This is a genomic window from Niabella aquatica, assembly GCF_054779315.1.
Map to the genome: position 1 here is coordinate 1 of NZ_BAAGYM010000007.1, position 52635 is coordinate 52635.

Consider the following 52635-nt stretch of genomic DNA (forward strand, 5'->3'; position numbering starts at 1 on the left):
GAGTAAAAATACTCACCCAACAAACAAATGATGAATTTGACACCCTCTCTTAATGTACGAAAATAATCGTACAATGACTATCTTTTAATTTTCGGGAACACCCGCTATAGGTAATACCATGGATTTCTTTTAGAAGACCAGATGTAGTTTTTTATATTTTTTAAGAAAGCGAGCACCATATAAATAATGATAGGCGAGCCCATTGTAAGTACAGAGGAGTAAATAAAAAACTGCCTGATGCGGCAGGTGGATACGCCGAATCTGTCACCGATAGAAGAGCAAACGCCAAATGCATTCCACTCTACAAAGTTTTTTAAGCGGTTCATGATGTTCTAAAATTGGTTTAACAGTGTAAAACTATTAAATTCTCCGCATAAAATCAGCAGATATATCTATTGATGTGCCTGATATTTCTATTCCTGATGGCTTGTGATGGTACTGGAGCGGCGAAAAGCCTCTGTTTGTGCCTTATCAACCGAAAAAATGTTATGCTGCGATCCGTTTAGATCCTGTATTTTTTGTAAATTCGCGCCATTGCTTATGAAGATACTATTTTAGAAAATAACATATTAACTTAATTAACTACAATGGCATTTGATTCTGATCTGATGGGGGAAATTTATTCCCGATTTGAACAAAAATAAAAGGTGCCCGTTAAATACTGGGGCGCTATCTAACTCTTTAAGAGGAGGTTTTGCGTTCATTTCTGGTAGAAAAGGGAAATGACAGTACCAGCAGCTTTTTTGAAAATCTGTCATTAATATTGAAAGACGTCTGTTATGAACATTTATAAGGAGTATATTAAAGAAATCGAAGAACGGAAAGCTCAGGGGCTTCATCCGAAACCAATTGATAGCGCCGGTTTGTTAAGCGAAATCATTGAACAAATTAGAGATACGAATAACGAGTATCGGGATGATGCTCTTGAATTTTTTATTTATAACACTTTGCCGGGTACTACCAGTGCTGCCGGCGTAAAAGCCCGCTTTTTAAAAGAAGTCATTCTGGGCGAATTTGTTGTAGAAGAAATATCCCCCGCTTTTGCTTTTGAGCTGTTGTCACACATGAAGGGAGGCCCTTCCATACAGGTATTGCTCGATCTGGCATTGGGTAATGATGCAGCTATAGCCAAACAGGCTGCCGGCGTTCTTAAAACGCAGGTATTCCTTTATGAAGCAGATACCGACCGTTTAAAAGAGGCATTCAAAAACAATAGCGAAATTGCTAAAGAAATCCTCGAAAGCTATGCGAAAGCCGAGTTTTTTACCCAATTACCCGAAGTCGCTGAAGAAATAAAAGTTGTTACCTATATCGCTGGCGAGGGTGATATTTCTACGGATCTGCTTTCTCCGGGCAACCAGGCTCACTCCCGTTCAGACCGTGAATTGCATGGTAAATGTATGATTACTCCTGCAGCTCAGGAAGAAATCAGGGCATTGCAGGCACAGCATCCCGATAAAAGCGTGATGTTGATTGCCGAAAAGGGAACCATGGGTGTAGGCTCATCAAGAATGTCAGGCGTAAACAACGTGGCTTTATGGACGGGTAAACAGGCAAGCCCTTATGTCCCGTTCGTTAATATAGCTCCAATAGTGGGAGGTACAAACGGTATTTCCCCCATTTTCCTCACCACTGTTGATGTTACAGGCGGTATTGGAATAGACCTTAAAAACTGGGCGAAAAAACTTGATGCTGCCGGAAATGTAGTGCTCAATGAGCATGGAGAACCGGTTCTTGAAGAAGTGTATTCTGTGGCCACTGGCACAATTCTCACAATTAATACAAAGAAGAAGCAGCTTTATAAAGGAGATCAGGAGCTGATCGACATTTCTAAGTCGCTCACGCCCCAGAAAATGGAATTCATCAGGGCTGGCGGGTCTTATGCCATTGTATTCGGTAAAAAGATCCAGACAGTTGCAGCCAAGATCCTGGGAGTGGAGCCATCTCCCGTATTTGCTCTATCAAAAGAAATTTCTCATGAAGGGCAGGGCCTTACAGCCGTAGAAAAGATCTTTAATAAAAATGCTGTTGGTATTACTCCGGGTAAAGTATTACACGCGGGTTCAGATGTTCGCGTGGAGGTAAACATCGTAGGCTCGCAGGACACCACCGGCCTCATGACTGCCCAGGAACTGGAGTCTATGGCCGCCACAGTCATTTCTCCAATTGTTGACGGCGCCTACCAATCAGGCTGCCATACGGCTTCTGTATGGGATAAGAAAGCCCAGGCAAATATTCCAAGGCTTATGAAGTTCATGAACGATTTTGGACTTATAACCGCCCGTGATCCGAAAGGTGAATATCATTCTATGACGGATGTGATTCACAAGGTTCTTAACGATATCACGGTGGATGAATGGGCGATCATTATTGGCGGCGATTCTCATACAAGGATGTCTAAAGGGGTTGCTTTTGGAGCTGATTCAGGCACTGTTGCACTTGCGCTGGCTACCGGTGAAGCATCCATGCCCATTCCTGAATCAGTGAAGGTAACCTTCAAAGGGGAAATGAAAGATCACATGGACTTCCGGGATGTGGTTCATGCTACACAGTTACAAATGCTTCAGCAGTTTGGTGGAGAGAACGTATTCCAGGGCAGGGTTATTGAGGTTCACATTGGAACGCTTCCGGCTGATCAGGCATTTACATTTACAGACTGGACAGCAGAAATGAAAGCAAAAGCATCCATCTGTATTTCCCAGGATGACACCCTGATTGAATCATTAGAAATTGCGAAAGGCCGGATCCAGATCATGATCGACAAGGGTATGGATAATCACAGGCAGGTGCTTCAGGGATTGATTAATAAAGCTGATAAGAGAATCGCAGAAATTAAATCGGGCGAAAAGCCGGCATTGACTCCTGACGAGCATGCGAAGTATTACGCTGAAGTGGTGATTAATCTTGATTTAATTGAGGAACCAATGATTGCAGATCCTGATGTTAACAATAAAGATATTTCTAAACGATACACACACGATACTATTAGGGAACTGTCTTACTATGCCGGAGAGAAAAAAGTGGACCTTGGTTTTGTAGGTTCCTGTATGGTTCACAAGGGCGATCTGAAAATTGTTTCCCAAATGCTTAAGAACCTGGAACAGCAACAAGGAAAAGTTGAGTTTCATGCACCCCTTGTAGTGGCTGCACCCACTTATAATATCATTGATGAGCTCAAAGAAGAAGGTGACTGGGATTTGCTGCAGAAGTATTCTGGCTTTGAATTTAGCGACCTTTTGCCTAAAAGTACCGCCCGTACAGAATATGAGAATATGATGTATTTGGAGCGTCCGGGTTGTAACCTGTGCATGGGTAACCAGGAAAAAGCCGCTAAAGGGGATACTGTGATGGCTACTTCGACCCGTCTCTTCCAGGGAAGAGTTGTTGAAGACTCCGATCGTAAAAAAGGGGAGTCTTTGCTCGCTTCCACACCGGTAGTGGTATTGTCGGCCATCCTTGGGCGAATACCTAATATGGAGGAGTATAAAGCAGCAGTAGTTGGTATTGATCTGACCCAATTTGCCCCTCCCCTGAAATCACTGAGTATGTAGTTCTGACCAGTATTAATAAATAAATATTTAACCCCCATCCTGTATGCTGCAGGATGGGGGTTGTTTTTTAGTCGAAATGCTATGCGATGAGCCCCGAACACTGTGTTCCTGACTGTCAACCTTCGGCAAATAACCACCAGGTAGCCTTATATGGTATTATGGCTGTGTGAGGCGTCCTCGTTTTACACCTCTATGCTTTATCGGCTTTGCTGATTTCAAAGAGTATAAGTTATACAAACTGAAAATATTCAATACCACGATACAATCCTTAACTTTGTGGTCTCTCTCGATGTTAATTTTTTACTACAAAAAAATTGGAAGCTATGGCATTTGATCTTGATCTGATTAAGAAAACCTATTCCGGATTTGAACAAAAAGTAAATGATGCGCGTCAATTAATTGGCCGTCCTTTAACTTTTACCGAAAAAATATTATATACGCACCTTACCAATCCTGCTGTCAGGGCTTATGAACGCGGGGTTGATTATGTGGATTTTGCACCAGATCGCGTAGCTATGCAGGATGCCACGGCACAAATGGCATTGTTACAATTTATGCAGGCGGGCCGTGATAAAGTAGCGGTACCTTCTACCGTACATTGTGATCACCTGATCATGGCTGAAACGGGTGCGGAGGAAGATCTGAAACATGCCAACGCCGAAAGCAAGGAAGTATATGATTTTCTTGCCTCGGTATCAAATAAATATGGGATCGGATTCTGGAAACCGGGGGCGGGTATTATACACCAGGTGGTATTGGAGAATTATGCTTTTCCTGGCGGGATGATGATCGGTACAGACAGTCACACGGTAAATGCAGGTGGTTTGGGCATGGTGGCTATTGGCGTGGGAGGTGCGGATGCCTGTGACGTAATGGCAGGTCTGCCATGGGAGCTTAAAATGCCTAAGCTCATCGGTGTTAAGCTTACCGGTAAGTTAAATGGATGGGCTGCGCCAAAAGATATTATTTTAAAAGTAGCAGGCATTCTTACAGTAAAAGGAGGTACAGGATGTATTATTGAATATTTTGGAGAAGGTGCAAAATCGCTGAGCTGTACCGGTAAAGGCACTATCTGTAATATGGGTGCCGAAGTAGGGGCTACTACTTCAACATTTGGTTATGATGAAAGTATGAGCCGCTACCTGAAAGCTACGGGCCGCGAGGAAGTAGCTGCGCTGGCTGACGAAATTGCCCAGCACCTTACAGCCGATCCTGAAGTATACGCAGAACCTGAAAAATATTTCGACCAGTTAATAGAAATAAATCTAGATGAACTGGAGCCGCACCTGAACGGGCCTTTTACCCCCGACCTGGCTACCCCCATCTCTAAAATGAAAGAAGCCGCTGCTGCTAATGAGTGGCCTACGAAAGTGGAAGTAGGATTAATCGGCAGCTGTACCAACTCTTCTTATGAAGATATCAGCCGTGCCGTTTCTCTGGCTAAGCAGGTAAGCGAAAAAGGCTTAAAGACCAAAGCGGAATTTACTATTACCCCGGGTTCTGAACAGGTACGTTATACCATCCAGCGGGATGGGTTCCTGGATACGTTTGACAAGATCGGCGCTACAGTGTTTGCAAATGCCTGCGGCCCCTGTATAGGTATGTGGAACAGGGTAGGAGCGGAAAAGAAAGAAAAGAATACCATCGTTCACTCCTTTAACAGGAACTTCGCCAAGCGTGCGGATGGCAATCCTAACACCTATGCATTCGTAGCGTCGCCGGAACTGGTAACAGCATTGGCTATTGCCGGAGATCTGACTTTCAACCCGCTTACCGACACATTAGTTAACGAAAAAGGGGAGACGGTAAAACTAGATCCTCCCTCCGGCGATGAATTGCCGTTAAGGGGATTTGCTGTTGATGATCCGGGTTACCAGGCTCCTGCCGAAGATGGTAGTGGAGTACAGGTTATTGTAGATCCTAATAGCAAACGCCTGCAGTTATTAGAGCCTTTTGCTGCATGGGAGGGCGAAGATCTGAAAGGGCTGAAGTTGCTGATCAAAGCAAAAGGTAAGTGTACCACTGATCATATTTCAATGGCAGGCCCCTGGCTGAAATTCCGCGGGCACCTGGACAATATCTCCAATAATATGCTCATTGGCGCGGTAAACTTTTTCAATGATAAAACAGACAATATCAAGAACCAGCTGACCGGTGAATACGGTCCTGTACCGGCCACGCAGCGTGCCTATAAAGCCGCAGGTATTGGAAGCATTGTGGTAGGTGATGAAAACTATGGAGAGGGCAGCAGCCGCGAACATGCTGCTATGGAGCCAAGGCATTTAGGCGTACGGGCGGTATTGGTAAAATCCTTTGCCCGTATTCACGAAACCAACCTGAAAAAACAGGGCATGCTGGCGCTCACATTTACCAATAAGGAGGATTATGAAAAAATCCGGGAGGATGATACTATTGATATTATAGGGTTACAGGATTTTGCTCCCGGTATGCCGCTTACTGTTATATTGCATCATGCAGACGGCTCTGTGGAGGAAATAAAAGTAAACCACACTTACAATGAGCAACAAATCGGATGGTTCTATGCCGGTGGTGCGCTGAATATTATCAGAAAGGAGTTTGCCGCAAAAAGTTAAGATAACTGATCGATAGATATTCGTGATAACCGGTCTTCCAAAGGCTGGTTATTTTTTGTGTAACGGTTGCATTCACTCCTTTTTATACGTCTGAAAAGACTATTATTAAGAGTGAAAACATGAGAACACTATATGTAGCAGTTGCCCTGATGTCAGTTATTGTTCTTTCCTGCGAAAAAGGCAAGGGTGTAAAAGATGACTGTGAGCAACCTTGCCAACCACAAAGAGCCTGCACAGAAGAATTTAGAAGTATTCTTGTCGAGGTCTTGAATCCGTCAGGGGCAGATATTGTTCTGGATAGCTTCGTTGTTGTAAATAAGCAAAACAACCAGCTAGTTATTGATGATAAGAAAGTCTATAATGTATTGTTCGGGAGGGTAAGTTACCTGCTGTTCTCCGATTCGGAGATGGATAAAACGACCCAATGTGCAGTAGCGTTTGAATTTAAAGGATATAAAAACCAGCAGCTTATAGCTGACCGCGATTATGAGATTGCTCATAACTGCTGCCATATTTACCTGGTTTCTGGTGATACAAAGATCATTATTGATAATTAAGAGGACCTGGCCTGCGGTTATTTATGCCTGTTGATGAAAAGATTGTAGATTATTGTAAATGAATAAATTAATTTTCGTCATTTCGATCCTAACCAGGCGCTAGAGAAATCTCCTCAACTTCAGAAGATCTGCCAGCCGGACACGTAGGCTTAAAAGCAACGGTTTTATGATTGCCCGGGCTGACATAAAAAAAACAATGACAAAATACGCTTGACCAATATTTTAAAAATTATAATTTATAGTAATGAAACTTTATCTGTTTAGTATTTTAACGGTTGCACTTTCTTTTTCCTGCTCCAAAAGAAGCGCAGTAAGAACTGAATGCGAATTACCTTGTGAAAAGAATTTAATGTGCACTTATGTGTTTCTCAGTATTGGTGTTGAAGTATCAGATCGCTTGGGAAATGATGTAGAACTGGACAGTTTTGCAGTAGTAAGAAAAAGCGATAATAAAGCTATCGAAATTAGTCAGCAGGCAATAATACCTAAGCCCGGCAGATATGTATTATTCTCTGATTCTTACATAAATGAAACCTCCAGGTGCGGTGAGGATTTTGAGTTTAAAGGTTATAAGAACAAACGGCTCATTGTAAGCAGAATGTTTAATATAGCCCATAATTGCTGTCATATTTATTTGGTTTCAGGGGATACAAAAATTATTGTTGACAATTAGCCTGCCCCGTCATCAACCATACATCTCATCATGGGTCATTCATTATTTTTCATACCTGGCCTAACAGTAGGTTTTGTGTATATGGTATGAACCCGGAGTTATTTGCCCCTCATTCAAACACTTCTCTCACTTTAAACTTCAAAGCCGGGAACAGTGTGGAGTTAATTTCATCTTCTTCTGTAAAAGGCTTAAGACCGGTGTATTTACCGTTTTTTAGTATATAAACAAGAATGGCCCTGTCCTGCGGCTCTGCAAGCCAGTATTCTTTTACGCCGCTTTCTTCATAGAGGTCGAATTTTATACCCATTTCTTTTTGGGTATTGCCCGGCGAAAGAATTTCTATCACCAGGTCGGGCGCGCCAATGCAGCCGCGGTCATCTATTTTTGCGGCATCACGAATCACACAAATGTCCGGTTGCATTACTGTAAAAATCAGTTCATCGCCCTTTTGCTTTTTTGGACCGGGCAGGCGCACATCAAAAGGAGCTGTAAAAACTTTGCAGGGCTTTCTTTCAAAATAATTTCCAAATTTAAGGGTGAGCTTTAAAGATACCAACTGGTGCTTTGAGCTTGGCGCCGGGCTCATTTTATGGATCCAGCCTCTTAAAAGCTCCACTCTTTCCTGGAGCTTCCACCGGAAATAATCGGCATAAGTGTACCGCTCGGCTAAATTAAGCTGATCTAAGCAGGTAATGGCTCCGTAAGCTACGGCGGGCTCTTCTACTTTATTATTCTCCTCTGTCATAATGTTCTATAAAGATAACTTATTTGGAGTTATGGTTCGTTGTTCATAGTCAATGGTCTATCGTCTATAGACAATCTCAATACCGAACCGGCTCATCAAAAGTTGTTGCATACGCTTTTGAGAAATTGATATTCTTAACAGTACCTGCTACATATTCAATACCGCCCCATATATGCTTCAGGTAAACAGGATCTGAGTAATCTTTTTTATCATGCCCTAAAGTGGTGCACCAAGTGGTACCTCCGTCAAAATCATGTACCCATGCACTGGGAAAATACTTGGCATACAGGCCTGCATTTTTGGCTAATGTTTCTTTCTGTTTAGCGTCGCTGGTATCAATAGTTGAAAAATCATTTACCATTAATGCCCTTGGGCCGGGATATAGTTCTTTTGCAAAATAACATTCATCTGCTTTTTGCCATACTGCGGGTGTTCCTTTCATCGAAGGGTGCTTTGTATCTATGACCCTTACTGTGAATGTCTGGAATTTGGCATGCCAGGAAAAAGTGCCTCCCAGCATCATTTTAAACCATTCCCACTTGCGTTCGGTGCCTGTAACAGAATGGATGCCTACAAAACCGCCACCTGCTTCAATATATCTTCTGAAAGCAAGCCGCTGTGCATCGGTGTCAAAAATATCATTATTCGTACTTGTGAAAATGATCATACGATATTGTTTCAGGTTATCTTCCGTCATCACAGAAGGATTAGATGAAGTATCTACCCTGAAACCATATTGTTTACCAAAATTAATGATAGCCTGTGCTGCAAAAGGAATGTTATCGTGCACATAGCCTTTGCCATTTTTCTTATACACCAGCACCCGCACGGTTTTCCAGTTCACTTTTGACTGCGCATATAAACCAGTGCTCTGAAAAGCGAGCATCAAGGTAAAAGCCAATATTGAGGTTACTATTTGTTTCATTATCAGATATTATTTGTTCTGTTTATTATGACGAACGATTCTATTTTAGAATTTTTAAAGCAGGCGGATGTGCAAAAGATTGCCAGGCTTCTTCTGCCTGCTGTTTGGAAAGCTGGTTGTCAAAAACCAGTATCCGGTATTTTAAGAGATAGGTTTTGCCGGGCTCCAGCAACCAGTCTTTATTTTTGGTGGGCGAAAAATTAAGGAACACATCGCCGCGGCCGTTCGAGTTTTCAGGCCATACCCTCAATGGCTCGGGGTGATTGTAATTAGAAGGATAGCTCATCATTTCCAACCCGCCATAATCCTTATCCAGGCTACCTTGTGCCAGACACCAGCGCGCCGTGCTGCCATCTGCCTCCTTACGGTTCTTACCTTCGGAAGTGAGCGTAACGCTGTTGTCTTTATTCCACAGCTCTGTAGCTCTTATACCCAACCCGCCATAGCGGTATTCAAGCAGCAGCACAGGGCTGGAGCCGGCGCAGCTTAGCTGAGAAGTAATGTCTAATAAGTAATATGGATCATTGGGCTGCTGCCTGTAGATCCGGATCGTCTGCACTTCATTAATAGCTGTTTTTTCAGATCCGTTCTTTTTAAAAGCCATATGCTCATGCAAAGCGCTGAACCCTGCATAAACGTTGCCTTTTTCAATAGCGTTGAAACCGGTAAACCGAACGGTACCTTTGCGGTCTTTCAGGTTCCAGAAATCAAGGGTATCGTTTTCAAAAAGCACATGTGTCCAGGGATTCCACATACCCCAGTGGTGATAGTGGTCGCGGGCGTTGATACGTGTGAGGGCATGGCCGGATGGCGTATTCAGCGGGTGTATAAAGCCGCTTCTTTTATAGGCAGTATCCACCCCCTTTGGTGGGTATACAGTTTTGAAATTGTATTGCAGCAGGTTTTTTGCTCCGCTTGAAATAATCAGGGCTCCGTCCTGCTCCTTCACTTGCAAGGTTTCTGCTGCTGCCTGCTGTGGTTTTGCCTTTACCAGCTCAAAAGTTCTTCCAGACTTTGTGGCGGGCGTAACCATCCAATGTAATATCCGATTGTTGCCTGCTGCTTCTACCTGGAAAGATATGTTTTCTTTTTTACCGTTTTTTATTTCTACCAGTTGTAAGCTGCTATCGGCTATATGTGTAACCGCATCAAGGTTTACCTGCATGGGAATGTTGAGCTTTTCTTTACCGGAAGTGGTTACCTGCAGGGTGGCAATGCGCTGTGCCTGCGAAGTGAATGTGAAGAGGAGGAGAAGCAGTATGCCTGCGGGCTTGCATAGTATGGAGTACTGCCTTTTTTTAGTTATCGCCGGGAGGTGATAGCATATGTGGTACGAGGCGAGGAGTAATCGCCGGGAGGCGATAGCATAAAAGGTACGAGGCGAGGACGCCTCGTACAGCGGGGTAAAGAACAGTGCAGCACTGGAGGTATAACTATATTGCTTCATTATTTGTTGGATGTAGACTTTTTAGCCAGGTCTAATGCAGACGTAGTGATGTAATATTTAGTGATCATATTAGGCACTTCCCAGTCGGGCAGCTTTCCTTCGCCCAGGTATTTGAGATAGCTTTCCGCTACCTGCGCGAAGTGTGCTTCGTGGCCGGTATTGTATTTTTCAGGTACTGCCGCCTGCCAGCCGGTACGAGACTTTTTAATTTCCACACCGGGATATTTGGACTGTATGGCAGCCAGGGCATTTGTGAGGTCTTTTTCAAAAGAAGCATCGTCTTTTTTAACCGGCTCGATGTATAGAACGGGTTTGAAATTTTCTTCATTGCCCTGCCTGATAACAAGATTGGCGCGTGTGCCCCGCATAATAGAGTAATGTGTATCGCCTGTTCCTTCCGGTGCTTTATAACCCCAGGTTACAGAAACTTTAGCATGCACGCCGCGAAGTTTATAACTGATCTCTCCATTGCTGAACACATTTAAAGTGGTATCGTTGCTAAGATCTTTTTCCAGATAATCAGGAAAGCTGTTTTGCTTTGTGATGGCGCTGAACTGGCTTAACGTCATTGCTGTGGGCCAGCGTTTGGCCGAAACCATCTCCACGTCTTTGGTATAATCCATCGCTTGCCCCGGAAAACATTCCCATTGAATCAGATCTACCAAATGCGTGGTCACGTCTACAATGCCTTCACCTTCCTGTGTTACATCCATAAACCACGGCGGCCGTTGCAGCACCTTGCCTGAAACGAATTTGTAAAAGTAATGCACGCTTTCTTTGGTAACGGCAGGGTTATCTGGCGTGCCCTTTTCCAGCTCGCCAAATACATTTTTTATTTGTGAGAATTCGCGTTGTAAAATTGTATTGATCTCGAAGCGCTCTGTCATGATATCATAGAGCAATACTTTTCTTTCACCGGCTTTAGCGAAAGCTTTTTTTAATAATTCAAAACCTTCAGTATTGATAGCCATCGGCTTGTCGGCCAATACATTCATGCCTGCATCAATCGTGTTGAAAATGTACTCTGTTTTCTTCTGGTTGTTGCCGGCCATTACCACAATGTTGCCCTTTTTCTCATCGATCATTTTCTGGAAAAAATCGGCGCCTGTATATACATGCTCATTCCAGCTGGTGGGATTCTCTTCCCGCGAGTTATAAGCATTGATCCTGTCCAGGTGCAATTGCAGGTCAGGCCCTTCGGGTGCGTATACATACACATTGCTGTCTACATTGGGATACATGCTTTTTTGTACCAGTGCCGCATGAAAGTGGCCGGGATCGAGCGTTACAATAGTCATACCTGGGGCAGTAGGGCTCTTGTCTTTATTGCTTGTACAGGCTATGATTGAGCAAAGAGCAGCTAAAGAAAATATCTTTTTGATCATATTTTTGAATTTAGCAAGACGGGTAAGTTTTTTCGCCGTGGAGGAAAAACCTACAGGTTTGAAAGCTATATATTATTTTTTGAATTTCTGCTGAACAAAATTAGTACCATAAGGATGACGTTGCGGCCTGCTTAACAGCTTATTGGCTTCCACGTTGTTTTTAAAAACTTCTTTAACGGGGTCCCAATACAGTTTTGTACCCATCTTCATGGCGGCAAAAGCCACCAGGCAGGCGCTGCAGGAGCGATGTGCTATTTCTGCCGGGCTGATAGTGGGCTTTTTACTTTGGATACAATCCAGCCAGTTTTGATGCTGTTCAGGACTTTCATATAAATGCACTTCATTCGGTTTGATCACCGATTTTAATATAGCAGGATTGCTGGCATTGAAAGCCTTGCTTTCTTTCTCCTTGCCCGTGGTAGGGTCGGTAGCCGTAACGCCCACGTTGCCCCGCGATACGAAGATCCATCCATCGGTTCCTACAAATTTAACGCCATTGGGGTTTTTACTGTTGATAAACATGGTAACGCCATTGGCATATTTGGCGGTTACCTCGTAATCGCCATGCACATTCCATAAGCCGGCTTTAGGAAAGTCGGCAGATCCTGTTACTTCGATGGGACCAGTCAGCTCCGTATTCATGCCCCAATGCGCGATATCGATATGATGCACACCCCAGCCGGTGATCATGCCGGCGCCAAACTGCTCAAGTCTTAACCAGCCGGGTCTTGATTCAATATCGGTAGGGTGATGAACCCTGTCCTGCGTATAATAGATATAGGGTGTAGATCCCAGCCACATATCATAATCCAGCCCCGCAGGAATGGGCATTTCAGCCGTATTGCCACCGGGTGGATCGGCAGGCAGACCCACATGCACTTCTTTCAGTTTTCCTATGCGGCCACTGCGTACCAGCTCACAGGCTTTTTTAAACTGCGGCCAGGGCGATACAGAACGCTGCTGGCTGCCCAGTTGAAATACAACGCCCGATTTACGCACTGCATCGCTCATGGAACGGCCTTCCTCGATAGTAAGCGATGTAGGCTTTTGCAAATAAATATGCTTACCGGCTAAAGCTGCTTCCATAGCGGGCTGCGCATGCCAGTGATCGGGTGTGCTGATAATCACGGCATCAATATCTTTACTCGCCAGCAGGTCGTGATAATCATTATACAGTTTTACATCCATATAATTTGGCCGGCCTGTTTTTTTTGCATACCAGCCCTCTATGAGCTTCTTGCCGCTGTCCCTCCGGTAGCTGTCTACATCTGCAATGGCTACCAGTCGGGCTACATCATTTTTAAAAGTTTCAGGCAGATCATGTGTGCGTGCAATACGTCCGCAGCCTATTTGCCCGATATTGATCTTATTGCTTGGCGCATTTTTACCAAATACAGATGAGGGTACAATAGTGGGCGCGCCACCGAATACAAGCGCACCGGCAGATAGGCTTAGCGAATTTTTGATAAAAATTCTCCTGCTTTTGTCAGAATGCGGTTTTACCATTACAATCGTTTTTAAAAAAGTTCAGTTGAAATATCGTTAATGAAAAAGAATGTTGCTTTCTAAGATACAGCTTAAATAATTGCTGTAATTGTTTCTATATGGCTAATTTTATTTACAACGTTTGAAATATCTGCCAGTATATGAGTAATCTGTATAAGATTGGCTGATTACATGCGTTTATATACTTTTAAAGAATAAAGGAATTGTTCATAAATTCATATTGCAGGCAATGAACGTTTTAAAGTTCTGCCGGTGACAGGACGTTTAGAGGGTAATTATTCTGTAGCAGGCCTGTCAATTAAAAGTTTGCTGACCTTTTGTAAAATAAAGAATATTACACTATGTGTTTTAGATAAGGTTTGTATATTATTCCGACTTAATAAGCCTTATATAAGCTATGTCATTTTCGCTAAGCGTTAAGCTTTGCTCATAACCGGTTTTTGTTACAGTTATCATTTTGTTTATTGCAGGTGTTCCTGCGGATTCTTTTTCAAGGGCGCGGACGTCATTGATTGTGAGAATGTGTGGCTTGCCCATTTCTAAGTAAGCAGTATAAGGATCGTTATATTTATACCCTACTTTAATTACCTGCAGGGTATATTTCCCGGGTGTTATATTTTTTATACGCACAGCGATCTTTTCTTTTGGATGGGATGGCTGTATTTTATTAAAATAATCCTGGTTGTAAGTATATCCCTTGTGCGGATGCGTATAATTCCAGATCAATAGCTGTACTCCATCTTTGTTTGTACAGGCATACGAGTCAGCATCGGTGTTTTCTAAAACCGTATTGCCTAAAGAAGCCAAAAATTTATAGGCATAGTAAGAAGGCTTTTTAATTCCCTGTAAGTTCATTAAACCAAAACCACCATGAAAAGGGGTGGGACCGGGGCCGGCTTCTTCGAAAATGTCTGTGAATGTCCAGTATGATAACGAGTTGCTATATAAAGAGGCATTTTTTAATACATGCAGTATATAGGCGGCATTTTGGTAAGTATCATGTATAGGGTCCCGTGAAGAAGGAGATGAGTTCCATTCCGTAAAATGCAGTTCTGCATTGGGGTAGGCAGAGGCGTTGATGATTTTTCGAACAGCCTTGACGTTATTGGTAATAGTATCCTGTGCCGGTTTTAACTGCTGCTTTTTGGTGCCGAACTCGTCCAGCACAGAAGTAGTGCCATAATCATGGGTAGATATAAAATCTAACGGCAACATGTCAGATGCGCAATAGTTCAGGAAGTCTGCTATCCATTTGGTGGCAGAGGTGGCCGGACCGCCCACCCGGTATTCCTTGGAAACACTTTTTACAGACCTTGCTGTATTTGCATATAGCTCAAAATAATCTTCCTGGGTACCGTCAAAGAAGCCTTTTAAATCCGGTTCATTCCAAACTTCAAAATACCAGTTCTTTATTTCTTCGTGACCGTACCGTTGCTGCCAGTGTTTTACAATATTTTTTATGAGCGCATTCCATTTATCATAAGATTTTGGTTTCGTTACATTCCCTTTCCACCAAAAAATTGTTTTACTACCAGATGCCAGGTCTTTGGGCATAAATCCAAACTCAACAAAAGGCCTCATTTTAATGCTTAATAAAAAATCAAAAAGCTTATCAACATATTGCCAGTTGTATATTGCTTCACCGGTTTTTTTATCCTCTTTATACACGTCCATATCATCATGAAGCAAACCATGAAAGCGAATATATTTAAAGCCGATTTCCTTTTGTACTAAAGCAAGCTGCTGCTGCCAGTCGGCCCGCAAGCCTTCATTTGCACGGCCGGCCCCTATACATTCTGCAAAAACCATGTTTTTATTGCCTGAGGATTTTGTAATGTCTATATTAATGGTTCTTATTGGCAGTTCCTGGGCACAGGCTGTACCAGCTATCTGTAAACAAAAACAAAAGCATAACCCCAAACGAATTTTATCAGTAAACTTCAGCATAGTCAATCGTTATTCTTATAAAACAATACCAATTAAAAACCGGCTACAACAGTACCTTTCTTACCAAGATTCTTATACCTCAGCATAGCTTCAACATAATAATAATCTGCATAAGTAAGTGGCACATCTATCATAGCCCCTTTAGGCAAATGCGCCACACTATGCTTCAAGATAAACCCGCCATTATCACCATAAGGCGCTTTAAATGCAGGAGAAGAAAGTGTTTTTATAATTGTTTCTGCAACATTCAGATACCTGCGTGCATTTACAGCATCCACATAACCAGCCAGCTCTACAAGCGCTGACGCATATATAGCACCAGCCGAGGCGTCCCTTAACGCATTAGGTATTCCCGGAGAATTAAAGTCCCAATACGGTACTTTATCTGCAGGAAGATCTGGATGGGTTAAAATATAACTGGCAATGTTCATAGCCTGCTTAAGATATGCAGGATTTTTAGTCTCCCTGTACATCATAGTAAAGCCGTATAAGCCCCAACCCTGTCCGCGTGCCCAGGAAGATTGATCTGAATACCCCTGCACTGTTTGTTTAAGGATAACGTTGCCTGTTACCGGGTTATAATTTACCAGGTGATAAGAACTGTAATTTTTTCTGAAATGATTTTTCATCGTGGTATTGGCATGTGCAATAGCCACTTTTGCATAGGTGGAGTCCCCGCTTATTTTTGTTGCATACATCAGTAGCTCCAGGTTCATCATATTGTCTATAATAACACGGAACTCTCCCGGCTTTGACGCCCAGGACATGGTACAGCCAACTTTAGGATTAAAACGTTTTATCAGCGTTGCTGCACTGGTTAATAATATAGGATTATATGCAGCTTCGGGATGAATACGATTGGCATTTCCATAGCTGCAGTACATCATAAAACCAATATCATGCGAATCTAAAAATTGTATGGGCTCTAAAACTTTTAGCTTTTTGATGCCTTCTTTATAAAGATCCTCATCTTTATTAACGGCGTACAGGTAAAATAAAGTAGCAGGGTAAAATCCGCTTACCCAGTTTTTTGCAGGTATACTGCGCCAGTTACCTCCTTTATCAAATGTTTCAGGTAAGCTGTCATCCGGCACATGCTTCATCAACAATTTATATTGCGCTGCGGCATCTGCAAGGTTTTGGTTGATAAGCTTGAGCATATCCGCTTTTGGTGTAAGCGTTGTCCGCTGGGCATTTCCGGTTGTCCAGGTCGTGACTAGAAAAAATACTGCCATTAAATGTACATGCTTCATATAATAATTGTTTATAGTAATAGTTATGAGTTGTCTGTTATAGCGTGATCTATTTCAATATAATCTCCTTTCCATATCCGCTTGTTTGTCCAGTCTTTATCAGGAGCTGTCCAAAAAACATCATTAGCCGGCAAACCCAGTATTAAAAAGGCCTGCGTGCATAAATACAGGCTGCCGGTTGAAATATACCTTTCTCCAAGATTTGGCTGATGCCCGAAAAAACCTATCCGTAACCATCCTTTTTCATCAAATGTACCGGGTGCTTCAATTTGTCGTTTTATCACCGAGTATAAGGCGTATCGCACCTGTTGGGGGTTTACTTCCGCAGGTAACTGCCGCATAAGCGCCACCTTAGATAATAGTTGAAATGCCCCAAAACGGTAAGTAATAGAGCGTCCGATGACCGGATAGGTAGCCTCCGGAGAGATAAGCCTTTCCTGCACTGCTGCATATCGTCTTGCCCTTGTTAATATAACCCCATATTCTTTTTTACTGTCGATACCTGAATCCTTCATGACCTGTAATACTTCCAAGAGCATGGGTTGAATTACGAAGCTATTATAGTAATCCCAATGAAAGTCGGGCCCATCTCCATATGTGCCATCTCCTTTATACCATAGTGAGTGCTGTTTAATAGCATAATCCAGGCGCATCTTATCGCCACTTTTATCAAATTTTTCCAAAAATGCTTCTACCATTGCACTAAACATCAGCCAATTGCTATAAGAGGGTGTGATACCACGCGAAGATTTTAACGCCTTTATTACATGCTGTTTTGTTGCTTCGCTCAACCTCTCCCACAATTGTGTAGGTGCCCGTAATATTCCCTGTGCAAAGAATGCTGCGTCTACTAAAGGTTGACGACCTTCAGAAAAGTTTAAAAAATCAGGAGATTGCGGGTTGGTGGCGTTATCAATACATTTTAATGTAAGATTGATATATCTCTCACGCAGTTTTCCTTCTGCTGTATTATCAGGCCCGAGCTCCAGCCAGGGAGCTATGCCGGCAAGCAGCCTGCCGAATGCCTCAAGATACGTAGAATACACTCTGTCCGTTGGTACTGCAGCTTCTACCGGCATTGCTTTTTTTAGCTCATTCCTGCTTAATGCGTTTAATACAGGATCAGCAATTTTAACCAGGATTTTTATACAATAATCACGTTCTGATTTTCCGACCAGCGTACTATCCTTTTGCTGTGCCTGTATCACAGGTGGCGAAAACAGCAACAGCATAAATAATAATACTAGAATCTTATTATTTCTCATCATTTTACTTTTTATTAAAAGATGTTTGTAATACCACCAGTCTTCTGTCTCCCTTATAAGTTATTGAAACCTCTGGCTTGTCTACCGGGCAATCAATCCATTTTGTTTCGCTAGGCTTTATAACTTGCGTAACCTCCGGGAGCCCGTTTATTTTTATTTTTATTTCCAAAGGCTCACCTGATGGGTTCCACACTACGGAAGTACACATATTCTGGCCTTCCGGTATCCTGCACCAGAACATCCCCGTACCATACGAAGGAGCATCCGGCTTTATTTTAGGTTGTCCTCCAAATGTTTGGGTAAAAGGCCCCCACGGACGTCTTCCATTGGCAACATATTGTATGCCCGGGCGTGAGTTGAACCCTCCGCGATTACCGCCGGCCAGTTGGTAGCCTTCTTTAGAGATCACAATCGAGTTGTGCAAGGATTGGGGTAACCTTGGCGTTGAGTTAACCAGAAAACCACTATATAAATCCGTAACGATTCCCCTTTCAGTTTCATAGTCGCCCCATATAATGGGTGCTGTAATGAATTGATATGGCTCGTGTTTGTTTGCATTACTGAGGTAAGCCACCATGTTCAGCAGTATACGGTCGGCTATAGGATCAAGCCCCGAACGGTTTATCATATCAAGCCCGCTTATCAATACGCATCCTTCTCCCATAAACTGTTCTGCTACAGCTATAGCCTGCAAACCAGAGCTGTAATTGGCAATAATAGCTGTTTGCTTTACTGCCTCATTGTCTGCGAGATTAAAACCATTTGTAACCGGATAAATAGCCGGCATTCCTGCTTTAGTGGCATTCCAACCTGTGTAATCGCTCCAAATCCTGAGCTCTTTTCGTGTAATGCCTGCGAATATTGGATTTTCGGGTCTTTCCGGATTTACATAATAACCGTTCCGGGGAGAAAGGGCAGATGTTGGATAATCAGGATTATCAATGTCGATGTTCCGGTTGGTTATTTTATATTGGAGGAGACTGTTTAAGTTATTTCTGTGCACGCTGTCCTGTCCTAAAATTAACACCCGTGCTCCATTATTAATCAATTGGCGGATGCCTGGTGTTGCCCGGGCTAACTGGCTATCGGCCCCCTGTTCCCCGATTACCAGGGCCGCGCTGCCTTTTATATTTTTAAGATCTGTTATACCGGTGTAATGAATGCCCAGTTTTTCAAATGCTTTTTTTGTATTGCCTGCAGGGTCATACAATAAAACCGGCGCTTTTACCGGTGTTACCGCTTTTATATAATCTGTATTTGCAATAAAATACTGAATACTATTAGCAGAAACCTTTTTGTTGCCTGAGAAGACGCTACCTTCAAGATCGTAATATCCTGTTACCACATTTTCCGGTAATACAATAGGGAGCTCCTTTTTAAAAGTTCCGTAATAGGCTATATCCGGTACGGTAATACTATCGCATAATACCGTTTTTTTTGTTTTATCCGTTAGTTTATAAACCAGTTTTACATTTTTTATATCATTGAAGCCGTTATCATCGTTGATGATATGAACGATAGGGTTTATGCTGCTTCCCGCATAAACATGGGGTGTCCACGACTCCCAACTTAATAATACCGGTTGATAGGATATTTTTATTTGATCAGTAGCCGGCTTTGGCTTCATATCCCTGAAATGGGTTATATCATTCCAGTTATAAAACAAAATGGTAAAAGGAAATACACCACTCAGGTCAGGATTAATGTTTCTAAACTGCCTGAAGACTTCAGTAGCGTTTCTTAATGTTGATTTTTGATGTTCATCAGCCAGTTGCGCCTGTAAATCCTGCGGGGCATGTCCTGTCCAGGCAAGCTGCGAGCTGGGGTTTTTATGCCCCGGCGTAAGATTATAGCGCCCGTCGGGGCCGGTATAATTTCCAACGCATTCCGTAAATGTAACAGGCTGTCCTTTTTTCGGGAAAGGTATTATTTCCGCATTGTTCCTGATGTGCAAAAAAGTATAGGGGGAACTATAATACCAGCCCCAATAGCGGTGCAGGTCGCATATATCGCCGGTCTTCCCGTAACCATATCCTGCATTGGCAATATAAACCCTGGTTTCATCCCAGCGCTTTAGCTTTTCAAATGCGTATGAGAGGAACGATTCCCATTCTACAGCACGTTTTCCTGCAAAAGGTGTTTCGTTTGTCATGGCGTATACCATTAAAGCGGGGTGATGAGCTATTAATCCTAATTTGTCATTTTCATACCAGCTCACGCCATCGTCATAATTAGCAGGAAAACCACCATCTCCCTCATCGCCCACCTGCTCTGCTTTTTCAACCTTTGCTCCTTTTGCTACTTTACCATCATAGTTGCCGCCAAAAACCATCATACCCAGTTCGTCGCATACATCATACCATTCCTCGGCATCAGGTATGCGTATTATGTTTACGTTGATACTTTTCATGAAGGTTACATAATCCCAAGCAAAAGACCGGCTTTTTTCCAGCGAAGCCGGAATACCCCTGTTGGGTGGATTAATAGCAATTCCTCTTAAAAAGACAGGGTGCCCGTTAAGATATAAATTGCCTTCCCTGCGCTCAAAACTGCGAAAACCCGCGCGCTCTTTTATTTCTTCTGTTAACGTGTTTTTTTCATACCGCTGTAAACAAACTTCATAGAGGTACGGGTTTTCGGGCTCCCATAAAACAGGCTTTAAATCATTTACGGTAAAGCTTACTTTAGGTATTTTTTCATTTACGGCTTTTTCAGCATTCACAGCGCCGCTCCATAACACTCTGTTATCTTTTAAAGATTTTATGTGTAATTTATATACCGAACCGGGCTTTATAAATGAAGCGTCTGCCAGCACCCTCAGGTAATCTCTTCCTGTAAATGGAATAATACGTCCTGTTTTTTGTGCAAACAGCCCCAATACGCCTAACAAACAAAGGCTGCTGATTAACACCTTCCTTTTAATCATCATTTTAATTTTTGTAATAATTTTTTTTAATAAAGCCTACTGATATTTAATACGCGTTATTCTTTTTCGAATAGCTAAAAGTGATTTTTGCAGGCTTACTCCAATATATCAATCGCTAATAATTAATAATAAAGGTATAGTTTTTGAAAACCGAAAAAATACCGTTTTACCAAAATGCTTTGTAATATATTGTTACAACGTTTGAAATTGTTCAGCATCTGATCAGCAGAAATTTCATCAACCGGAGAAGAAACCTGTTTGGCCGGACTGAAGTATTTATCCCTCCCTTGCTTTTGATTTTAACTATATGCTATACGCCGCTGAAAATTGAAAATCCCCCGTCAACATTAATAACGGTGCCGGTTACAAATTTAGAGGCATCACTTAACAGCCATATCAAAGCGCCGATCAGCTCATCTGCATCACCAAGGCGTTTGAAAGGAGTGTGTGATACAACAAGATCCCCTCTTTCCGTATAGCTTCCGTTATCATTTGTTAATAACGCTTTGTTTTGTTCGGTCAAAAAGAAGCCGGGCGCAATTGCATTCACACGTACACTATCTTTATAACGATTGCCCAATTCTATGGCAAACCATTTTGTATAGCAATCAATAGCGCTTTTAGCTAAACTATACCCTAATACTCTTGTAATGGCACGCTGCGATGCCATTGAAGAGATATTGATAATAGAGCCGCCATTGCTATTCTCTGCGATTGCTTCCCCGAATACCTGTGTGGGTAAAATTGTTCCGAAAAGGTTCAATTCCATAACCTCCCTGAGGCCATGCATGTCGAGTTTAAAAATATCAGAGCCCGGCTCAACAATCGCCTGTGGCAGGTTACCTCCTGCTGCATTTACAAGTCCGTCTATTCTGCCAAAATTTTTAAGGACTTCGTTTTTTGCAATAGCAAGGTCTTTCTCATTGGTCACGTCTGCCTTTAAAGAAATAGCTTTACCTCCGTTGCTTACAATGTCGAGAGCGCGTTCTTTTGCTGTTGCCTCGTTACGGCCAAGAATACAGGTGATACCACCTGCACGGGCAATACCTTTTACAAATGATTTTCCTAAAATACCAGTACCTCCCGTAACTACTATCACTTTCCCGTTTAAGTTAAAATCGGTCATAGAATAAATAGATATTAAGCGTTAAAAAACCAATAATGATTTATTGAAGATTATAGTTTCTAAAAAGGATTTATTTTTTTATCCAGTAAATCAGTTCAGGCTTCTCGTGGTCCGATGTGCTTATAGATGCATGGTGCTCTTTGTCCCCATCATCGCCGAGCTGCCTTGTTTCGCGAACCAATACGAAAGTCAATCCTTTTATGGCATATTTTTTTGCGAGCGGGGTAATATCAAGGAAATGGTCTTCCTCCTTATCTGTAAATGCCATTTCGCCAGCTATAAAGGCCTTGCTGCCCACCTCTTTTATCAGCGCTTTGTTGTCATCCAGTAATAAAGCATTGCTCCATGTTAGTTTTTCGGCGCTCCATTTAACAGAAGGAATACCGTAAACATGCAGCCTGTAAGGCGTGCTTGTTTTATTCGTATATCCATTTACTTTTAGCAGGATCGCATTTGCTTTTTGGGCGCTGTTTTTATCAAAATCAAAATAAGTATAAGCTACAGTATTGCTATCGGGCTGTGAGGCGTTCAACTGTACTTTAAGCCTTTTTTCATTACTGAAAGATTTTTGCTTATTGCTGCCACCTGCCACAAACGAAGCGGAGCTTGCTGTTATTTTCTTCTTTACGAGGTTTTTCTTGGGAATAGTGAGTAAAACTACTGTTTGAGGCTGCAGCGTAAAATCAATCTGTTGCGATGCAGGCATTTCCAGTACTTGTTTTGCCTCGCCATAATTTTTGTCATTCACTATTTCTGCAATTACCGGGTTGCCAGGGCTGATGCCGAGCTCTTTCAAATCAATGTTTAACTCGTATGTAAATGCACCTCTTTGCACCAGCCATATATAATAATTCCCTGTTTCTTTATCAAAGGACGTATAACTGTCAAAGTCAGTATTTTCAACTGAAGCAGTTGTTTCAAGCAAGGGTCTTTCATTTTTGAACCCTTTCGCAAAAAGCCTTACTACCTGCCCCGTTCTTTGTATGCCGGAAACATTATAGTCGGCCTCACCGGATGGTCCGTCGTTTTTATCAAACAGCTTTATTTCTCTTACTTTTAAAGGACCCTCATCGGTACTGACGAATTTTATTTTTTGAGTGGTGACCGGATTTTTTAAAACTTCAAATACCTGTGTGTATTTATTATTTGATATATGTAGTCCAGGTATATCTTTCCACTCATTGCCTGATAGATACTGAAACTTAAAATTCTTTATCCTGTCGGTCCCTGTATAAACACCGTATGCCGAACCAGTATATATCGCAGCGCTCCCGATGTCGTATTTTTTTTGGAGGTCTATTTCAATCCATTTTTCCCTTCCTGTGCTGTCGCTTACCCAGGCAGACTGATCTGTTTTATTACCATCTGTAATAAATGACGCTTTTGTATGGGACATGCTTGTTACTACAGGTTTATTCAATGCAATGTTCCTGTAAGCATCTTCCACGATCCTTTTTCCCTGCCAGGTGAAATGGTGGCCCGATTTAATACCTCTGGGGTAGGTACTGCTGACGGTATTGGCAAACTTGAAAGCCCACATGCCGTAAGCTCCATTTTTCATATTGTTGGAGTAAATGCCGGCCCATTCGGTGAATAGGGAAGGAGTGTCCATCGTTTCTTCTTTATCGATCAGGTAAGCATTCATCCAACGGCCTATTTCTGTGTAAACGATGGGCAGGCTCTTTCCGGCAGGATGATTGTTCTGTATGATTTTCCGGATGTTGCTCACTCTTGATTCGTAACCTACGGCAGGTGAATTATATGAATGTGTAGAGAAGATTTGCAGCAGATCCCTGTCCAGCTTTTTCCCGTGATAATCTGTTCGTATGGCTCTCGATACAGCCGTCCACCAATCCGTGTTTTGCCCCGCTGTTACAGGTCCTACAAGCATTGGAATAAGCCGCTTATTATAGATTTTGTTTACATCTTCTACTGCACAATGTATGGCATCAGAAACCAATTGCATGGCCATGATCCATTCTTCCAGTTTCATAGGGCCGGAATTACGATGGTTCGGCTCGTTCTGTAAAGCAAACATAAAAACGTTTCCTCTTTTGGCAGCATGATACACCAGTGCATAATACCGTTGCCATTGTTTCCATTTGTTCGTCCAATTGTTTTTAAAGTCTGTACTGCCTATTTGCAGCACTACGTCTGCTCCCAGTTTTTTTAGCTCATCCAATGCGTAATTAAATACCATGCCGTTAGTGGATGAGTAGTCTGCACGGTCATATAAAGGAAGCAAATGCTCCCATTTAATATATTTATTTTTTTCTGGATTTTTCCTCAGCTCTGTTTTTCTCTTGTCGAACTCCTCCACAGCATCTAATATTTCATCAACCTGTACAGAATTTTCGGGTACAAAAGCATTTAAGCTTGCCCATACGCGCAGGCTGTTCACATTGGAGTATTCAATCCAGCCGGAAACGTTAGAGCCGGGGAAATAATAGCCCTGGTTATACCCCACATATTTCATAGATACACCGGCCGATTTATTTTTAACAGTGATGTTTGCATGTTGTGTGCCTGTATATCCTGAATTTTTTTTATTTGCCGAACTTACAAGCGGAGGAGCAGGCATGTCTTTGGCCTCGTCACCAAGAACCTCCACTTCCATTATATTTATTGGTTCTCCGTCATCACAAACGATTCTTATTTTGAAAGTAGTAATAGCCGGAGTATATTTAAATACTACAGAAACAAGGCGGTTTTCATGAATTTCACTTTCAGGAAAATCACTCCAGTTGGCATCATCCCAATACTGTATCTTAAAATTTTTCATTGACCAGAAGCCTGCAGCCTGGCTCATCTCACCGGGCTTTTTTTCACTGTCCGGAATTCCCGAATGCACTTTTATCTCTTCTATATGGTAATACTTTTGCAGATCGATCTCAATAGTATGGGGTGCTTTGCCATTCGCTGCTTCCCATTTGGATGTTCTTGATATTTTCCCGTCAACTATATTTTTTGCTGGGTATGTCAGTTGTTCCGATGAAACAGTAACCGGTTTATGTAAAGCAATATTCTTTTGCTGGCTATATAAAGGTTGCACCTGGCAGAGCAGCACTACGAATAGTAATATACATGTGGTGATTGTTTTTAGTCTCATTTTTATTTCTTTCAGTTGCTAAAATCAGCCCTGGTGCTGATTTTATTATGTATAACATTTATAACTGATCATTTTCTTATATCTTAAAAACGACGCAATGTTGTTGTTAGATTACCTTATTTTTTAAAATTTTTAACTGTATCAATACTCCAAAGCGCCGATGGCCGGTAGTCTTTTTTCACCAACGGTACGGCCATCCAGGTCTGTTGTATAATTTGTTTTATACCCGCGATTAATAGCCGGGCTGTTTTTACGTAACCTGAAGTTTCCATTTGCTGCGTCTATAAAAAGCGGATCAGCTACCATGTCGCCTTTACCAGGTGCAATACCAACAGGATCGGGATTGCCCGGCGAATAATACAGGTTATGGTCGTGCACCTGGTCGCCTATTTTTGTCCGTTTGTGTCCAACAGCTTTTACATATGGGCCGAAAACCTGTATGTCTTTTGCCAAAACAAAAATGTTATTGCGTACAGTAAGAAAAGTAGAATCGCGGTTAAAGGTCCAGAACACATAGCGATCTACATTTGGCTCGCGGGTCCTGATCACGGTATTATTTAATACAAGAACATTTTTCATAGAGCCGCCGCCGATAAACTGGTTCCTGTCGTCGCTTAAATTATAAGCCACTGTGATGCTGTCTACGTTCCTCCCTGCCAGCTCTAAAAAGCCATGGTTGTTAATGGAAGTGTTATGGTGAATGTGGACATTCCTTCCATCAAAAGCGTCATCCACCCCGTCCAGCTCAATGACGCCACCATCCGATCCGTAAGGGCCTCCATAAGATCCATAGTTGGTGATCCTGTTATAGGCAATTTCATTGTGTGGCGAAACGATCATAATGGCAATTGGTCCCCATGATTGCGCCATCTTTTCAAAAGTATCATGAAAGTAATTATGACTGACAAGATTGTATTTCCCTTTTATTTTTACAGCCACAGGCGTATTGTAAAACTCGCAGTTGCGTACGATGTTGTGATGTGTACCCAGACTGAGAAACACGGCCCCCATCTTCTGTACATTTTTATTATTGCGGTCTGAACCTGGCGGATTAGTGTTGTCATGAAAATACAACCCGTCAATAATAATATAACTGCCTTCGATCCGGAAGATATTCCCATTTAATATATTCCAGTCAGGGTTAGAAAATGCGGGCGCTCTTCCGGCCCCGTACCTGGTGAATAAATCCTGCAGCTTTCGCCGGTCGTTGGTCAGTACTATATCTGCACCGGCACTATAGCTTGAAAATACGATGGGCTTACCGTGCGCACCCGAGCAGGTAAAAGTGAATCCTCCGGTATAGGCCGATCCTTTGGCAAACAAAATGCTGTCACCCGGTTTGAAAATACCTTGTTCAAGGTTTTTTAAAGTTTTCCATGCCAATTCCTTAGAAGTTCCTGTATTGTTGTCATCACCTACCAGGGAATTTACATAATAACTGGTAGCAGCTGCTGTAAAGCTGCTGAAAAGGGCAGCTGCATATATAAAACCATTCAGGAATAAAGCGCACTTTTTCATCAGTATGTGTTTGTTTTGCAGATTTGCGGCGATGCCTGCAGAAATCGGTTAGAAATTTATTGAGGTGTAAGCACTATTAAAGACACAGAAGCTCCTTCCACCGTTAAAGGCACCTGTACATTGGCGCTGTAATCTATATCCATTTGCTTGGTTACTGAAATTATTTTTTGGTTATTATCGGCATAATAATTATTGGTTTTAGAGTCAATTGTATAGATATCGCAATGTATTTTACTGCCGGGGAAATACGCCGATGGTATATTGTTAACGCCTACCATAATATCTTTGACAGCTACCGCCTTGGTCCAGTTATAATTCCATACCAGAACCGCAATTCCTTTTGCAGGGTCGGCTGCTGCCAGGGCGTTAATGCCCAATCCTACATTGTCTAACCCTTTGGAAGTTACTTTTACGCGGGTCTTGCGCTCAGCCATCATTTTACTAAGTACCAGCATGTTGCCATAAGGCGATGCATAAGCATTATTTACATCCAGCAGCTGGCTTTTGTAAATTAATGTGCCGTGATTCACTAACCAGTTGCATACAGCGTTAATACCGCCTTCGTACATATAAAAGGCTTTGGTTAGCTGCCCTGCTGCCTGCAATACCACCATTTGCTCAAGCGTTGCGCCAGAGGGCAGGGAGGATCCGCCCTGTATACCGAATTCAGAAACGATTACCGGGATAGCCGGTAAGCCATTTGTGTTCATCATATGGTCTATTTTGCTGCGTGCGCTTAGCAGCTCAAATGGGCGGTTGGCTTCACCGTAGCTGTTGAACGTAAAGAAATCGAATTTTTTGGCTGGGTCGGGATCGTTTGTATAGGCTTTTACAAAGCTTTCGGCATAAGACAACATGCTGCTGATGTTGCCTGTGATAGTTGAATTACCTATCAATATGGGATCGTAGTTTTTACCCTGCGCCTGGTATTCGGCTTTCAGTATGGCATTGGCTTCATTTAAGCCTTTATAGGCGTACTGGTAAACCGGGTAATAGGTGGCCATTGTTTCTCCTGCATGGTCTACTTCGTTTCCAATGTGCACGTATTTGATCTTGGGGTACTTTCTTTTATAATACAACATTGTTTCCCTTACCAGGTTCTTGTAGGCGTCGCCGGTTGGCATCTGGTAGCTGCCCGAGGCCTTATGACCGCTCAGCGCAATCAGCAGGGAGTCTGATGAAGAAGAGTAAAAGCTCAGCGCATCTTCTACCGTCATATTATTACTGCCATAAGTGTAGTTGTATTTGGTATTACCATTGTTGTATACATACACCAGCTGTATCCATACCCTTACCAGCCTGGTTTGCAGCTGCTGCAGCCAGGTTCTGGTATTGGCGCCTGGCATTGAAGAAGTGGTAGAGCTTCCATTGTAACGATGCATCTCCATAACCGGTCCCTGCTGCTGCGAGCAGTCTACTGTTACCAGCGAAGGTGTTACAACTGCTGGTAGTTCAGGCATTACCGGAACGGGAGGCTGCGGGCTATTTTTAATACAGCCTGCAACTATAGCGCATATTAATAAAGTTAATAGTCTGGACTTCATGAGCATCAAATTATTTTCTAAAAATTATTTCACTTTTTATTACTTTCCTACAGCTTCTTTCCACGATGTAGCAATGCGCAAGCCATCGTAGGTGGCCGTGAGCAATGTTGTGTTTTGCCGCAGGCAGACATTTATAACCGCTCCCGGGCCTGATCCAGTGCTGGTAACAGCATCCGGAACAGCAGGTTCAATAAGCGGGATATCACCTGATAGAACATACATTGACGACACACCGGTATTGAAATCGTATTTATGAATTAACAGGTAGGTAGTGCCATAATTATAGTTGACAGGTGAGTAAGCAACCGTAGCGCTTGATTTGCCGATACCTATTTGTGGGCTTCCCCCGTTATCTTTTACGTATATGCGGTTATAGTAAGACCCGCCTGCATCTCTCAGCGAGGTAAAGAAGTCGCCCCCCGCAGCAGTGGCAATACTGATCATTTGCGCTACGTATAGAGTGCCGGAATTTTGCTGAGTAAATGCTGTGCTGTTGTCCTCGCGCGATCCACTGCCGTTTTCGGATACAACAGCGCCGCCTTTACCAGAGCCAATGTAGCCGGGATAGGATAAGCCCGGTATGATATATTTAATAGGATTCACTGTTCCTGAGAATACCGGCCATGTAGTGGTCAAATTTTTCAAATTGCCGGCAGCCGCTCCATACTCAAAATCATCTTTAAAGATCAGTACACCAGGCAGCGCATTGCCGAATTCCACCCCGTTTGCAGCAATTGTTACATCCTGAACAGCAGATGATGTATGCGTAATAAACCCGTTTATGGATTGATTGGAGCCGGTATTGGCAAGGAACCTGACAAATACGGTCATAGGCGCGATATTTAATGTAGAGCCCGATAGCTCAAGCGTTTTACCATAAACGCTGCCGTCTAAAGAGATTTCAAAATTAGCGCTTGCGGTAACGGTCACATCTTCTGATAATTTCGTTCCCCACACATCATACGACAACGGTGCTGAAATGGAGCCTGCTGCCACATTGCCAAATGATAAAGTTCGTGTAGAAACATTTATTTCAGGCAACACAACAGGTTCTCCCTTAATAGTAATAACAGTAGTAGCATTGGTTTTAGCGACTGAAAGTCCGCCTGTTGCAGCCGTGATCTTAAGTACGAGCTGTTTATCTCCTTCAAAATTGTTTAAGGAGTTTACTTTAAGAGATGCCTCGGTAGCCCCTTTGGGAAGCGTGAATGTAAGGCTGCTTGTGGGAACCGGTGGCGTAATAGCGTATTCGCCTGTTCCTATGGTGCTGCTGTTATCTACGGCAACGGTTACTGTGGCCTCTTCTTCAATAGGCAGCGAAAGCGGTAATACCACATTCAGCGAATCGGGGCTGTTGTTCTCAATTGTATAAGCCGCCGATTCAAATCTTATAGTGCCTACATTTAAGGGCCTTTCAACAGATGATTTTTTGCAGGCAAAAAATACCAGGCCGGCCATTACAGCTGCCGCTAAACATAACCTTTTATATTGCTGCTTTCTTATTAAAATATTCATAGCGCTCAATTTGTTGATGAATGACTACCATCCGGGGTTTTGTAATAATTCTTCCGATTTATTGATCTCTCCCTGGGGTATCGGCCACAGGTACCATTTGGGAGCAGTGAATACCGGTGTTCTTATCGTAACTGTTTCGTAGGTATAAGTGTCGCCCGTCTTCACTATTTTCACTCCGTGCAAAGGCTTGTTAGATATGCTTTCGGCTATCTTCCATCTTCTTATATCCCAGTACCGGTGCTCTTCAATGGCCAGCTCTACACGCCTTTCGTTTTGTATCACTTCACGCATCTGCTCTTTACTCATGCCTTCGGTAAGGCCGTAGTTTTCATTTACACCCGGGTTAATGCCTGCTCGCTTACGTATGGCTTCTACCTGTTTGTAAGCGGTATTGATATCTCCCGATTCATTGGCCGCTTCGGCATGATTCAGCAGTATCTCGGCGTATCTTATCAAAGGCAGGCACCTTTCGGTAGGGGAGGAGGTTGTGCTGGCAATCGTATTTTCATCCAGCATCTTCCTTAAATAATACCCGGTTTTTGTAATAGGGTATCCGTCCTGTGCTGCGGTGGAATAAGTATAAACAGGCGTTACCGTTCTGCTTACATTCAGGCGGAGCCCTTCGTTGAACAAGATACTGTAAGCCAACCGCGGGTCGCGGTTTATGTAGGGATTGGCAGCATCATAACCAGTTGGGTTACCGGCAGATTTTATATCGGTTGTAATAGGTTTGCCGTTAACTGTGCCAAAAGCATCTACCAGCTCCTGGTAAGGCATGGAGCTGCCATTACCTGTCCGGGTGGCCGGGTCCCACATCGATTCCAGCGTACGGTTATTGCCGGCCATTGCGGCCAGGATGTATTCATTATTTTTGCGTGTTACGAAAACTTTTTGGAAACCATAGCCTGGAGGTGAGGTTATTTCCATTAAGCTATATTGTCCCAGGTTAATAACGTCTAAAGCCGCCTGTGCGGCTTTGTTCCATCTTGATGCATCGGCCGAAGGGTAGCCCAGTATACCATCCATCTCGGATCGGCCGTTAAAGAGAGGGCTGGCCGCGTAAAGCAATAACCTTGATTTCAATGCCAGGCATGCCCCTTTTGTAACGCGCCCATAGTCTAAGCCCGTATATGCCGGTGGCAACAAACCAGCGGCTGCATCGCACTCACCGGCAATATAATTTACACACTCTTCAAAGGTGGCGCGTTTAGAAGGTATCACATCGGTAGGGCTGTATACGGCATCACCAACCAGGGGCACACCGCCATAATGCTTCAGCATGATAAAATAGAACCATGCCCGCATAAAACGCGCTTCACCTGCCATCCTGCTGCGCAGGGCAGCAGATAAGGGTGTAGCCGGCAAATGCTGCAGCAGCACATTTACACGCCTTATATTGGCATAGGATGTTTCCCAGGCATCAACAGGAATATTTAATGCACTTACGGCCCCTGTCTGGAAGATGACATTGTAGGCAGATGCACTTTGCAGGTTGCTTTCTACTTCATCGCCAATGCTGTAGATGCCTATACTGCCACCCAAACGCTGTGGAGAAGCGCTAAAGCCTATGTCGGTATAAATACGCGTTAAGAATTGCATGGTCCTGGCACTGTCAGAAAAAGTAGAGGCCTCATTCAGATCGTTGGTTTGCACCTGGTCCAGCACACTGCCTTTTTTGCAGGATGCCAGGAAGGCAACTGAGATAACGGCTATGAATATTTTTGTGTTCATCCGGGTATTTTTAAATGCTGTATTACTGGTTTATAACTGAATTAAAATCCTATCTGCAGGCCTGCATTGTAAATTTTTAACACAGGATATACGGCTCCGCTGCCACCGCTTTGTATTTCGGGATCCTGGTTGTACAGGCTGAAATTGGCCCAGGTATGCAGATCATACCCGCTTACATAGAGCCGTGCTGTGTTGATCTTTGCCCGCTGCAGCCATCTTTTGGGTAACTGGTATCCCAATTCCACAGATTTAAGACGTACGTATTTGGCATCATTTACCATCCAGAAATCGGAGGAATTCGAGGGGCTGCTGGGACCTGCCAGTATGGTACTTAGCCGGGGGAATGTTGCGGTAGAAGCGGTCTCAGGCGTCCATCGTCCCAAAGCTACTTCCTGCAGGTTGGCCTGGAATGGTATCACCTGGTTGGTGGATATGCGGTAGCTGTAATCGAAGCTTCCCTGGAATAAAACGTTCAGACTGAAATTGCCATAGCCGAAAGACAAAGAAGTACCCAGCACTGTTTGCGGCAGGTTGGGTCGGCCAATAGGCCTGTAATCCTGCTGGTCAATTGCTCCATCGCCGTTTATATCTTCGTATTTCAGGTCTCCTGGCTTTGCATCGGCAAGATGGGGATAATTATCCACTTCTTCCTGGGTTTGAAAAAAGCCCAGTACATGATAACCAAAAGCCTGTCCTATAGGCCTTCCTGTTTTAGCAAGATAGGGGTAACGGGGCGTTGCCTCGCCCTGGTAAATCACTTTGTTTTTTGCATGAGAGAATGTGAATACCGCTCCATACGAAAATTTCTCTTTCCGGTTGTTATAGCTTACCTGTCCGTCAAAACCTTTATTTTCGGTAATAGCAGAGTTGGTATAAGGCAGGGTTACACCAATGATCTTCAGCACATCATCTTTTACATATAGCTGGTCGTATCGATAGTCATAAAAATAGTCGATCGTAAAAGACACCTTGTTTTCAAAAAACTGGGCGTCGATACCAATATTGGTCTTCTTCGATTGTTCCCATGAAATATCCAGGTTGCCCAACGTACCTTCCTGTATAGAAGGAAATGAATTAGCCGTTTCACCAAAGTTATAATTGGGGCCGGGATTATAAAGTTGCTCTGTCTTGTATACATTGCCTGCGGTAACATCAGAACCGGTTATGCCCCACGAGCCTCTCAGCTTCAGCAGATCGACAAATTTTATATTTTTAAAAAAGTTTTCTTCTGCAATATTCCAGCCGACAGATACTGCCGGGAAAAATCCTTTGGTCTTACGGCCAACAAACTGGCTGGTGCCGTTGTAGGCACCGTTAAATTCAACAAGATAGCGCTGGGCATAATTGTACTCCGCCCGGAAGGTAGTGCCCTGCAGCACCACCGGCGCATATTCCTGAACAGCTTTTACACCTGTGGCATCGTTGTAACTCCCCCTTGTTACATTATCCAGGTTGTAGAGCAGCATTCCTTTTACATTATGGCTGCCGAACGAACGGGCATAGTTTAGCCTGCCTAATGTATTTACTGTTTTACGCGAAGCTGTATTCTGTCCCGAACTGGATAAGGTAAGTGGTTCCAGCCGGTACAATCCGTTGCTGTGAATGGTATAAGAACCATCTTCAGGATTATAATAAAAAGCAGGTATATTATTCCGGTAGAGGCTCCTGTCGTAGCTCACGTCGCCTGCGTAGGCAATACGCCAGTTCACAGAAAGGCCCTTTGTTACAAAGTCCAGTCTTTGATCGGCGCTGAAAAGAACATTCAGCTCGTTGCGGAATGTTTTATCGTATCCCTGCAATGCCAGGCGGCCAATAAGGCTCGTTTCATAATAAATATTTCTTGACCTGAATGCCCAGGGATAGCTGCCATCGGGGTTCAGGAGCGGGGCCGCATAAGGCGGAAGCCTCTGGAAACTGTAAATGGTAGCCAATGGGGTAGTGGCAATATGTGGTTCGGTAATAGTTCCTGTTCTTCCTGTAACGTCTAATCTTAGCTTTAAGGTTTGTGTGGCCTGCATATCCAGGTTAGAGCGGAATGTGAACCGCTGATAGGAGTAGTTATTCTTTGGCGCTTCATAATCGCCCCTGCTGAAATTTCTTAGCTGCCCGTCCTGGAAGGTATGGCCGCCGGAAATAAAGTATTTAACCTTTTGTGTGCCGCCTGAAATATCAATGTTATTGCGGGTTTGGTAAGAATATTTTTTAAACACCTCGTTGTACCAGTCTACGTCCGGATGCCCGTATGGATCATCTTTAAGGCGCCAGTGCTCTAAATCGGCTTCGGTAAATTCCAGTGGTGTGATGCCGTCATTTGTTAAAGCCTCGTTTCTTAACTTAGCCACGGTATACGCATCCAGGAATTTAGGAGTGGTGACCGGTGTTTGCAATCCGTGCTCGGTATTGAAATTAATAACCGGCTTGCCTGTTTTACCTCTTTTGGTGGTAATAACCAGTACGCCATTAGCGCCTTTTATACCATATACTGCGGTGGTGGAGGCGTCCTTTAAAATAGAAAAGCTTTCAATTTCATTTACGTCAAGCTGGGATACCTGGTCGTAAGTATATTCTACATCGTCTACAATGATCAGCGGCTTTTGAGATTCGCCGGAAAGAGAATTGACACCACGGATAAAAAATTCGGCCCCGCTTTTACCAGGCTGGCCCGTACGTTGCTGCGATATAAAGCCCGGAGCACGCCCTATCAGGGTATTTTGAATATTCGGCGTGGGCGTATTTCTTACATCGGCTGCCGACACCGATGTAACGGCCCCGGTACTGGTTATTTTTTTGGTTGTTCCGTATCCTACTACAATTACATCGTCAAGCCCCTTTGCTGTCTGGTCCATATTGATGACAATGGCGGTGTCCATGTCATGTACATTTATTTCTTTATCCTGGTAACCAACTGCCGTTACGATAATGGTTTTGGTAACGCCTTTCAGCGTCAGCCGGAAAGAGCCGTCTTTGCTGGTGATGATACCGTTGGTTGCCTGGTCTTTTTCCTGCACACTGGCACCCGGCAAAGGCCCGTCAATACCGTTTACAACCCCATGTATCGTTTGTTGTGCATATACCGCTGCCGGCAATAAAAAGCAAACAATCAATACGGCTCTCAATAATTTCTTCATAACATTTAATTTAGCCCTTAATGAACATTTAATAGCCTTCGTTTTGTACAAGATTGCGGTTTTTAGATATTTCACTGAAAGGAACAGGGTACCGGTACATGCGCGGCGCAAAGAACTGGAACGGTACAGCTAAGGCCTCCACGCTGTATGTTACGTTGGCGCCGGTTTTTGTAATACGCATACCATGCAGTGGCCGGTTGTAGATGTTTTCTGCAATTTTCCAGCGGCGCAGGTCCCAAAACCGTTGCTCTTCAAATGCCATTTCTACCCTTCGCTCATTCCTGATCAATTCGCGCATTTGTTCCTGCGTAAGCCCGGCCGGAACGCCATAAAGATCCGGGGCCGTACCTGCAAGGATACCGGCTCTTTTCCTGATCTCTCTTAAATAAGTGTACACTGAGTCTACTGGCCCGTCCGCTTCGTTCTTCGCTTCGGCAAACATCAGCAGTACATCCGCATACCTGAAAATGGGGAAATTATGGTTCTGGTTAGAATAGGCTGTCCCGGTGCTGAAGTTGCCCATGAACTTGCGCATATAATATCCTGTTTTAGTTTGTACGGTGGCGCCACCTGGCCGGTCGGCTCCTCCATCGTATGTTTCCACCGGCCTGGTAAGCCAGGGCATACCATTATAAAAAACAGTGAGCGACAGGCGGGGATCCCTGTTGGCATAAGGGTTGTTGGCATCATAGCCAGTGGCGTTACTGGCCGATTTTACGTCTTCATCAATGGCTAATCCTTTTATGGTTGTAAACGCATCTACCAATTCCTGCGTGGGGCTGGTACGTCCCCGGCTGGCAGTATTGCCGCTTACATAGCCAATGGGCGCATTGTTCAATTCCACGTCGGTGGTTACCTGGCGCTGGTAGGCCAGTATCACTTCGGTGTTTTTACGGGCCAGGAAAACATTACTAAAAGAGCTTTCAAGGGAAAAACCACCTGCTGCGGCTTGCACAATAGCATCTGCAAGCGCATCTTTCGCCCTTATCCATTTGTTTTTATCGTTTGCAGCATTGTTTAAAGAACTTGCGGCATAGAGCAGGGTTTTGGCTTTTAGCGTAAGCGCAGCCATTTTGGTAACACGGCCATAGTCGGCATTTGAAACCGGATCGGGACGCAGATTGTCTTTAACCGCGTCGCACTCGCTTACAATATAATTTACGCATTCATCGTAAGTGTTTCGCGGCAGCCTGAGATCATCTTCTAAAGTAAGTATATTGTCGCCCAGCAAAGGCACACCACCGTAGCGTTTTACCAGCTCAAAATAGAACAAGGCTCGTAAAAACCGGGCTTCTGCCATCCAGTATACACCCTCCTGCCTGATGCTTGCTTTAAGGGTGATTCGCGGAAAGTTTTTTAGGAACAAATTGCATTTCCTGATGCTGGAATAGTTGGCGCTCCACGAATCATCGGCATTATCTATAGGCGAGTACCCACCGCTGGTAAATCTTGCGATAGTAGTATTGTCAGCCGACGGAACAGCATCGTCAGTGGCCGTACATAAAAGGTTTCCTCCAATGCGGTTAAAGCCGGTTGGCATTTCGCCATAGATCGTATTTAAAAAGTAACCGGCATTGGTGCCTAAAGAGTCTTTGCTATCCCACAGATAGTCTTCTTTGATCCGCTCCATAGGCCAGTCTTCCAGCTTCTGGCAGGATGAGCTGATAAAAACCATTGCGATAAATAAGAAATATATATACCTGGTCATCTCTTTATATTTATAATTTGATATTAATTCCGAAATTGAAAGTGCGGCGCAGCGGGAAAATAGAATTATACGATTCAGGGTCAAGATAATTCTGCGTGTCGAAAGAGTACAGGTTGAACCCATTGGCAAATACGCGTACTGCCTCTAATTTTATCTTTTGTATAAGCTTTGCCGGTAAAGTGTACCCGATGTCTACGTTTTGTATGCGCAGGTAATCCATAGAACGTACCCAAAAGGTGGATGCACGCTGGTTATTGGCGTTGCTGCCTATGGAAAGCCGGGGGTAAGTAGCATTGGTAGCGTTGGCGGGTGTCCACCGGCCTAAATGATGCTCAAATGCCTGGCCCGTTCCGTTGTTTTGAAACTCATATTCTAATGAGCTTGTTACAGAATTGTAACCAGTGCTGCTTACAATATCGTTATTGGCAACACCCTGCACAGATATACTCAGGTCAAAACCTTTGTAGTTGAAGCCGGCAGTAGCACCGTAATACAATAAGGGTTTGATGGTGCCGATAGCTGTTTCATCAAACTGGTTGATATAACCATCGTTGTTCAGGTCTTTGTATTTGATATCTCCCGGTTTGGGCACATAGCCGTCCACAGCAGGGCCTGCATCAATTTCGGCCTGCGACTGGTAGAAGCCATCTGCTACATATCCAAAGGTCTGTCCAACAGGTAGGCCTGTTCTTTGCTGGTAGCCATAGGGCCGGTACACTTCATCGCTGAATAATACTTCTGATTTTAGCATGGAGAAGTTAGCAGACAGGAAATAACCTTTGTCCTCATGGCCTGCATTCCATGTAATATTATTCTCGATACCTGTATAGCGGTTCTTACCCATGTTTTCAGCAGGGTAGCCTTGACCAATGAGACTAATGGAATTTCCGCGTGTCTGCATCAGGTCAAAATAAGTGTCATTAAAATATTCTGAGGTAAGCTGCAGCCTGTTATTAAAGAATGCAGCCTCAATGCCAACGTTCAGCTTATGGGCTTTTTCCCATGTGGCGTTGGGATTGGCAAGCACCAGTTCCGAAAAGCCTCTTGCCAGCGCGGGCGTTGCACCAAAATAATAGGCGGCTGCAGAACCCCAGTAATCGTAGTATTGTTCATATACATAGTACCCCACATTGGCATTGCCGGTAAGACCATAGCTGATGCGTGGCTTTAGTTTTGTTATCCATGCAGCATCCGACAGGAAAGATTCTTTTGCCAGATCCCACCCCACAGCGCCTGCGTAGAACCAACCAAATCTTTTGCCTGGCATAAAGCGGTTGTGGCCGCCATAGCTTACAGTTGCCTCTGCAAAGTATTTTTTTGAGAAGCTGTAAGCTGCATTGGCTGCTATGTTGGTATAAGTGGCAGGCAATTGCAGGTTGGAGGTGGTAGACTGGTTGTCGGCCAGTAGCAGCAGGTTCCAGAAGTTATCGCCGCTGACTTTGTCGTAACCCATACTTATTTTTCCGTAAGTATAGGTACGTCTGGTATCGATTGATAAGATGTTGGGCTGTGCGGTATTGTTTCCCATTTGGGTATAAACCGGCAGGCCCGAATTAATGTTCAGCCTGTAGGTAGCAAAACTTTTGGAACGGTTCACCGTTTGATCTACTGTATTGTTATAAGACAACGTACCCTTTGCCCACAGCCCTGGCAACCACGCGTCCAGCTTCTGGGTGATCTCAATATCGCTTGATAAATCTCTTAAGGTGGATTTGTAATACCCCGATTTATTAAGCATCCCGTAAATATTATTGGAAAAATTCTCATTTCCTCCCAAAGAACTGTCGGGGTTGAATATAGTGTAGGCATTGGCGGGAGTAAATGTTAGCGCATTAAACACACTGCTGGTAGTGGCTCCCGGCTGGTTGGCATTTTGAATGCGCCCGAAAATATTCAGTCCCACGCTAAGGGTTTTGTTCAGGTTCACTTTTACATTAGACCGCACTATGTAGCGATCGGTGCCGGTATTGGTACTGTACGAATTGATATCGGCTGTATTAAAAAAACCGCCTTCTTTCTGATAGTCGAGGGCAACATAAAAGGCTGCTATCTCGTTACCGCTTTGTATGTTCACATTATACCTGTCAAGCGCTGCATGCTTATTCAGGAAATATTTCCTGTAATCGTTGTCAGGATGAAATAACGGGTCTGACCCATTCTGGTAAGCCAGGATATCGCTGGCCGAATAAATAGGAGCAAGGCCATCATTGTTACGTGCTTCGTTGTAAAGAATGGCGTAATCTGCCGATGGCAATGTTTTTGTTCTGTTTAATAATTCCTGTATGCCCCGTTGTGCTGTAAACGAAAGCCTGAATGGCGTGGCAGCAGGCCGTTTGGTGGTTACAAGGATGATATTGTTGGATGAGCGCTGCCCCAGCATAACGGTAGCGGGCGCATCTTTCAGCACCGTTACGGATTCGATTGACTCCGGGTCGATCGATGCAAAATCCCTGGGCACCCCATCCAGGAGTATTAATGGTACCTGCCCCCTTATCTTAAAATCGATAACGCCGGTGGGATTATCGGTATCCTGAACGCCGCTGCGCTGCCTGGTATACAGGCCCGAAAGCCGCCCCGGCAAAGCCTGAAGAAATGATGGCGCGGGTGTGGTGACCAGTTGCGGTGTATATACCGTGGCGGTGGCCTGCAACAACATGTCTTTCGCCTGGTGTTTATTGAGCAGTACTAAACTGTCGTTTTGAAAGGATCGGCCAATGGTATCACTGATTGCTCCATAACCATTTTTTGAAATGTTTTGGGCAGCAATAGTATATATTCCGAAACTTAAAAATGTAAGCAATACAAAATGTCTCAATTTCGTTTTGTTGGTATAACTGGTCATATATCTTGCTTAATGAATTATAATTTATGGTTGCGCGGCGATACAAATACCTCAATATGCTGTTTTAAAAAGCACATGTATAGTGAAGCAGCTTTACTTCTCAAGAACACATACCCCGTTTAACTAACAGAAATATCAATCAGTCTCTTTAGCACAGCAATTGTTATTTTGCAATCAATCAATGTAAATGTAGCCAATTGCAACACGCTTTAAAAATGCATATCCGCAAAAAGCGAGTTACAACGTTTGAAATTGTCAAGAAATTGGAAGAGTGTTGCTTTTTTAGTAAGTAATCAAATGATTTTAGTTGTTGAGGTGATGATGGGATAAAGATATTTTTTACTATGGGGCAGATAAACTAATGGACATTTGCTGAACTTATCGTAAGTAAATGTTGTTTATCTAAAAATCCCTATATTTCAGTAGTGAAAAAAGGAGTTACAATAAAAGATATTGCCAAAAGGCTGAATATGTCGGTTTCAACAGTTTCGAAAGCACTCAATAATAATCCTTTAATAAGTAGTTTTACGAAAGAGAGGGTTCAAAAGCTTGCCAGAGAGTGGAACTATATTCCTAATGAGGCCGCCCGTCACTTTAAACAAAGCAAATCTTTTACTATTGGTGTAATTATGCCTGATCTGCTGGATCAGTTTTATGTGCTTGCGATAAATGGAATAGAGGAAGTTGCCAGTACAAAGGGCTATAGTGTTATTATATCCCAAACCCACGAAAATACAGCTACAGAGGATAAACTGGTGGAGAACATGATTAAAAACCGTGTAGACGGAGTTATTATTACTGTTTCAAAAAACTCGAGGAGCTCAGACAGGTTTCAGCGGATGATTCATGCCGGAATTCCATTTGTATTTTTTTCGCGGTATTACCCTGAACCGGAGTTTGATTACGTGTCTACTGATAATGCCGGAGGTGCCAGGAAAGCCGTAGAGTTTCTTTTGGAGCGTGGTCATAAAAGAATCGCCCATTTGATGGGACCATCATTTTTGAGAACCAGCATACAACGTTGTAATGGCTATAAGGATGCTCTGAAGAAGCATGGTATTTCTTACGATCCGGATTTGGTAGAAGAGGTAGATCTTTCTCCGGAGCAAACTTTTTCTTCTGTAAAAAAGTTAATGACGATGAATAATGCGCCTACTGCTTTTTTCACCTTTAAAAATTATATCAGCTTAGACCTGATTAAAGTACTCAAAGAGCAGTTCTCCATGCATCTTAAGCAAACAGAAATTGTAGGGTTTGGTAACCTGCCATTGATCCAGTACCTGGACTTTAAGCCTATTGCATCTATTGATGAAAATTCTTTTAAAATGGGCGTGAAGGCGGCAGAACTTATTTTTAGAAATATTGATAAAAAGGAAACGGAGGGAGATAAAAACGCACAGCATCTCTCAGTTCCCTGCCGGCTTATTATTCATTAAGAGACAATTGATGCTGATTGTTATTTTGTTTAAAAAGAGGTCAGATGGCTGAAGATTCTATACTAAAAAAGCGCAACGAAAACTCGCTGCGCTTCTGATTTTTATATGAATTAGTAGAGTGGGTTTTGCACTAATTTTTTGCTTATCTGGATTTCAGACAATGGTATAGGGTACAGGTACATTCTTTTTTCAAAAGGTCTGTTCTCAATAACCGTACGTGTATAAAATTCCTCAACAGAAGTATTGAACATGTTCATCCCGTAAATGGGGCCACCCTGTCCGCCTTTGCCAGGTTCGCTTTCTGCAATCATCCAGCGGCGTACATCAAAATAACGTTGTCCTTCGGTAGCCAACTCTACCCGCATTTCATGGCGGATGGCCTCCCTTTGTGCGTCCTGATTTCCAATAATGCCGGGTTTAACAGCAGCCAGTTTAGGTATGCCGGCACGCTCTCTTACTTTGTCTATGTATTCTATAACGCGGGGGTCCGAAGGAGTTACTTCATTAAGTGCTTCGGCATATAACAGATAGAACTCGGCCAGACGGAAGATAATACCAGGGCGGTACTCGCTTCTTGGGTTACTGCCGCTGTTATACACCCGTTTACTTAAGCGCTTGTAGCAGATATATCCTGTCCTCGAATAGTCGGTTGAGGCTGTATTATCGCTATTCCCCGGTCGGTTAAAGATCACCTGAGTATTCCCAACATGCCATTTGCGGCGGTTATAAAACACTGTCTGGTAAAACCGGGGTTCCCTGTTTACGTACATCATTCGGGTACCTGCTTCAGTGCGTCCGGAAGGATCCGTACCTGCAATGGAGAATCCGGTTTCTGTATATAGTGGAGACTCATTAATATCAAGCCCGTCATTCATAAAAAAATCATCTACCAGCGACTGAATCACAGCCAGGTAGCCTGTAGTAGCAGTGCCACCTAGCACACCCCGTGGAACCGACCATCCATCTACACCGCTAGTTGGTACAGTACCCCAATTTACATCAGAGCGTGCAAAAATCACCTCCTTATTATAGGACATAAACATACCGTAGAGGCTTTGATCGGGATTGTAAGAGCCGTTAGCGTTATATACTTTATACAATTCATAATTTCCGCTGTTAGCGTAATCTATAAAGTCCTGTACCGCGGCCAACGCTTTTTGCCACTTAGTGGCATTGTAAGTGGGAAACAGAGCTTTGCCATCCGGATTTTTTACCTGTATGGCTTCGGAAAATCCGCCGTTAAAAAGAGGACTTGCTGCATACATCCATAACCTGGCGCGTACCGCAAGAGCTGTTCCCTTAGTGGGTAATGCCAGCTTTTGTGTATTGCTTAAATCAGGGTTGTTTAATTTATCAGCTACTGCCAGCATTTCGGAGTCGATAAAGGCAATTACTTCGTCCACGGAATTTCTTGCAAAATCCAATTCCGGACTGGACGGATCAGCTACTTCTGTCATTATAGGAATGGGGCCATACAGCTCAAACAACAGATAGTGATAATAGGCCCTTAAAAATCTGGATTGTGTTTTGAGTTCATCCAGTTCTTCAGCGCTTATAAATTCTGCTGTCCCAACCTGTGGTATTTCTTTTGCTCTTTCTAAAAAGATATTGGCTTGTCTTATCAGTTGATAGAGTGACCACCGGCCATAGGCAGTAGTGGCTGAAGTATAAGGCGATAAATTGAAATCACTGGTACCCTGTAAGCGCTCCATCTCATCGGAAAGCTGTGGCCAGGGTAAGTTTAAGCCGGTTAAATCCCTGGCGTAATCTGCTGTATTAGGAATTCCGGTATAAATATTCCGCTGCCACAGGCGTGTATCAGTAGGGCTGGAGAATATTTTTTCCAAATCCCTTTCTTCAGCCAGCTCTTTCGATACATCAAGGTATTTTTTACAGGAACTGCTTACTCCCATCAAAAATATCAGTGGTAATAGTTTTATGATCGTTTTCATCCGTATAATTTTTTTTCTTAGTAGTATTAGTTAAAAAGTCATTTCCAAACCTACGGTCCATATAACAGGTATAGGGTACTTAGTTCCTGCTGCACTATTACCAAGTTCCGGATCGTACATTTTTACTTTATCCCAAAGCGCTACATTTTGCCCCATAACATATAAACGACCTGATTTCATTTTTACCTTCTCCAAAATGTTACTGTAGAAATTATATCCTGCTTCTACATTCTTTAACCTTACGAACGAGGCATCTTTAATCCACCAGGTGCTTTGCGTATTCGTATTGACCATATTAGCTACCCGGAGTCTCGGGAAGAATACATCCTGGGAAGGGTTTTCTTCTGTCCAGCGGCTGTCTACAATTTCTTTTCTTACATTACTTTCCATTACTCCCCAGTGAAAAGGCATAAATGCATTGGCCTGATTGTTCAGGTTTATTGAAACATTACCGGCTCCCTGAAAAAAAGCGCTGGCGTAAAATCCTTTATATTGAAGATTGATCCCTGCTCCATAAATAATTTCTGGCACAGTTGGGTGGGCCGCGTCTTTAATCCTGTCAAAGTCATCAATAACCCCATCGCTGTTCAGATCGCGGTAACGAATGTCTCCGGGCATAGGATTGGGCAACCAACCCGGACGGGCTATTCCATCTTTTAAGGTGTACATAGTTTTTCCGTTTCCATCAGAAGTTATGTTAAAATCGGATTTATCAAAAAGCCCATCCGCTATCAACATATTATTAAGTGCATTCAGGCGCGTTCCTGTAATATTCATCCAGGGATGTACCTGGGGAATTTCATCATATTCGAGTATTTTATTTCTGGCGTAGGTAAAGTTGCCCCTTAGCGATATTTCAAGTTCGCCGATTTTTTCATTAAAACCGATACTGCCATCCACCCCTTTGTTGCTTACCTTTCCAAAATTTTGCCAGGGCGCCTGGCGGAATCCTGCTACAGCGGAAAGCGTTCGACGTTGTAGTAGAATTTCTGTACGCAGGTTATTGAAATAATCTATCTGTAGCGTGAGTTTATTTTTCCAGAATGCAGCATCAATACCTATGTTACGTTTCATCTCTATTTCCCATGAAAGGAATGGTGCCGCAAAGCGTCCTTCAATAAGACCACCTATACTATTCGTAGCTCCTGTAGAACCAATGCCCCAGCTATACCCGGTAGAAGTGCTAAATGTAGGGCGATACATAAAGCGGGTGCTGGTACCGGTATTGTCATTGCCTGTTTTCCCGATCGATCCCCTGATCTTGAAACTGCTGATTACGTTTTTTAACTCACCCGGAAAATAGGGCTCATTGGTAAGGTTCCAGGCCAATCCTAAAGCCGGGAAAAACCCGTAACGATATCCGTCAGCGAAATTTTCGCTTCCTGTAATACCAAAGTTGCCTTCCATAGAATAGCGCCCGTCAAATGAATAGGTAACACGTCCTACATAAGCTTGTTTTTTATATGCCAGGGCATCGTTATGCACCTGCCTTTCTTTCTGATAAGTGAGCAACATCCCGCTTACGGCATGTTTTTCAAAATTACGGTTGTAGTCTAATGCGGCCTCCATATAAATCTGTTTTTGACCTTCATTGGTCTCTGTAGGGTCTGCAAAAGCTACTTCATTAGTTACTTTTCTGAATATCAGCTTTCCATCGGCATCCCTTCCAGTGGCGTAATAAGTGGCAGGCGTTTTACGTCTGCTCATATAAAAAATACTGTTCGCGTCGTAGCTTATTGCTCCACGTATCTTTAGTCCGCGGGTAATAAAATCTAATTTTTGGGTCAGGTCAATTCTTGATTGAATATAACTTCGCCATTCTTTAGAATAACCATACTCCATTAGCTGGTTATAGGGGTTCACTTTATTGTTGTCTTGAGAAGGATGCGCTGCCAGTGTTCCATCAGAATATACAGGAGGTATAAGATGAGGAGGTATCCTTGAAAACCGCTCAAAAAGATTGGTACTACCGTTAACGGGATAAGTGGTCTGCAGGTATTGCCCGCTGATGTCAACGCGCAGCAGTGTGGTTTGTGTAATATCCATATCAATGTTACTGCGCAGATTATAACGCTTCAAACCAGCATTGGTGTTATATTCAGAATTTGATTTATACATACCACTTTCCGAAAAATAAGCGCCTGATACAAAAAAGCGGGTCTTACCGGAGCCTCCTCTGAAATTGAGCGTGTGCCTTGTATTGTTTGTATGTTTACGCAATAATATATCATACCAGTTACTGCTTGGGTATAAATCAGGATCCTCTCCTGATGCATATTTGGCGATCAGTTCATCACTAAAAGCAGGCTGCTGCCCTTCATTTCGAAGCGCTTCATTATATAATGAGAGATATTCTACCGAGTTGGCCATTTGAGGAACACGGGTAGGCGTAAGAGCACTATATTCTCCTCTGTAAGCAATCACTGTTTTTTGCGGCTTACCTCTTTTTGAGGTAATGATCACTACACCATTTGCGCCCTCTGCGCCATATACCGCTGTGGCGGCGGCATCTTTTAAAAGGGTAAAGGTTTCAATTTCGTCCGGCTCAATATCATTCATGTTGCGCGGTACGCCATCAACCAGCACCAAAGGGCTGGTGCCTCCGGCAAAGGAACTGCTACCGCGTATCCAGAACTCTGCATTATCGTAGCCTGGTTCACCCGAACGTTGTACTGCGATCAAACCGGGAATCTGCCCCGCAAGATTATTGCTCAGGCTCCTGTTAGGCATTCTAAGCTGTTCTCCTCCTACGGTAGTGACCGCACTTACCACGCTTTGTCTTTTTTGCTCTCCAAAACCAACTACTACTACTTCATTCAGTTTCTGAGCTTCCAGGTCGGGTTCTATTTGTATCACAATTTCTTTCTCTGCACCGGCTGCAATAGTAAGCCGCTTGTAGCCAACGTACGTGATCATCAGCGAGTCCTGGGCCGACTCTACTTCAATTATGAATTTTCCCTGGCTGTCTGTTGATGTGATTTTAGATGTTCCTTTAATGGCTATCGATGCGCCTATAACAGGTTCTTTCTTTTCATTCAGTACCGTGCCGTTCAATACCCATGACGGAGGATAAGTTACGCCTCCTAATTCTATAATGGTAATAAGGTTGGCTGCGGTTTTGCGGTAAGTCAGGTTGGTATTCCTTAATACTTTTTCCATGACATAGTCAACGGATGCGTCTTTTGCATATATATTTACCTTTAGAGTACCAGGAAGCGCTTCGCTTTTATATACAAAATTGTAATTGCTTTTTTCAGCAATCTGTTTCAAAACAGTTTCGATACTTACATCTTTCAGGTGCAGATTGATCCGTTCCTGGCCTATGCTATAATATGCGAAGCATTGAAAAGATGCAAGTAAAACAAAAAGAACAGTTAATTTCATCAGCAGTAAATATTTGATGAACCTGTGCGTCGCGTTTTTTTGAGAGAAACGACGATTAATTTTCATAATTTTACAAATAAGTATGGTGAAGTAATATTGTCCAGCAAGGCAATTATTTCAATCATTTATCAATGGGGCGTGCGGCAACACGCTCTATTGTTTTTTATCTATCTATTTATTTATCTTCTCTGTTTTATTTTCTTATGTCTTCATAATATGTTTTTTAAATGAATAATATTCTGTTATTGAGATATTGTTATCTTTTTATTATCAATATTATAACTGAACCTCCCTGCCAACTTTAAGGATTGCATGACTTCTTCAAGTGTAGCATTGTCAAACTCCGCACTGTATTTCGTTTGTTTCAATGCCTGGCTTGTAATCGTAATATCTACATCGTACCAACGTGCCAGTCGTATGGCAATATCCTCAAGCGTACTGTTTGTAAAAACCAGCCGGTTTTGCACCCATTGTGTTTCTGCCGATCCGGAATCCAGCGCTATTTTATTGATTTTACTTAGGGTGAACATTGCTGTTTCCTGTTGCTGCTTTTGTTCTTTTTTAGTAACAACATCGGGCGTGTTTTTTACAGACAGCTTTTCAAAGGGTTTTAGCATTACTCTTTTATCGTGATACTTTTTTAAGCTTACTTCTACAGCCCCACGAATAAGTGTTGCCTCTGTGTGCATTTCGCTTTTATAGGCACTTACGTTGAAGGCTGTTCCCAGTACAATTATGTCCATAGCTTCGGTGTGGACTACAAAAGGCTTTGAAGCATCTTTTACTACATCAAAATAGGCTTCTCCGGTCAGTGTCACATCTCTGGTTCCGGTGCCAAATGATTTTCCGTAAGAGATCTTGGTATCTGCATTTAACCAAACCTGTGTACCATCAGGTAAAACGGTATAAGATTTCGATCCCCGCTGAGTGGCAACGATATTATCTTCACCCGGCAGCCGCATGCTGTTTTGATGCCTGAAGAATAGTATGCCTATAATGACTACCAATACGATACAGGCTGCCGCGAGCCTGTACCATAACAACCGAAAGCTTTTCCTTGGATGCTTGTATCCGTTTTTCAGAGATAATCCGTCTTCCGGAAGTTTGGCCTGCAATGAGGACCAACGGGACTCAAAATCCTTTTCATCAATTTTCGCAACATCTATCCTTGCTGTATCTAATACATCAAATGAGCGTGCTAAGAGGGCGTACGATTCATTATTATTAATCAGCATGGTTAATTCCTGCTGTTCCAGCAGTGTAATTTCCCTGGAAGCGCGCTTTGCTAACAATTCTATAAGCCTGCTTTTACTCATTCCTACCCATTTTATCTATAAAGACAATGAGTATTTGTAAAAACCCTTACCTGGGCTTAATTTTTTTTTTTGAAAACCAGTGGAGGCTGTTTCTATAAGCCGGCTGCTTTTTTTATTCCGGTGAAATCTGATAACATTCCTTCAAGGCATTCTGCCAAACGATTGTAAGCTAAGGTCATATGTGCTTCTACTGTTTTGGGAGAGATGGATAGTAGCTGGGCAACCTCTTTATATTTAAGCCCTTCTTCTTTTATAAGCCGAAAGATCAGGCGACATTTTTCGGGAAGCTCATTAATGGCTGCTTCAATCTGCCGGATATTTTCTTTTTGGATCGTCCCTGTTTCAGGATCATGCAGGCAAATAATTTCCCCGGTATCAGCCAGGCTGTCGAAAGTGACTTTTTTCCTGCTACGAAGATAATTAATGGCAGTATGCTTGGTAGCTGTGTATAAATAATAAGAAAAGTTAGTTATGGCAGGAAGGGCTTTCCGGTTAGACCATATTTTAATAAAAACGTCTTCCACTACCTCTTCTGACAGTTGTTGATGGTTGAGAAACGTGTTGGCATAAGAAAGAAGCCGGGGTAAAAAATGCTGATAGAGTTTTTTAAACGCTCCCTGATCATCTCTTTCTGCTATTGCAATCAGGCACGTGGAAGTATTGGTTTGTAGCATGTATATTGTTAAAAATAGCTTTTTTTTAACAATAACGAAATTTTAATAATAAAAATTTAATAACAGAGGGAAGATATCTAATGGTAGATAGTTTCAAATCTGGCTTACATTATCTCTTCTTATTATAGAAAAAAGCCGCTGATCTTTCAGCGGCTTAATTAGGCGTCATCTTGTGCCAACCGGTTGGCTTCGGCAAGAATAATTCGATAAAGAGGTTTAGCGAATTTCTTTTATCCTATCGGAAACACAAGATGACATTATTTTTAATTTTTCAGATCTACCTTGCGAGTGATACTATAACGAAAGATCTGCCAAAATGTTATAGTAACAGGTGCTTAAAAAAAGTTAAGCTATTTTCCGGTCATTAACTTTCTTAAATTCATCAGCCCATATCTCATTCTGCCCAAAGCTGTATTGATGCTGCATCCTGTCATATCTGCAATTTCCTTAAAGCTAAGGTTGGCAAAATGCCTCAATATAATTACTTCTCTTTGCTCTTCGGGCAATTGCTCCAGGAGGTCTTTAGCCTTGCCCATGCTCTGTACTTTGATTATTTTATCTTCTGCATTCTGTTCCGTACAGTTGATAGTATCCAGTACTTCGTTATCTGAACTGTTTTTTGCAAAAGGAAAGCGTTTCAGCTTCCTGAAATAATCTACACAAAGGTTGTGCGCAATGCGCATGGCCCAGGGTAAAAATTTGCCCTCTTCCTTATATTTACCACTCTTAAGCGTTTCTATTATCTTGATAAAAACATCCTGCGAAATATCTTCTGCATGATATTTATCCTTAACAATAAAAAGTATGGTATTAAAAAGCTTGTCTTTATATCTTTCAAGTAATGAATCGAGGGCCGATTCGTTACCACTTGCAAACAAGTGTATCAGCTCGTTATCGCTCTTTTTTATATCTGTAGTCATTACTTTTTAGAAATTAAATAGCCAATATTTCTTTTCTTTTCGTTCATGTACCTTCTCACAAGATTTCTTAACTCCTGCAAAGCACCCAAAAAAATAATCAACATTGTTAAAAATTTTGTTAAAATTATAATTATTGTATTTTAAATTGTTGATAATCAATAGGAGTTGTTTGAGTTTTTCTTTTTATGGAAAGTGTAATCACTGTATAAAAAGTATAACAAACATTTATTTTCCTGAACAAATTTGCTGTTACATTTGTAAGCATCAAAAGTAAGTTTTCATAATGACCGTACATAAAAACACAAACGGAGAAATATTAATAAAAGGAGCGCGCGTTCATAATCTTAAAAATGTAACTGTAGGTTTTCCCAGGAATAAATTTATTGTAGTTACGGGGGTATCAGGTTCGGGAAAATCTTCCTTAACCATTGATACTTTGTATGCTGAAGGGCAGCGGCGCTACGCCGAAAGCTTAAGCGCTTATGCCCGGCAATTTTTGAATCGTATGAATAAGCCCGATGTGGATTATATTAAAGGCTTGTGCCCGGCAATTGCTATTGAACAAAAAGTGATCACCCGTACACCCCGGAGCACTGTGGGCACCATGACGGAAATATATGATTACCTGCGGTTGTTATTTGCCAGGGCGGGATCTACTATTTCACCGGTTTCGGGTAAAGAAGTGAAAAAAGATGATGTGGCGGATGTTATTGAAGCTATCCGGCAATTACAGGAAGGGGATAAAGTATTTATCCTTGTAAAATTTAAGCAGCACCGCAACCGTGATACTAAAGAAGAGCTGAATATACTGCTACAAAAGGGATTTAGCCGTATTGCTGTTGATGCCAACAGCGGTAATGATGGAATGGCGGTGAAAAGGATAGAAGACCTGCTGGAACTAGATGCAGATGAAATGAAAAAAGAATGGCAGCCCGCAAAAACAAAAAAGGATAATGTTTATATTCTTATTGACAGAATTGTTGTAAAGGAGTTTGATGAAGATGATATCCATCGCCTCGGGGATTCGATCGGCACTGCTTTTTACGAAGGAGAAGGAGCCGTTTATGTAGAAGTCGTTCTGCAGAATGGAAAGAAAAAGCTATTAAATTTTAATAACCGTTTTGAGCTGGATGGTATAGTGTTTGAAGAACCTCAGCCTAATCTTTTCTCGTTTAATAATCCTTTAGGTGCCTGTCCTACCTGTGAAGGCTTCAGCCTGGTGCTGGGGATTGATGCAGACCTGGTGATTCCGGATAAAAGACTAAGTGTATATGAAGGGGCTGTAGCGCCATGGAAAGGAGAGAAGCTGGGAAAGTGGAAGGAGCATTTTGTAAGAAATGCATCAAAGCAGGGATTCCCGGTGCATAAGGCGGTTGCAGATCTTACCAAAGAGCAATACAATTATTTGTGGAGGGCCCATGGCGGTATCAACGATTTTTTTAAGGAAGTAGAGCAAAACCTGTATAAAGTGCAATACCGTGTATTGCTGAGCCGCTACCGGGGCCGCACTTTATGTCCTGATTGTAACGGCTACAGGTTGCGTAAAGAGGCTTTGTACGTACAGGTAGGCGGTAAAAATATAGGGGAGCTTTGTGAAATGCCTGCACGTGATCTGAAAGCATGGTTTGATAAGCTAAAGCTGTCCGATCACAAAAAAGAAATAGCTAAACGTATCCTTATTGAAATCAATAACCGGCTGAACACATTGTTAAAGGTTGGGTTAGGCTATTTAACCATGAACCGTGTAGCGAATACATTAAGCGGGGGGGAGAGCCAGCGGATACAATTAACGCGCAGCCTGGGCAGCAATCTTACCAACTCGTTATATATTTTGGATGAACCGTCTATTGGCTTACATTCGAGGGATACAGATAACCTGATCAAAGTCTTAAAAGAGCTGCGCGATCTGAACAATACGGTTGTTGTGGTAGAACACGATGAAATGATCATGCAGGAAGCCGATCATATTATTGATATGGGACCACTGGCATCTCACTTAGGCGGGCAGGTGGTTGCCGAAGGTGATTTTAAAACGCTGATAAAAAACCCGGACAGTTTAACCGGTAAGTATTTGAGCGGCGAATTTTCTATTGCGCCGCCAAACACAGTTCGTAAATGGAACCGTTCTGTAAAAGTAGAAGGTGCGCGGCAGAATAACTTAAAGGACATAACAGTTGAGTTCCCTTTGAATGTTTTGTGTGTGGTGAGCGGCGTAAGCGGCAGTGGCAAAACTACGTTGGTAAAGCAGATCCTTTACCCGGCTTTGCAAAAGATGAAAGGAGCGTTCAGCGGTGATAAGGTGGGTTTTCATAAAGCTATTACCGGCGATGTGGCAAGCATCCAGCAGATAGAAATGGTAGACCAGAACCCGATCGGAAAATCGTCGCGTAGCAACCCGGTTACCTACATCAAAGCATATGACGAGATACGCGATCTTTTTGCCAAACAGCCTTTAAGCAAGATGCGTGGCTTTCAGCCCAAGCATTTTTCTTTTAATGTAGACGGCGGGCGTTGTGATACCTGCAAGGGTGAAGGCGAGCAGGTAGTGGAAATGCAGTTCCTGGCCGATGTACATTTGGTTTGTGAAAGTTGTGGGGGCAAACGTTTTAAAGAGGAAGTTCTGGAGGTGAAGTATAAGGATAAGAGTATTTATGATGTACTGGAAATGAGTGTAGATGAAGCTATCGAATTTTTCGGCAGCGAGAGGAAGCTGGCCGATGCTATACAGCCCCTGAGCGATGTGGGTTTAGGATATGTAAAGCTGGGACAATCGTCTGATACGCTTTCTGGCGGTGAGGCGCAGCGTGTAAAGCTCGCTTCTTTTTTAGGAAAGGGGAGGAGCAGCAATAAAGTGCTTTTTATTTTTGATGAGCCCACTACCGGCCTTCATTTTAATGATATAAAAAAGCTCCTGGCTTCCTTTAACGCGCTGATAGAGCAGGGACACTCTATATTGGTGATCGAACATAATACAGACGTTATCAAAAGCGCTGACTGGCTGATAGAGCTGGGTCCTGAAGCAGGTGATGGAGGCGGCGAATTAGTGTTTGCCGGCAAACCGATGGATATAAAAAAAGTAAAGCAAAGCTATACGGCAAAATATTTGTAAATGGCAGGCATTATATATTATAAACAATTGCAAACGCCCATAGGGCCGATGATTGCCTGTTCTGGTAACGAAGGCATCTGCGTGCTCGAATTTTATGAAGAATCGGAATTGGAGCGGAAAATAGCATCGGTTGAGAAAGGATTAAAAGCTGCAATGATCAAAGAAAGCACGCCTTATCTTGAACAGGCAGAAAAAGAACTGGAACAATATTTTGCCGGGGAGCGTAAAGCCTTTGAGGTAGCATTGCAATTACAGGGTACTGAATTCCAAAGGCAGGCCTGGCAGGCTTTATTAACTATTCCTTATGGCGCTACAAGATCGTATATGCAGCAAACCCTTTCATTCACAGTGCCCGAAAGTATCCGGGCGGTATCCAGTGCTAATGGTAAGAACCCCATAGCCATTATTGTTCCCTGTCATCGGGTGATAGGAGTGAACGGGGCATTGACCGGTTATGCAGGCGGGTTGTGGCGTAAGAAATACCTGCTGGAGCTGGAGGCCCGGGCAAAGCAGGGAAGATTGTTGTAAGTGTTGCATGATGCTCAGGTGCGATATCATTTTTAAAGAAACAAATTTATGTTTTTGCCTCAGCGCAACAGATGCTTGTCTCGTAGAGACAAAAGCTTTATAGCGATGTTTTCACAGGTTTTTTGGCGCGCTATAGGTGCGCAACATTTACCAGGGAAATGATTTAAATTGCTGATATCAGGAGTTCATTTGTTTTTAATAACTTTTCAAAAAAGGATGTCATAAACAGGCACAAATAATTGCGAATCAAGTTCTTTAAAATGACAAGTAGAAAAAGCTTCAACTTTGAAGAGATAAAGCAACCTGTGGCAGCGTAACAGT

General features: G+C 43.0%; 31 protein-coding genes. 7 read left to right on the plus strand and 24 right to left on the minus strand.

The features are described from left to right. Positions 1 to 104: 104 nt before the first annotated feature. Positions 105 to 326: a PspC domain-containing protein gene (locus ACYVBM_RS06820; protein ID WP_460684887.1), complete on the minus strand. Its 222-nt coding sequence runs from the start codon at positions 324 to 326 to the stop codon at positions 105 to 107. Between the two features lie 453 nt (positions 327 to 779). Between ACYVBM_RS06820 and ACYVBM_RS06825 the strand changes: the two genes are divergently transcribed. The 4 genes from ACYVBM_RS06825 (at position 780) to ACYVBM_RS06840 (ending at position 7375) form a co-directional block, all read left to right on the plus strand. Continuing rightward, positions 780 to 3551, plus strand: a complete 2772-nt coding sequence (locus ACYVBM_RS06825) for a bifunctional aconitate hydratase 2/2-methylisocitrate dehydratase (protein ID WP_460684888.1) — start codon at positions 780 to 782, stop codon at positions 3549 to 3551. Between the two features lie 323 nt (positions 3552 to 3874). Further along, on the plus strand, positions 3875 to 6145 hold the full coding sequence (locus ACYVBM_RS06830; protein WP_460684889.1) for an aconitate hydratase: 2271 nt from the start codon (positions 3875 to 3877) through the stop codon (positions 6143 to 6145). 119 nt (positions 6146 to 6264) lie between these two features. Beyond that, complete coding sequence (locus tag ACYVBM_RS06835) at positions 6265 to 6702, plus strand: hypothetical protein (RefSeq protein ID WP_460684890.1); 438 nt, start codon at positions 6265 to 6267, stop codon at positions 6700 to 6702. A gap of 244 nt (positions 6703 to 6946) precedes the next feature. Further along, positions 6947 to 7375 (plus strand): hypothetical protein, encoded by a 429-nt coding sequence (locus ACYVBM_RS06840; protein ID WP_460684891.1) that lies wholly within the window; start codon positions 6947 to 6949, stop codon positions 7373 to 7375. A 109-nt stretch (positions 7376 to 7484) separates the two neighbouring features. Here the strand turns inward: ACYVBM_RS06840 and ACYVBM_RS06845 are convergent, their stop codons facing one another. The 18 genes from ACYVBM_RS06845 to ACYVBM_RS06930 all read right to left on the minus strand — a co-directional run bounded on the left by ACYVBM_RS06845 (position 7485) and on the right by ACYVBM_RS06930 (position 38968). Then, positions 7485 to 8120: a Uma2 family endonuclease gene (locus tag ACYVBM_RS06845; RefSeq protein ID WP_460684892.1), complete on the minus strand. Its 636-nt coding sequence runs from the start codon at positions 8118 to 8120 to the stop codon at positions 7485 to 7487. Positions 8121 to 8196: 76 nt separating this feature from the next. Further along, entirely contained in the window at positions 8197 to 9045 is an 849-nt protein-coding gene (locus ACYVBM_RS06850) for a ThuA domain-containing protein (RefSeq protein WP_460684893.1), read from the minus strand. 40 nt (positions 9046 to 9085) lie between these two features. Further along, on the minus strand, positions 9086 to 10492 hold the full coding sequence (locus tag ACYVBM_RS06855) for a DUF6807 domain-containing protein (RefSeq protein WP_460684894.1): 1407 nt from the start codon (positions 10490 to 10492) through the stop codon (positions 9086 to 9088). Then, positions 10492 to 11877, minus strand: a complete 1386-nt coding sequence (locus ACYVBM_RS06860; protein ID WP_460684895.1) for a putative oxidoreductase C-terminal domain-containing protein — start codon at positions 11875 to 11877, stop codon at positions 10492 to 10494. Before ACYVBM_RS06860 ends, ACYVBM_RS06855 begins: the two co-directional genes overlap by 1 nt. A gap of 72 nt (positions 11878 to 11949) precedes the next feature. Beyond that, positions 11950 to 13383, minus strand: coding sequence for a Gfo/Idh/MocA family protein (locus tag ACYVBM_RS06865; RefSeq protein ID WP_460684896.1), 1434 nt, complete (start codon positions 13381 to 13383; stop codon positions 11950 to 11952). A gap of 366 nt (positions 13384 to 13749) precedes the next feature. After that, the gene (locus tag ACYVBM_RS06870; RefSeq protein WP_460684897.1) at positions 13750 to 15330 is read right to left on the minus strand and encodes a GH39 family glycosyl hydrolase; all 1581 of its coding nucleotides are present in this window, start codon (positions 15328 to 15330) and stop codon (positions 13750 to 13752) included. Between the two features lie 32 nt (positions 15331 to 15362). Beyond that, a complete protein-coding gene (locus ACYVBM_RS06875) occupies positions 15363 to 16583 on the minus strand; it encodes a glucuronyl hydrolase (RefSeq protein ID WP_460684898.1) in 1221 nt (406 codons plus the stop codon). A gap of 23 nt (positions 16584 to 16606) precedes the next feature. Further along, positions 16607 to 17851 carry a DUF2264 domain-containing protein gene (locus tag ACYVBM_RS06880; RefSeq protein ID WP_460684899.1) on the minus strand — a complete coding sequence of 415 codons (1245 nt, stop codon included), beginning with the start codon at positions 17849 to 17851 and terminating at the stop codon, positions 16607 to 16609. Between the two features lies 1 nt (position 17852). Continuing rightward, on the minus strand, positions 17853 to 20777 hold the full coding sequence (locus ACYVBM_RS06885) for a glycoside hydrolase family 2 TIM barrel-domain containing protein (RefSeq protein ID WP_460684900.1): 2925 nt from the start codon (positions 20775 to 20777) through the stop codon (positions 17853 to 17855). Positions 20778 to 21084: 307 nt separating this feature from the next. Continuing rightward, positions 21085 to 21900: an SDR family oxidoreductase gene (locus tag ACYVBM_RS06890; RefSeq protein ID WP_460684901.1), complete on the minus strand. Its 816-nt coding sequence runs from the start codon at positions 21898 to 21900 to the stop codon at positions 21085 to 21087. Positions 21901 to 21970: 70 nt separating this feature from the next. Further along, positions 21971 to 25009 carry a discoidin domain-containing protein gene (locus tag ACYVBM_RS06895; RefSeq protein ID WP_460684902.1) on the minus strand — a complete coding sequence of 1013 codons (3039 nt, stop codon included), beginning with the start codon at positions 25007 to 25009 and terminating at the stop codon, positions 21971 to 21973. Between the two features lie 141 nt (positions 25010 to 25150). Next, complete coding sequence (locus ACYVBM_RS06900; protein WP_460684903.1) at positions 25151 to 26527, minus strand: polysaccharide lyase domain-containing protein; 1377 nt, start codon at positions 26525 to 26527, stop codon at positions 25151 to 25153. A 56-nt stretch (positions 26528 to 26583) separates the two neighbouring features. Beyond that, on the minus strand, positions 26584 to 28071 hold the full coding sequence (locus tag ACYVBM_RS06905; RefSeq protein ID WP_460684904.1) for a hypothetical protein: 1488 nt from the start codon (positions 28069 to 28071) through the stop codon (positions 26584 to 26586). Between the two features lie 39 nt (positions 28072 to 28110). Continuing rightward, positions 28111 to 29586, minus strand: a complete 1476-nt coding sequence (locus ACYVBM_RS06910) for a hypothetical protein (RefSeq protein ID WP_460684905.1) — start codon at positions 29584 to 29586, stop codon at positions 28111 to 28113. Between the two features lie 24 nt (positions 29587 to 29610). Beyond that, a complete protein-coding gene (locus ACYVBM_RS06915) occupies positions 29611 to 31317 on the minus strand; it encodes a RagB/SusD family nutrient uptake outer membrane protein (RefSeq protein ID WP_460684906.1) in 1707 nt (568 codons plus the stop codon). A 41-nt stretch (positions 31318 to 31358) separates the two neighbouring features. Further along, on the minus strand, positions 31359 to 34445 hold the full coding sequence (locus ACYVBM_RS06920; protein WP_460684907.1) for a SusC/RagA family TonB-linked outer membrane protein: 3087 nt from the start codon (positions 34443 to 34445) through the stop codon (positions 31359 to 31361). 28 nt (positions 34446 to 34473) lie between these two features. Beyond that, positions 34474 to 36153: a RagB/SusD family nutrient uptake outer membrane protein gene (locus tag ACYVBM_RS06925; RefSeq protein ID WP_460684908.1), complete on the minus strand. Its 1680-nt coding sequence runs from the start codon at positions 36151 to 36153 to the stop codon at positions 34474 to 34476. A 10-nt stretch (positions 36154 to 36163) separates the two neighbouring features. Next, the gene (locus ACYVBM_RS06930; RefSeq protein WP_460684909.1) at positions 36164 to 38968 is read right to left on the minus strand and encodes a SusC/RagA family TonB-linked outer membrane protein; all 2805 of its coding nucleotides are present in this window, start codon (positions 38966 to 38968) and stop codon (positions 36164 to 36166) included. Positions 38969 to 39420: 452 nt separating this feature from the next. On the opposite strand from ACYVBM_RS06930, the gene ACYVBM_RS06935 reads away from it, so the two are divergent. Continuing rightward, positions 39421 to 40431: a LacI family DNA-binding transcriptional regulator gene (locus tag ACYVBM_RS06935; protein ID WP_460684910.1), complete on the plus strand. Its 1011-nt coding sequence runs from the start codon at positions 39421 to 39423 to the stop codon at positions 40429 to 40431. Between the two features lie 110 nt (positions 40432 to 40541). Here the strand turns inward: ACYVBM_RS06935 and ACYVBM_RS06940 are convergent, their stop codons facing one another. The 5 genes from ACYVBM_RS06940 to ACYVBM_RS06960 form a co-directional block, all read right to left on the minus strand. Beyond that, positions 40542 to 42383 (minus strand): RagB/SusD family nutrient uptake outer membrane protein, encoded by a 1842-nt coding sequence (locus ACYVBM_RS06940; protein WP_460684911.1) that lies wholly within the window; start codon positions 42381 to 42383, stop codon positions 40542 to 40544. Positions 42384 to 42413: 30 nt separating this feature from the next. Next, a complete protein-coding gene (locus ACYVBM_RS06945) occupies positions 42414 to 45833 on the minus strand; it encodes a SusC/RagA family TonB-linked outer membrane protein (protein WP_460684912.1) in 3420 nt (1139 codons plus the stop codon). A 176-nt stretch (positions 45834 to 46009) separates the two neighbouring features. Continuing rightward, positions 46010 to 47083: a FecR family protein gene (locus ACYVBM_RS06950; RefSeq protein WP_460684913.1), complete on the minus strand. Its 1074-nt coding sequence runs from the start codon at positions 47081 to 47083 to the stop codon at positions 46010 to 46012. A gap of 92 nt (positions 47084 to 47175) precedes the next feature. Next, positions 47176 to 47757, minus strand: coding sequence for an RNA polymerase sigma-70 factor (locus ACYVBM_RS06955; protein ID WP_460684914.1), 582 nt, complete (start codon positions 47755 to 47757; stop codon positions 47176 to 47178). 350 nt (positions 47758 to 48107) lie between these two features. Next, positions 48108 to 48677 (minus strand): RNA polymerase sigma factor, encoded by a 570-nt coding sequence (locus ACYVBM_RS06960; RefSeq protein WP_460684915.1) that lies wholly within the window; start codon positions 48675 to 48677, stop codon positions 48108 to 48110. A 283-nt stretch (positions 48678 to 48960) separates the two neighbouring features. On the opposite strand from ACYVBM_RS06960, the gene uvrA reads away from it, so the two are divergent. Continuing rightward, positions 48961 to 51786 (plus strand): excinuclease ABC subunit UvrA, encoded by a 2826-nt coding sequence (uvrA, locus tag ACYVBM_RS06965; protein ID WP_460684916.1) that lies wholly within the window; start codon positions 48961 to 48963, stop codon positions 51784 to 51786. Further along, positions 51787 to 52314: a methylated-DNA--[protein]-cysteine S-methyltransferase gene (locus tag ACYVBM_RS06970; RefSeq protein WP_460684917.1), complete on the plus strand. Its 528-nt coding sequence runs from the start codon at positions 51787 to 51789 to the stop codon at positions 52312 to 52314. Positions 52315 to 52635 lie beyond the last annotated feature (321 nt).

What these genes read in the sequence shown, in the direction of transcription:
- ACYVBM_RS06820 (WP_460684887.1), bottom strand. Translation starts at nt 326, where the DNA reads ATGAACCGCTTAAAAAACTTTGTAGAGTGGAATGCATTTGGCGTTTGC.
- ACYVBM_RS06825 (WP_460684888.1), top strand. Translation starts at nt 780, where the DNA reads ATGAACATTTATAAGGAGTATATTAAAGAAATCGAAGAACGGAAAGCT.
- ACYVBM_RS06830 (WP_460684889.1), top strand. Translation starts at nt 3,875, where the DNA reads ATGGCATTTGATCTTGATCTGATTAAGAAAACCTATTCCGGATTTGAA.
- ACYVBM_RS06835 (WP_460684890.1), top strand. Translation starts at nt 6,265, where the DNA reads ATGAGAACACTATATGTAGCAGTTGCCCTGATGTCAGTTATTGTTCTT.
- ACYVBM_RS06840 (WP_460684891.1), top strand. Translation starts at nt 6,947, where the DNA reads ATGAAACTTTATCTGTTTAGTATTTTAACGGTTGCACTTTCTTTTTCC.
- ACYVBM_RS06845 (WP_460684892.1), bottom strand. Translation starts at nt 8,120, where the DNA reads ATGACAGAGGAGAATAATAAAGTAGAAGAGCCCGCCGTAGCTTACGGA.
- ACYVBM_RS06850 (WP_460684893.1), bottom strand. Translation starts at nt 9,045, where the DNA reads ATGAAACAAATAGTAACCTCAATATTGGCTTTTACCTTGATGCTCGCT.
- ACYVBM_RS06855 (WP_460684894.1), bottom strand. Translation starts at nt 10,492, where the DNA reads ATGAAGCAATATAGTTATACCTCCAGTGCTGCACTGTTCTTTACCCCG.
- ACYVBM_RS06860 (WP_460684895.1), bottom strand. Translation starts at nt 11,877, where the DNA reads ATGATCAAAAAGATATTTTCTTTAGCTGCTCTTTGCTCAATCATAGCC.
- ACYVBM_RS06865 (WP_460684896.1), bottom strand. Translation starts at nt 13,383, where the DNA reads ATGGTAAAACCGCATTCTGACAAAAGCAGGAGAATTTTTATCAAAAAT.
- ACYVBM_RS06870 (WP_460684897.1), bottom strand. Translation starts at nt 15,330, where the DNA reads ATGCTGAAGTTTACTGATAAAATTCGTTTGGGGTTATGCTTTTGTTTT.
- ACYVBM_RS06875 (WP_460684898.1), bottom strand. Translation starts at nt 16,583, where the DNA reads ATGAAGCATGTACATTTAATGGCAGTATTTTTTCTAGTCACGACCTGG.
- ACYVBM_RS06880 (WP_460684899.1), bottom strand. Translation starts at nt 17,851, where the DNA reads ATGATGAGAAATAATAAGATTCTAGTATTATTATTTATGCTGTTGCTG.
- ACYVBM_RS06885 (WP_460684900.1), bottom strand. Translation starts at nt 20,777, where the DNA reads ATGATGATTAAAAGGAAGGTGTTAATCAGCAGCCTTTGTTTGTTAGGC.
- ACYVBM_RS06890 (WP_460684901.1), bottom strand. Translation starts at nt 21,900, where the DNA reads ATGACCGATTTTAACTTAAACGGGAAAGTGATAGTAGTTACGGGAGGT.
- ACYVBM_RS06895 (WP_460684902.1), bottom strand. Translation starts at nt 25,009, where the DNA reads ATGAGACTAAAAACAATCACCACATGTATATTACTATTCGTAGTGCTG.
- ACYVBM_RS06900 (WP_460684903.1), bottom strand. Translation starts at nt 26,527, where the DNA reads ATGAAAAAGTGCGCTTTATTCCTGAATGGTTTTATATATGCAGCTGCC.
- ACYVBM_RS06905 (WP_460684904.1), bottom strand. Translation starts at nt 28,071, where the DNA reads ATGAAGTCCAGACTATTAACTTTATTAATATGCGCTATAGTTGCAGGC.
- ACYVBM_RS06910 (WP_460684905.1), bottom strand. Translation starts at nt 29,586, where the DNA reads ATGAATATTTTAATAAGAAAGCAGCAATATAAAAGGTTATGTTTAGCG.
- ACYVBM_RS06915 (WP_460684906.1), bottom strand. Translation starts at nt 31,317, where the DNA reads ATGAACACAAAAATATTCATAGCCGTTATCTCAGTTGCCTTCCTGGCA.
- ACYVBM_RS06920 (WP_460684907.1), bottom strand. Translation starts at nt 34,445, where the DNA reads ATGAAGAAATTATTGAGAGCCGTATTGATTGTTTGCTTTTTATTGCCG.
- ACYVBM_RS06925 (WP_460684908.1), bottom strand. Translation starts at nt 36,153, where the DNA reads ATGACCAGGTATATATATTTCTTATTTATCGCAATGGTTTTTATCAGC.
- ACYVBM_RS06940 (WP_460684911.1), bottom strand. Translation starts at nt 42,383, where the DNA reads ATGAAAACGATCATAAAACTATTACCACTGATATTTTTGATGGGAGTA.
- ACYVBM_RS06945 (WP_460684912.1), bottom strand. Translation starts at nt 45,833, where the DNA reads ATGAAAATTAATCGTCGTTTCTCTCAAAAAAACGCGACGCACAGGTTC.
- ACYVBM_RS06950 (WP_460684913.1), bottom strand. Translation starts at nt 47,083, where the DNA reads ATGAGTAAAAGCAGGCTTATAGAATTGTTAGCAAAGCGCGCTTCCAGG.
- ACYVBM_RS06955 (WP_460684914.1), bottom strand. Translation starts at nt 47,757, where the DNA reads ATGCTACAAACCAATACTTCCACGTGCCTGATTGCAATAGCAGAAAGA.
- ACYVBM_RS06960 (WP_460684915.1), bottom strand. Translation starts at nt 48,677, where the DNA reads ATGACTACAGATATAAAAAAGAGCGATAACGAGCTGATACACTTGTTT.
- uvrA (WP_460684916.1), top strand. Translation starts at nt 48,961, where the DNA reads ATGACCGTACATAAAAACACAAACGGAGAAATATTAATAAAAGGAGCG.
- ACYVBM_RS06970 (WP_460684917.1), top strand. Translation starts at nt 51,787, where the DNA reads ATGGCAGGCATTATATATTATAAACAATTGCAAACGCCCATAGGGCCG.